General features: G+C 60.7%; 55 protein-coding genes and 1 tRNA gene. 27 read left to right on the top strand and 29 right to left on the bottom strand.

What is annotated here, in order from left to right; genetic code table 11:
• Nucleotides 1-200: 200 nt before the first annotated feature.
• Together BMX04_RS16995 and BMX04_RS16990 are read right to left on the bottom strand one after the other, a co-directional pair.
• Nucleotides 201-653, bottom strand: coding sequence for a YqaA family protein (locus BMX04_RS16995; protein ID WP_074788071.1), 453 nt, complete (start codon nt 651-653; stop codon nt 201-203).
• 45 nt (nt 654-698) lie between these two features.
• A complete protein-coding gene (locus BMX04_RS16990) occupies nt 699-1,271 on the bottom strand; it encodes a LabA-like NYN domain-containing protein (RefSeq protein WP_050661671.1) in 573 nt (190 codons plus the stop codon).
• 143 nt (nt 1,272-1,414) lie between these two features.
• On the opposite strand from BMX04_RS16990, the gene folK reads away from it, so the two are divergent.
• The 13 genes from folK to recO all read left to right on the top strand — a co-directional run bounded on the left by folK (nt 1,415) and on the right by recO (nt 12,349).
• A complete protein-coding gene (gene folK, locus BMX04_RS16985; RefSeq protein WP_074788070.1) occupies nt 1,415-1,981 on the top strand; it encodes a 2-amino-4-hydroxy-6-hydroxymethyldihydropteridine diphosphokinase in 567 nt (188 codons plus the stop codon).
• 78 nt (nt 1,982-2,059) lie between these two features.
• Nucleotides 2,060-2,413 carry a DNA-directed RNA polymerase subunit omega gene (gene rpoZ / locus BMX04_RS16980; protein WP_050661673.1) on the top strand — a complete coding sequence of 118 codons (354 nt, stop codon included), beginning with the start codon at nt 2,060-2,062 and terminating at the stop codon, nt 2,411-2,413.
• 32 nt (nt 2,414-2,445) lie between these two features.
• Entirely contained in the window at nt 2,446-4,572 is a 2,127-nt protein-coding gene (locus BMX04_RS16975) for a RelA/SpoT family protein (RefSeq protein ID WP_074788069.1), read from the top strand.
• A gap of 25 nt (nt 4,573-4,597) precedes the next feature.
• Nucleotides 4,598-5,278 carry a DUF2062 domain-containing protein gene (locus tag BMX04_RS16970; RefSeq protein WP_074788068.1) on the top strand — a complete coding sequence of 227 codons (681 nt, stop codon included), beginning with the start codon at nt 4,598-4,600 and terminating at the stop codon, nt 5,276-5,278.
• A gap of 39 nt (nt 5,279-5,317) precedes the next feature.
• Complete coding sequence (locus BMX04_RS16965; protein ID WP_074788067.1) at nt 5,318-6,070, top strand: pyridoxine 5'-phosphate synthase; 753 nt, start codon at nt 5,318-5,320, stop codon at nt 6,068-6,070.
• Nucleotides 6,063-6,677, top strand: coding sequence for a LysE family translocator (locus BMX04_RS16960; RefSeq protein ID WP_074788066.1), 615 nt, complete (start codon nt 6,063-6,065; stop codon nt 6,675-6,677). Before BMX04_RS16965 ends, BMX04_RS16960 begins: the two co-directional genes overlap by 8 nt.
• Before the next feature lie 7 nt (nt 6,678-6,684).
• Nucleotides 6,685-8,154: an alpha/beta fold hydrolase gene (locus tag BMX04_RS16955; RefSeq protein WP_074788065.1), complete on the top strand. Its 1,470-nt coding sequence runs from the start codon at nt 6,685-6,687 to the stop codon at nt 8,152-8,154.
• Nucleotides 8,151-8,561 (top strand): holo-ACP synthase, encoded by a 411-nt coding sequence (gene acpS, locus BMX04_RS16950; RefSeq protein ID WP_074788064.1) that lies wholly within the window; start codon nt 8,151-8,153, stop codon nt 8,559-8,561. Before BMX04_RS16955 ends, acpS begins: the two co-directional genes overlap by 4 nt.
• Before the next feature lie 291 nt (nt 8,562-8,852).
• Nucleotides 8,853-9,683: a signal peptidase I gene (lepB, locus tag BMX04_RS16945; RefSeq protein WP_074788063.1), complete on the top strand. Its 831-nt coding sequence runs from the start codon at nt 8,853-8,855 to the stop codon at nt 9,681-9,683.
• Nucleotides 9,680-10,366 carry a ribonuclease III gene (rnc, locus tag BMX04_RS16940; protein ID WP_074788062.1) on the top strand — a complete coding sequence of 229 codons (687 nt, stop codon included), beginning with the start codon at nt 9,680-9,682 and terminating at the stop codon, nt 10,364-10,366. Before lepB ends, rnc begins: the two co-directional genes overlap by 4 nt.
• Nucleotides 10,363-11,268: a GTPase Era gene (gene era / locus BMX04_RS16935; protein WP_074788061.1), complete on the top strand. Its 906-nt coding sequence runs from the start codon at nt 10,363-10,365 to the stop codon at nt 11,266-11,268. The genes rnc and era overlap by 4 nt, the downstream gene beginning before the upstream one ends.
• Nucleotides 11,269-11,272: 4 nt before the next feature.
• On the top strand, nt 11,273-11,605 hold the full coding sequence (locus tag BMX04_RS16930) for a DUF1491 family protein (RefSeq protein WP_074788060.1): 333 nt from the start codon (nt 11,273-11,275) through the stop codon (nt 11,603-11,605).
• Between the two features lie 9 nt (nt 11,606-11,614).
• A complete protein-coding gene (gene recO / locus BMX04_RS16925) occupies nt 11,615-12,349 on the top strand; it encodes a DNA repair protein RecO (RefSeq protein WP_074788059.1) in 735 nt (244 codons plus the stop codon).
• A gap of 281 nt (nt 12,350-12,630) precedes the next feature.
• Here recO and BMX04_RS16920 read toward each other — a convergent pair whose 3' ends face one another.
• Nucleotides 12,631-13,020 carry an META domain-containing protein gene (locus tag BMX04_RS16920; protein ID WP_074788058.1) on the bottom strand — a complete coding sequence of 130 codons (390 nt, stop codon included), beginning with the start codon at nt 13,018-13,020 and terminating at the stop codon, nt 12,631-12,633.
• 4 nt (nt 13,021-13,024) lie between these two features.
• On the bottom strand, nt 13,025-13,579 hold the full coding sequence (locus BMX04_RS16915) for a TetR/AcrR family transcriptional regulator (protein ID WP_050661740.1): 555 nt from the start codon (nt 13,577-13,579) through the stop codon (nt 13,025-13,027).
• 148 nt (nt 13,580-13,727) lie between these two features.
• Here BMX04_RS16915 and phnC point away from each other — a divergent pair, with 148 nt between their 5' ends.
• The 5 genes from phnC (at nt 13,728) to BMX04_RS16890 (ending at nt 18,523) form a co-directional block, all read left to right on the top strand.
• The gene (gene phnC / locus BMX04_RS16910) at nt 13,728-14,552 is read left to right on the top strand and encodes a phosphonate ABC transporter ATP-binding protein (RefSeq protein WP_074788057.1); all 825 of its coding nucleotides are present in this window, start codon (nt 13,728-13,730) and stop codon (nt 14,550-14,552) included.
• A gap of 56 nt (nt 14,553-14,608) precedes the next feature.
• A complete protein-coding gene (gene phnD, locus BMX04_RS16905; RefSeq protein ID WP_074788056.1) occupies nt 14,609-15,514 on the top strand; it encodes a phosphonate ABC transporter substrate-binding protein in 906 nt (301 codons plus the stop codon).
• A 72-nt stretch (nt 15,515-15,586) separates the two neighbouring features.
• A complete protein-coding gene (gene phnE / locus BMX04_RS16900) occupies nt 15,587-16,459 on the top strand; it encodes a phosphonate ABC transporter, permease protein PhnE (RefSeq protein ID WP_074788055.1) in 873 nt (290 codons plus the stop codon).
• Nucleotides 16,460-16,463: 4 nt separating this feature from the next.
• Complete coding sequence (gene phnE / locus BMX04_RS16895) at nt 16,464-17,801, top strand: phosphonate ABC transporter, permease protein PhnE (RefSeq protein WP_074788054.1); 1,338 nt, start codon at nt 16,464-16,466, stop codon at nt 17,799-17,801.
• 104 nt (nt 17,802-17,905) lie between these two features.
• Entirely contained in the window at nt 17,906-18,523 is a 618-nt protein-coding gene (locus BMX04_RS16890; RefSeq protein ID WP_074788053.1) for an LbetaH domain-containing protein, read from the top strand.
• 130 nt (nt 18,524-18,653) lie between these two features.
• On the opposite strand, the gene BMX04_RS16885 is transcribed toward BMX04_RS16890, so the two are convergent.
• Nucleotides 18,654-19,427: a sulfite exporter TauE/SafE family protein gene (locus tag BMX04_RS16885; protein ID WP_074788052.1), complete on the bottom strand. Its 774-nt coding sequence runs from the start codon at nt 19,425-19,427 to the stop codon at nt 18,654-18,656.
• Between the two features lie 146 nt (nt 19,428-19,573).
• Between BMX04_RS16885 and BMX04_RS16880 the strand changes: the two genes are divergently transcribed.
• Nucleotides 19,574-21,262, top strand: a complete 1,689-nt coding sequence (locus BMX04_RS16880; protein WP_074788051.1) for an acyl-CoA dehydrogenase family protein — start codon at nt 19,574-19,576, stop codon at nt 21,260-21,262.
• Between the two features lie 241 nt (nt 21,263-21,503).
• Here the strand turns inward: BMX04_RS16880 and BMX04_RS16875 are convergent, their stop codons facing one another.
• The 3 genes from BMX04_RS16875 to BMX04_RS16865 all read right to left on the bottom strand — a co-directional run bounded on the left by BMX04_RS16875 (nt 21,504) and on the right by BMX04_RS16865 (nt 24,377).
• Nucleotides 21,504-22,457, bottom strand: a complete 954-nt coding sequence (locus BMX04_RS16875) for an SLAC1 anion channel family protein (protein WP_074788050.1) — start codon at nt 22,455-22,457, stop codon at nt 21,504-21,506.
• Between the two features lie 5 nt (nt 22,458-22,462).
• Nucleotides 22,463-23,161: a fumarylacetoacetate hydrolase family protein gene (locus tag BMX04_RS16870; RefSeq protein ID WP_074788049.1), complete on the bottom strand. Its 699-nt coding sequence runs from the start codon at nt 23,159-23,161 to the stop codon at nt 22,463-22,465.
• Nucleotides 23,162-23,234: 73 nt separating this feature from the next.
• Entirely contained in the window at nt 23,235-24,377 is a 1,143-nt protein-coding gene (locus BMX04_RS16865; protein ID WP_074788048.1) for an alpha-D-ribose 1-methylphosphonate 5-triphosphate diphosphatase, read from the bottom strand.
• Nucleotides 24,378-24,427: 50 nt separating this feature from the next.
• On the opposite strand from BMX04_RS16865, the gene BMX04_RS16860 reads away from it, so the two are divergent.
• On the top strand, nt 24,428-25,114 hold the full coding sequence (locus BMX04_RS16860; RefSeq protein ID WP_074788047.1) for a DUF1045 domain-containing protein: 687 nt from the start codon (nt 24,428-24,430) through the stop codon (nt 25,112-25,114).
• Here the strand turns inward: BMX04_RS16860 and phnN are convergent.
• The 4 genes from phnN to BMX04_RS16840 are packed head-to-tail and all read right to left on the bottom strand — an operon-like array spanning nt 25,096 to nt 27,986.
• Nucleotides 25,096-25,644 carry a phosphonate metabolism protein/1,5-bisphosphokinase (PRPP-forming) PhnN gene (phnN, locus tag BMX04_RS16855; protein WP_074788046.1) on the bottom strand — a complete coding sequence of 183 codons (549 nt, stop codon included), beginning with the start codon at nt 25,642-25,644 and terminating at the stop codon, nt 25,096-25,098. The genes BMX04_RS16860 and phnN overlap by 19 nt on opposite strands.
• Nucleotides 25,641-26,324: a phosphonate C-P lyase system protein PhnL gene (phnL, locus tag BMX04_RS16850; protein ID WP_074788045.1), complete on the bottom strand. Its 684-nt coding sequence runs from the start codon at nt 26,322-26,324 to the stop codon at nt 25,641-25,643. Before phnL ends, phnN begins: the two co-directional genes overlap by 4 nt.
• Nucleotides 26,325-26,349: 25 nt before the next feature.
• Nucleotides 26,350-27,120, bottom strand: a complete 771-nt coding sequence (phnK, locus tag BMX04_RS16845; RefSeq protein ID WP_074788044.1) for a phosphonate C-P lyase system protein PhnK — start codon at nt 27,118-27,120, stop codon at nt 26,350-26,352.
• Nucleotides 27,117-27,986 carry an alpha-D-ribose 1-methylphosphonate 5-phosphate C-P-lyase PhnJ gene (locus tag BMX04_RS16840; protein WP_074788043.1) on the bottom strand — a complete coding sequence of 290 codons (870 nt, stop codon included), beginning with the start codon at nt 27,984-27,986 and terminating at the stop codon, nt 27,117-27,119. The genes phnK and BMX04_RS16840 overlap by 4 nt, the downstream gene beginning before the upstream one ends.
• 82 nt (nt 27,987-28,068) lie before the next feature.
• Here BMX04_RS16840 and BMX04_RS16835 point away from each other — a divergent pair, with 82 nt between their 5' ends.
• A complete protein-coding gene (locus BMX04_RS16835) occupies nt 28,069-28,257 on the top strand; it encodes a hypothetical protein (protein WP_074788042.1) in 189 nt (62 codons plus the stop codon).
• A gap of 2 nt (nt 28,258-28,259) precedes the next feature.
• Here BMX04_RS16835 and BMX04_RS16830 read toward each other — a convergent pair whose 3' ends face one another.
• The 4 genes from BMX04_RS16830 to phnG are packed head-to-tail and all read right to left on the bottom strand — an operon-like array spanning nt 28,260 to nt 30,995.
• The gene (locus BMX04_RS16830; RefSeq protein ID WP_074788041.1) at nt 28,260-28,862 is read right to left on the bottom strand and encodes an HAD family hydrolase; all 603 of its coding nucleotides are present in this window, start codon (nt 28,860-28,862) and stop codon (nt 28,260-28,262) included.
• Between the two features lie 31 nt (nt 28,863-28,893).
• On the bottom strand, nt 28,894-29,982 hold the full coding sequence (locus tag BMX04_RS16825; protein ID WP_074788040.1) for a carbon-phosphorus lyase complex subunit: 1,089 nt from the start codon (nt 29,980-29,982) through the stop codon (nt 28,894-28,896).
• Nucleotides 29,983-30,552 (bottom strand): phosphonate C-P lyase system protein PhnH, encoded by a 570-nt coding sequence (gene phnH / locus BMX04_RS16820; protein ID WP_074788039.1) that lies wholly within the window; start codon nt 30,550-30,552, stop codon nt 29,983-29,985. It abuts the gene before it with no gap.
• A complete protein-coding gene (phnG, locus tag BMX04_RS16815) occupies nt 30,552-30,995 on the bottom strand; it encodes a phosphonate C-P lyase system protein PhnG (protein ID WP_074788038.1) in 444 nt (147 codons plus the stop codon). The genes phnH and phnG overlap by 1 nt, the downstream gene beginning before the upstream one ends.
• 102 nt (nt 30,996-31,097) lie before the next feature.
• On the opposite strand from phnG, the gene phnF reads away from it, so the two are divergent.
• Both phnF and BMX04_RS16805 read left to right on the top strand, forming a co-directional pair.
• Nucleotides 31,098-31,817, top strand: a complete 720-nt coding sequence (gene phnF, locus BMX04_RS16810; RefSeq protein WP_074788037.1) for a phosphonate metabolism transcriptional regulator PhnF — start codon at nt 31,098-31,100, stop codon at nt 31,815-31,817.
• 122 nt (nt 31,818-31,939) lie between these two features.
• Nucleotides 31,940-32,701 carry a hypothetical protein gene (locus BMX04_RS16805; protein ID WP_139194603.1) on the top strand — a complete coding sequence of 254 codons (762 nt, stop codon included), beginning with the start codon at nt 31,940-31,942 and terminating at the stop codon, nt 32,699-32,701.
• A gap of 187 nt (nt 32,702-32,888) precedes the next feature.
• Here the strand turns inward: BMX04_RS16805 and BMX04_RS19170 are convergent, their stop codons facing one another.
• The gene (locus tag BMX04_RS19170; protein ID WP_139194602.1) at nt 32,889-33,506 is read right to left on the bottom strand and encodes a hypothetical protein; all 618 of its coding nucleotides are present in this window, start codon (nt 33,504-33,506) and stop codon (nt 32,889-32,891) included.
• 370 nt (nt 33,507-33,876) lie between these two features.
• Between BMX04_RS19170 and BMX04_RS16795 the strand changes: the two genes are divergently transcribed.
• Together BMX04_RS16795 and BMX04_RS16790 are read left to right on the top strand one after the other, a co-directional pair.
• A complete protein-coding gene (locus BMX04_RS16795) occupies nt 33,877-34,239 on the top strand; it encodes a hypothetical protein (protein WP_139194601.1) in 363 nt (120 codons plus the stop codon).
• Nucleotides 34,240-34,591: 352 nt separating this feature from the next.
• The gene (locus tag BMX04_RS16790; RefSeq protein ID WP_175477400.1) at nt 34,592-35,044 is read left to right on the top strand and encodes a hypothetical protein; all 453 of its coding nucleotides are present in this window, start codon (nt 34,592-34,594) and stop codon (nt 35,042-35,044) included.
• 72 nt (nt 35,045-35,116) lie between these two features.
• On the opposite strand, the gene BMX04_RS19165 is transcribed toward BMX04_RS16790, so the two are convergent.
• The 12 genes from BMX04_RS19165 to BMX04_RS16730 form a co-directional block, all read right to left on the bottom strand.
• A complete protein-coding gene (locus BMX04_RS19165) occupies nt 35,117-36,157 on the bottom strand; it encodes a hypothetical protein (protein ID WP_139194600.1) in 1,041 nt (346 codons plus the stop codon).
• Nucleotides 36,158-36,216: 59 nt separating this feature from the next.
• Nucleotides 36,217-36,729, bottom strand: a complete 513-nt coding sequence (locus tag BMX04_RS16780; RefSeq protein WP_074788031.1) for a hypothetical protein — start codon at nt 36,727-36,729, stop codon at nt 36,217-36,219.
• A gap of 2 nt (nt 36,730-36,731) precedes the next feature.
• Nucleotides 36,732-37,076, bottom strand: coding sequence for a hypothetical protein (locus BMX04_RS19160; RefSeq protein ID WP_139194599.1), 345 nt, complete (start codon nt 37,074-37,076; stop codon nt 36,732-36,734).
• Between the two features lie 729 nt (nt 37,077-37,805).
• Nucleotides 37,806-38,498: a recombinase family protein gene (locus BMX04_RS16775; RefSeq protein ID WP_074788030.1), complete on the bottom strand. Its 693-nt coding sequence runs from the start codon at nt 38,496-38,498 to the stop codon at nt 37,806-37,808.
• Between the two features lie 830 nt (nt 38,499-39,328).
• Nucleotides 39,329-43,012, bottom strand: a complete 3,684-nt coding sequence (locus tag BMX04_RS16770) for a DUF927 domain-containing protein (protein ID WP_074788029.1) — start codon at nt 43,010-43,012, stop codon at nt 39,329-39,331.
• Nucleotides 43,013-43,218: 206 nt separating this feature from the next.
• Entirely contained in the window at nt 43,219-43,515 is a 297-nt protein-coding gene (locus BMX04_RS16765; RefSeq protein WP_175477398.1) for a hypothetical protein, read from the bottom strand.
• A gap of 5 nt (nt 43,516-43,520) precedes the next feature.
• Nucleotides 43,521-43,934, bottom strand: coding sequence for a hypothetical protein (locus tag BMX04_RS16760; RefSeq protein WP_074788027.1), 414 nt, complete (start codon nt 43,932-43,934; stop codon nt 43,521-43,523).
• A 152-nt stretch (nt 43,935-44,086) separates the two neighbouring features.
• A complete protein-coding gene (locus tag BMX04_RS16755; protein WP_074788026.1) occupies nt 44,087-44,467 on the bottom strand; it encodes a hypothetical protein in 381 nt (126 codons plus the stop codon).
• Nucleotides 44,468-44,972: 505 nt separating this feature from the next.
• Nucleotides 44,973-45,227: a hypothetical protein gene (locus BMX04_RS16745; protein WP_074788024.1), complete on the bottom strand. Its 255-nt coding sequence runs from the start codon at nt 45,225-45,227 to the stop codon at nt 44,973-44,975.
• Nucleotides 45,227-45,718 carry a hypothetical protein gene (locus tag BMX04_RS16740; protein ID WP_139194598.1) on the bottom strand — a complete coding sequence of 164 codons (492 nt, stop codon included), beginning with the start codon at nt 45,716-45,718 and terminating at the stop codon, nt 45,227-45,229. The genes BMX04_RS16745 and BMX04_RS16740 overlap by 1 nt, the downstream gene beginning before the upstream one ends.
• Nucleotides 45,719-45,848: 130 nt before the next feature.
• The gene (locus tag BMX04_RS16735; RefSeq protein ID WP_074788022.1) at nt 45,849-47,483 is read right to left on the bottom strand and encodes a DUF6538 domain-containing protein; all 1,635 of its coding nucleotides are present in this window, start codon (nt 47,481-47,483) and stop codon (nt 45,849-45,851) included.
• A gap of 126 nt (nt 47,484-47,609) precedes the next feature.
• Nucleotides 47,610-47,696: transfer RNA gene (locus tag BMX04_RS16730), tRNA-Leu, on the bottom strand.
• A gap of 698 nt (nt 47,697-48,394) precedes the next feature.
• Here BMX04_RS16730 and BMX04_RS16725 point away from each other — a divergent pair.
• Together BMX04_RS16725 and BMX04_RS16720 are read left to right on the top strand one after the other, a co-directional pair.
• A complete protein-coding gene (locus BMX04_RS16725; protein WP_074788021.1) occupies nt 48,395-48,943 on the top strand; it encodes a hypothetical protein in 549 nt (182 codons plus the stop codon).
• A 1,150-nt stretch (nt 48,944-50,093) separates the two neighbouring features.
• On the top strand, nt 50,094-51,116 hold the full coding sequence (locus BMX04_RS16720) for a hypothetical protein (RefSeq protein WP_074788020.1): 1,023 nt from the start codon (nt 50,094-50,096) through the stop codon (nt 51,114-51,116).
• Nucleotides 51,117-51,203: the final 87 nt, after the last annotated feature.

Here is a 51,203-nt window from a genome sequence, read left to right as displayed (position 1 = left end):
GCACCAATGCGCGGAATCAAGGTGCCGCAGGCACCGCCGCGCAGCGCCCGACCGCCCCCTCGGGCGGGCGCTTTTGCAACGTATCAAGCCATTGAAAACGCGGGAGTGCTTGGCTGGCATAAAGTGTGGTCCACCGAGGTTGCAGCGCCCACCCGGCGGTCAGGCGCTGCGCGGCTCACCTCAAAGACAGCAACAGGCCCTTACCCACCCGCCTGCACCGTCAGCCAGGCAAGCACGATATACCGCCCGGTCTTGGCGATGGTGACCAGTGCGAGAAATAGCCATGCCGGGGTGCGCATGACGCCCGCGATCACCGTGAAGGCGTCGCCCAGCGGGGCCCAGCTCATCAGCAGGGTCCAGACCCCCCAGCGGGCATACCAGCGCTGTGCCCGGGCCAGCTGTGCCGCATTGACCGGAAACCAGCGGCGATGTCGAAACCGTTCGATCCCGCGCCCCATGACATAATTGACCACGGCCCCGAGCGTGTTGCCCACGCTTGCCACCACGATCAGCCAAAGCAGCGAGGCGGTGCCCGCAAGTTGCAGGCCGACAAAGACCACTTCGGACTGAAACGGCAGAATCGTCGCCGCGCCGAACGCCGCCAGGAAAAGCCCGCCCAGTTGCAGCAAAACGCCCGGGTCCGCCATGCTCATGCGTGCGGAACCCGGGCGTCAGTGCAAAGCCGTGTCAGGAAAACGTCATTCCTGTTCGGCATAGGCCTCCTGCCGGTCGTTCTGATGTTCGCGCGGCGGGCGCCCGATCACGTCCTTGAGATCGGCCAGTTCGATGAAATTGTCGGCCTGACGGCGCAGGTCGTCCGAAATCATCGGCGGCTGGCTGCGAATCGTCGAGACGACCGAGACGCGCACGCCCTGGCGCTGAAGGCTTTCGACCAGCGGCCGGAAATCGCCATCGCCAGAGAACAGCACGATATGATCGACGCGCGGCGCGAGTTCCATGGCATCGACGCAAAGTTCGATATCCATGTTGCCCTTGACCTTACGACGGCCTTGGCTGTCGGTGTATTCCTTGGCCGGTTTCGTGACCATGGAATAGCCGTTGTAATGCAGCCAGTCGACCAGCGGCCGGATTGGTGAATACTCGTCATTTTCCAGCAACGCGGTGTAGTAAAAGGCGCGCAGCAACTTGCCGCGGCGCATGAACTCTGAACGGAGGAGTTTGTAGTCGATGTCGAAACCCAGGGCCTTGCCGGCTGCGTAAAGGTTCGAACCATCAATGAACAACGCTAAACGGTCGTCCTTGTAAAACATGATTAATGTCCTTCCAAATCGTTTTGCCTTGCCTGTGAGTGTGAGTGGTGTGAGTGGTGGGGCAGGACAAAGTAGGACGCAGAATTAGGGACTTCCCGAAGGCTGCGCAAGAGAATGATACATCACAAAAGAATAGGTGGGTCATGACGTCGGATCAACTGTGCTTGATCGCGATCGGTGGAAATATGCCGTCATGGGCGGGCTCACCGGACCGGACGGTCGATGCCGCACTGCAGCATCTTGAGCGGGCCGGGGCGCAGGTCGCCGCCGTGAGCCGCCTTTACCGCACCCCCGCCTTCCCGGCGGGCAGCGGGCCGGATTTCGTCAATGCCGCCGCTGCCCTGCGCATGCCGGGTGCGCCCGAGGCGGTGCTTGGGGTGTTGCACGCGGTCGAGGCGGCGTTCGGGCGAGAGCGTGTCGCGCGCTGGGGGCAGCGCACGCTCGATCTCGATCTGATCGGCGTTGATGACATGGTTCTGCCCGATCTTGCGGAGTTCGAGTCGTGGCGCGCGCTTGATGCGCTGGCACAGCAGGAGCGTGCGCCGGACTGCCTTATCCTGCCACATCCGCGCGCGCATGAGCGGGCCTTCGTGCTGGTGCCGCTGGCGGATGTGGCCCCGGACTGGGTGCATCCGGTGTTTGGACAAACGGTGCGTGTGATGCTGGAGGCGCTACCACAGGATGCGCGCGACGAGGTTGTGCCGCTCTGATTCTACGCTTGTAAATCCTGTTTCAAACCCCTAAGTACGTGGCTTCTGATTCAAGCCCAAACCCTGCCCGGAGGTCTTATGGCCCGCGTTACGACAGAAGATTGCGTTGACAAGGTTCCGAACCGTTTCGATCTGGTGATGCTCGCAGCACATCGCGCCCGCGAGATTTCGTCGGGATCGCCGCTGACCGTGGATCGCGACAACGACAAGAACCCGGTCGTCGCCCTGCGCGAGATTGCCGAAGAGACGCAATCGGCCGATGACCTGCGCGAACGCCTGATCGAGTCGAACCAGACCCAGATCGAGGTGGACGAGCCGGAAGAAGACTCCATGGCCCTGCTGATGGGTGGCGAAGCGGACAAGCCCGAAGCCGACGACATGTCGGAAGAAAAGCTGCTCCGCGCCCTTATGGAAGCCCAGGGTCAGGGCTGAGCCGCCCCTGATCACCGCAAGGCGCGACACTGATGATCGCCGTTGATGACCTGATCACGCTGGTCCGCCACTACAACCCTCGCACCGATGAGGCCATCATTCGCGCGGCCTATGATTTTGGTCGCGCGATGCATGAGGGGCAGTTTCGCCATTCGGGCGAGCCTTATTTCACGCACCCCGTTGCCGTCGCCGCCATTCTCACCGAACAGCGGCTCGATGATGCGACGATCATCACCGCGCTCTTGCATGACACGATCGAGGACACCAAGGCGTCCTACCGCATCGTCGAAGAGAAATTCGGCCGCGAAGTGGCCGATCTGGTGGATGGCGTCACCAAGCTGACCAATCTGCAACTCTCGAGTTCCGAGACCAAACAGGCCGAGAATTTTCGCAAGCTGTTCATGGCGATGTCCAAGGATCTGCGGGTGATTCTCGTGAAACTCGCCGACCGTCTGCACAACATGCGCACGATCAAGGCGATGCGCCCCGACAAGCAGGCGCAGAAGGCGCGCGAGACGATGGATATCTACGCGCCGCTTGCGGGCCGCATGGGCATGCAGTGGATGCGCGAGGAGCTGGAGGATCTGGCGTTCCGCGTGCTGAACCCCGAGGCGCGGGCCAGCATTATCCGGCGTTTCATCACCCTGCAACGCGAGACCGGCGATGTGGTCGAGCGGATCACCGGCGACATGCGGCACGAGTTGGACAAGGCGGGCATCGAGGCGGATGTGTTTGGCCGCGCCAAGAAACCCTATTCGATCTGGCGCAAGATGCAGGAAAAGGAGATGGGTTTTTCGCGCCTGTCGGACATCTACGGCTTTCGCGTGATCACCCGGTCCGAGAACAATTGCTATGGGGCGTTGGGGGCCATTCACCAACGCTGGCGTGCCGTGCCGGGACGGTTCAAGGATTACATCAGCCAGCCGAAATCGAACGGCTATCGCAGCATCCACACTTCCGTGTCGGGCCGCGACGGCAAGCGGGTCGAGGTGCAGATTCGCACGCAGGCGATGCATGACGTGGCCGAAACCGGTGTCGCGGCGCACTGGTCCTACCGTGACGGGGTGCGCGCCGAAAACCCCTTTGCCGTCGATCCCGCCAAGTGGATCTCATCCGTCAGCGAACAGTTCGACGCCGAGGAGGATCACGAGGATTTCCTCGAAGCGGTCAAGCTCGAGATGTATGCCGACCAGGTGTTCTGCTTTACCCCCAAGGGCGATGTGATCAAGCTGCCGCGCGGGGCGACGCCGATTGATTTTGCCTATGCGATCCACACGAGGATCGGCCATGCCTGCGTGGGCGCCAAGGTGGACGGGATGCGCGTGCCGCTCTGGACCCGTGTGAAGAACGGCCAATCGGTCGAGGTGATCACCGCCGACGGGCAGACCCCGCAGGCCACATGGCTGGATATCGCGACCACCGGCAAGGCGCGCGCCGCCATCCGCCGCGCCCTGCGCGAACTGGACCGCGGGCGCTATATCAAGCTGGGCCGCGAACTGGCGCGCTCGGCGTTCGAGCATGTCGGCAAGAAGGCCACTGACAAGGCATTGGAGGCCGCCGCCCGCACGCTGCGCCTGAAGAATGCCGACGAGGTGCGCGCGCGGCTGGGCAGTGCGGAACTGACTGCGCAACAGGTACTGAACGCGGTCTATCCCGATCTTGCGCCCGATCCGTCGGACGAGGTGACGCGCGACCGCGCGGTGCTTGGCCTCAAGGCCGATCAGAGTTTTGAGCGCGCGCGCTGCTGTCAGCCCCTGCCGGGCGAGCGCATCGTCGGCATCACCTATCGCGGGCGCGGCGTGGTGATCCATGCCATCGATTGCGAAACCCTCTCGCAATATGACGATCAGCCCGGGCGCTGGATGGATTTGCACTGGCACACCGGCACGCATCCCGCTGCCTATGATGTGACATTAGACCTCACCATCGGCAACGATGCGGGCGTGTTGGGGCGGATTTGCACCTTGATCGGGGAACAGAAGGCCAATATCTCGGACTTGACTTTCGTTGACCGGAAACCTGATTTCTATCGCCTGCTTGTTGATGTCGAATTGCGCGACGCTGAACATCTGCACGGGGTGCTCTCGGCGCTTGATGCCGAAAGCGATGTGGCCGCCGTCGAACGCTATCGTGATCCGTCCCGCACCGGGGCGGTCTGACCCATGAACCCTAGGAGCCGCGCTGGTGGTTTTCAAACGCCGAGACAGACGACCCTTGTGGAAGGTGATCGCTGACTTTTTCTGGCCCAAGGGTGGCTGGGCGCGGGCGTTCACCTATGTCAAGCACCGGCTGCACCGCCTGCCCGACCCGCCCGACCGGATCGCGCGCGGCATATTTGCGGGCGTGTTCACCACCTTCACACCGTTTTACGGGCTGCATTTCATCGTGGCGGGCACGCTGGCCTTGATCTTCCGCGGCAATATCCCCGCCGCCCTTTTGGGCACCTTCTTCGGCAACCCGCTGACCTATGTGCCGATCGGGGTGATCTCGCTTCAGACCGGGCATGCCATCCTGGGACGGCACACGCTGGCCGAAGACGAGATCAGCCGCTCGCTCGGGGGCAAGTTTCTCGATGCGGGCGAGGACCTCAAGAACAACGTGCTGGCGATCTTCTCGGATCACGAGGCCGATTGGTACGGCCTGCACCTGTTCTATGACGAGGTGTTCCTGCCCTACATGGTGGGCGGCATCGTGCCCGGTATCGTGACGGCGCTTGCCGCCTATTACATCAGCCTGCCGGTGATCACCGCCTATCAGAACCGTCGCAAGGGCGTGCTTCGGGCGAAATGGACGGCGATCAAGGAAAAGAAGGCGCAGAAGGAAAATGCGTCAATTGAGGCTGACGGGCGCGGCAAAGGGGACTAGGTTGCACACCGAGCCGATCATGATCTGAGGAAGAGCCCGATGCCGTCCGATGGAAAACTGCGCCTTGGCGTGAATATCGACCATGTCGCCACCGTCCGTAATGCGCGCGGCGGGGCCTATCCTGATCCGCTGCGCGCCGCCAAGCTGGCAGAGGAGGCGGGCGCCGACGGCATCACCGCGCATCTGCGCGAAGACCGCCGCCATATCTCGGATGCCGATATCGACGGGTTGATGGAGGTGCTGACGGTGCCGCTCAACTTCGAGATGGCGGCGACGTCGGAGATGCAGGCGATCGCCCTGCGCCACAAGCCCCACGCCGTTTGTCTGGTCCCCGAAAAGCGCGAGGAACGCACCACCGAGGGCGGGCTCGAGGTGGCGCGAGAGGAGAACCGGCTGGCGCATTACATAGCACCGCTACGCGAGGCGGGCTGTCGCGTGTCGATCTTCATCGCCGCCGACAAGCGTCAGATCGAGGCGGCGCACAGGATCGGGGCGGAGGTGATCGAGTTGCATACCGGCGCCTATTGCGACGCCCATGCCGAGGGCGATGTCGACACCCGCGACCGCGAGTTGGAGGGGCTGCGCGAAATGTCGGCCTATGCGCATGCGCTGGGGCTGGAGGTGCATGCGGGCCACGGGCTGACCTATGACACCGTGCAACCCGTCGCCGCCTTTCCCGAGGTGATGGAACTCAATATCGGGCATTTCCTCATTGGCGAGTCGATCTTTCTCGGGCTTGGCCCGGCGATCACCGAGATGCGCCGCCTGATGGACGAGGCGCGCGATGGCTGAGCCGCTGGGGCTGCTGTCGGCTGTGCTGGCCTTCGCGGTTGTCGCCGCCTCGCCCGGTCCGGCCAATCTTGCGGCTGCTGGTGTGGCGATAGCGGCAGGCCGTGTAAGGGCGATGCGATTTGCCCTGGGGCTGGCGCTTGGCCTGTTCTTCTGGGGAGTGCTGGCGGCACTCGGCATGGGCGCGATCCTGCAATCAACCGGCTGGGCGCTGACCGGCCTCAAGGTCGCGGGCGGGTTCTACCTGCTGTGGCTGGCGCTGCAGTCGCTGCGCGCCGCGCGCGGCACGGACACGACCATCGCCGCGCGCCGCGCACCGCGCCGCCTGTTCTGGTCCGGTCTGATGCTGAACCTCTCTAATCCCAAGGCGGTGTTTGCCTGGATGGCGACGCTTTCGCTGGGGATGGGCGGCGCGGGGCAGGGCTATCTGCTGCTGACGGTGCTCTGTGGACTGATCGGGCTGATCAATTACATCGGCTGGGTCACGTTCTTCTCGACCGGGGTGATGATGCGTGCCTATCTGCGCGGGCGGCGCTGGATCGAGGCGACGGTGGGCCTGCTGCTCGGCGCGGCGGGGGTGTCGCTGCTGCGGTCCTCGGCCACGCAATGAGGGCGGCATGATCCTGCGCGCCATTCCGGCCCTGTTGCTCGCCGCGCTTGCGCTCTGGCAGCTTGAGGCGCCGCGCGCGGGGCTGGAGATCAGCACGCGCGCCGTGGGCGAGACGCCGATCACCCGTATCGCGCAGCCCGGCGCTGACGGCCCGGTGGTCGTGGTCGCGCATGGCTTTGCCGGGTCGCGGCAGATGATGCAGGCCTACGGCCACGATCTGGCGCGGGCGGGCTACCGGGTCTGGGTCTTCGACTTTGAGGGGCACGGGCGGCACCCGGTGCCGATGTCGGGCGATGTGGAGAGCATCGACGGCACCACGCGCCTGTTGATCGAGCAGACCAGCGCGGTGGTGGATGCAGCGCTGGCGGTGGAGGGCTGGCAGGGCGAGGTCGCGCTGCTGGGGCATTCGATGGCCACCGATATCATCATCCGTACTGCAATTGACGATTCCCGGATCGGCTCCGTGGTGGCGATCTCGGCCTTTTCCAAGGCGGTGACGGCGACTGCGCCCGACACTCTGCTGCTCATCACCGGCGCTTGGGAGCCGGGGCTGCGCGGCTTTGCCCGTGACGCCGTGGCGATGGTGGACCCGGAGGCAGGCGAAGGCGAGACCGCACGTGCAGGCGATGTGATCCGCCGCGCGGTCGTGGCCCCGTTGGCCGAGCATGTGGCGGTGCTGCATAGCCGCGCCGGGCGCACCGAGGCGGTGGCGTGGCTCGATGCCGCCTATGGGCGCGCGAGCGATATCGCGGTGCGCGCGACTGGCCCGTGGTTTCTGGCGCTGATGGTCGCCATCGTGGCACTGGCGGCACCGCTCTCGCGCCTTCTGCCCGAGCGCGCGCCGCCGGTGCCGGGGGCGCTTTCACCGGGGCGGTTTGCGCTGGTCGTAGGCCTGCCCGCGCTGCTTGCGCCGCTTCTGGCGGTGCAGGTTGAGGCGCGGCTCTTGCCGGTGCTGGTGGCGGATTACCTCGCGCTGCATCTGGCGATTTACGGCCTTTGCCAACTGGCGCTGTTGTGGTGGCTGGGGCGGCGGCCCGAGGGCCTGCGCCCTGTCGCGGTGCTGGCGCTGCTGGTCTGGGGGCTGGGCGTCTTCGGCTTCGCGCTCGACCGCTATGGCGCGAATTTCTGGCCGACGCCCGAGCGCCTGACCATCATCGCGGCGCTCACCTGCGGCGCGCTGCCCTTCATGCTGGGCGATGCGCTGCTGGCGCGCGGGGCCGCGCTCTGGCAACGTATCACGGCACGGCTGGGCTTTCTGCTGTCGCTCGCTCTCGCCGTGCTGCTCGATACCGAGCGGCTGTTCTTTCTCGCCATGATCGCGCCGGTGATCCTGCTCTTCTTCCTGATCTTCGGGTTGATGGGCCGATGGGTCGCGGCGCGGGCAGGGGCGGCATCGGCGGGCGTGGCACTCGGCCTGATCCTCGCCTGGGCGCTTGGCGTGAGCTTTCCACTTTTTGCACCCGGAGGACTGGGATGATCCTTGGCATCGGCACCGATCTTGCGAATATCGAGCGGATTGCGGGCACGCTGGAGCGCTTCGGCGACCGGTTCCGCAACCGCGTCTTTACCGATATCGAACAGGCCAAGGCCGAGCGTCGCGCCGATGTGGTCGGCACCTATGCCAAAAGATGGGCGGCGAAGGAGGCGTGCTCCAAGGCGCTGGGCACCGGGCTGCGCATGGGGATTGCGTGGAAGGACATGGCCGTGTCGAACTTGCGCACTGGTCAGCCGGTGATGCATGTCACCGGATGGGCGGCAGAGCGGCTGGCCGAGATGACGCCGGAAGGCCATGAGGCGATCATTCATGTGACATTGACCGACGATCACCCCTGGGCGCAGGCCTTTGTGGTGATCGAGGCGCGGCCGAAAGGTGGGGTGGAGTAGGGGGCGTGAATGGCTTTAAGCGGTCGTTGAATGTCCGCCAGAAGTGCCGCGGGACGGCCCGGCGATCGCGCGGCACCTTCGGTGCGTTTCGCGCGGGATGCGGCAACGGCAGCTCCAGGCCCAAACCGCCCCGAGGTTCAACCAATCGGAGGATACGCCTGACTCCCAAGCCGCGTATTGCTCAACCCTGCCTGTCACACACCGGCGATCACCGCCCCTCGCGCCTTGACACTTTGAGCCCCGCCCCGCATGTAGCGCGAGACCCAAATCTGCCCTATCCGGAGAGGCCCGATGGCATCTGACGCCAAAAAAGGAAATTCCATCGTCGAGACGATCAAGACGGTGTTCTGGGCTCTCGTGATCGCGGGGCTGTTTCGCACGCTCTTCTTTCAGCCGTTCTGGATTCCGTCCGGCTCGATGAAGGACACGCTGCTGATCGGCGATTTCCTCTTCGTCAACAAGATGGCCTATGGCTATTCCTACGCCTCCTGCCCGTCAGTGCGGCTCGGGTTCATCAATGTCGATGCCGAGAATATCTGCGGCATTCTGGGGGGCGACAACACCCGTATTCTGGGCGGAGAGCCCGAGCGCGGCGACATCATCGTTTTCCGCCACCCTGTCGATGGGACCGATTTCATCAAGCGGCTGATCGGCCTGCCCGGCGACCGCATCCAGATGCGGGACGGCGTGCTGCATATCAACGGCGAGCCGGTGGAGCTTGAACCCGCCGGTGATTTCACCGAGGAATTCGCGCGACAGGGGCCGATGGGCATCCGCCCGCGCTGTGAAAACGGGGCTGTCGGGGCTGGGGCGGACTGCACCAAATCCCGCCAGATCGAGACCCTGCCGAATGGTCATTCCCATGCGATCCTGAATATCGGGGATCAGCGGTCGGACAACACGGGGGTCTTCACGGTTCCCGAGGGGCATTATTTCTTCATGGGCGACAACCGCGACAATTCCACCGACTCGCGCTTTCCGCAGGCTGTCGGCGGTGTCGGATTCGTGCCCTACGAGAACCTGATCGGGCGGGCCAACCGGGTGATCTTCTCGTCGGCGGGCTCGTCGATGCTGGCCTTCTGGACATGGCGCGGGGATCGGTTCTTCGAGAGGCTGGAGTGAAACTGTCACGCGACATGGCGGAGTTTCAGGCGCGGCTCGGGCATGAATTTGCCGACCCCTCGCTGCTGGTCCGGGCGCTGACCCATTCCTCGATGTCCTCGCCCAATCGCGACGACAATCAGCGGTTGGAATTCCTGGGCGACCGGGTGCTTGGCCTCGTGATGGCCGAGGCGCTTCTGGCGCATGACAGTGCCGCCACCGAAGGCCAGCTTGCCCCCCGCTTCAACGCGCTGGTGCGCAAGGAAGCCTGCGCCGATGTCGCGCGTGAGGTCGACCTTGGCACGGTCCTGAAACTCGGGCGCTCCGAAATGCTCTCGGGCGGGCGGCGCAAGATGGCGCTCTTGGGCGATGCGATGGAGGCGGTGATCGCCGCCGTCTATGTCGATGCGGGGTTCGAGGCGGCGCGCGCCATGGTGCTGCGGCTATGGGGCGGGCGCATCGGCGCGGTCAAGGAAGACGCGCGCGACGCCAAGACCGCGCTGCAGGAATGGGCGCAGGCGCGCGGCCTGCCGCCGCCCGACTATGCCGAGACCGCGCGTTCCGGGCCGGATCACGCGCCGGTCTTTACCATCGAGGCGCGGCTGCAGAGCGGTGAGCATGTCAGCGCCACCGCCGGATCGAAACGGCAGGCGGAACAGGCGGCAGCGCGCGCGCTGCTCGACAGATTGGAGAGCCAGACATGACCACCCGCGCCGGCTTCATCGCCCTGATCGGAGAGCCCAATGCGGGCAAATCCACGCTGCTCAATCGCATGGTGGGCGCCAAGGTGAGCATCGTCACCCACAAGGTGCAGACCACCCGCGCGCGCATTCGCGGCGTGGCGATGGAGGGCAAAAGCCAGCTTGTCTTCGTCGACACGCCCGGCCTTTTCCAGCCGCGCCGCAGGCTGGATCGGGCGATGGTCGCCGCCGCCTGGGGCGGGGCGGCGGATGCCGATATCGTGGTGCTCTTGATCGAGGCACATCGCGGCGTCACCGAAGGGGTGGAGCGTATCCTCGACGGCTTGCAGGATATCGCCAAGGGGCGCAGGATCGCCCTTGCGATCAACAAGATTGACCGGGTGGAGGCCCCCGTTCTGCTGGCGCTGACCAAGAAGATGAACGACCGCTTCACCTTCGAGAGGACCTTTCTGATTTCCGCCGAAAAGGGCCACGGTGTGGACGATCTGCGCCAGTGGCTCGCAGACGAGGTGCCGGAGAGCCCGTGGCTCTACCCTGAGGATCAGATCGCCGATCTGCCGATGCGGATGATCGCCGCCGAGATGACCCGCGAAAAGCTGACGCTGCGGCTGCATCAGGAACTGCCCTATCAGCTGACCGTCGAGACCGAGGCCTGGGAAGAGCGCAAGGATGGCTCGGCCCGCGTTGATCAGATCATCTACGTGCTGCGCGACGGTCACAAGGGCATCGTTCTGGGCAACAAGGGCGAGACGATCAAGGCCGTGTCCAAGGCCGCGCGCGAGGAGATGGAAGAGTTCCTCGGGCGGCGGATACACCTGTTCCTGCAGGTGAAGGTGCGGACTGGCTGGATGGACGAATCCGAGCGCTATTCCGAGATGGGGCTGGATTTCAAGGACGGGAACTAGGGTCGTGGTCCGGCTGACCGCGCGGTTCTGGATCGACGCCTATCTGGCGCGGCTGCGGCTTCAGGACATTCCCGGTTTCGTGGTGGCGCATGGCGATGACACTGGCGGCGCGGTGCTGGTGAAACTCAACACGCTCGATGGCAAGGCGCAGGTGTTTCAACGCTCCTTCGATCTCGCAACAGGCGCGCGCGTCTGGGTGACGCTGGCCGAGAGTGACGAGGCGGAGGTGGATGCCGCCATCGCCCGGCAACGCGGGTTTGATCCGGATATCTGGGTGGTCGAGGTCGAGGACCGGGCCGGGCGGCACCTGCTCGACGCGGACGGGTTGAGCGGGTAGGATCGGGCGATGGAATGGCGTGATCAGGGGATATTGCTGAGCAGCCGCCGCCACGGGGAAACCTCTGCCATCATTGAAGTTTTCACGTCTGAACATGGGCGGCACGCGGGCGTTGTGCGCGGTGGCGCATCGCGCCGGATGGCACCGGTGCTGCAACCTGGCGCGCAGCTCGATGTGGAATGGCGCGCGCGGCTGGAGGATCATCTGGGCACCTTCCGGGTCGAGCCCTTGAAATCGAGGGCCTGGTCGATGGGCGACCGGATGGCGCTGGCTGGGCTGAATGCGGTGTGCGCGCTGTTGCTGTTCGCGCTGCCCGAGCGGGAAGCACATGCCGGCATATATCGCAAGAGTTTGATCCTGCTGGACCTTCTGGAGCAGCCGGAGATCTGGCCGCTCGCCTATCTCAACTGGGAACTGGCGCTGTTGGAGGAGATGGGTTTTGGCCTTGATTTGCGGCGCTGCGCGGTGATGGGGGAAAAAGCCAATGACCTCAGCTATATATCTCCCCGCACCGGGCGCGCGGTGTCGCGCGCGGGGGCGGGCGTCTGGGCCGACCGTCTGTTGCCGCTGCCGCCCTGCCTGCTGGGCGAAGGCCCGGCCCCCGATGCGGAAATAGTGCAGGGATTTCAGGTGACGGGTCATTTCCTGATGCACCATCTTGCACCGCAGATGGGCAACAAGCCCCTGCCGGATGCCCGCGCCCGCTTTGTCGCGCGGTTCGCCGCGCAGGCGGGGGCGGGGTGAGCGTGGGGTTTCGGATCAGAGCGGAACGGAGGGCGGTTATGTTTGGCCTGGAGCGGGCATAGCACCCCGCCAAAAGGTGCCGCGTGATCGCAGGGCCGGGGACTGGCGATGCAACGCTCGTAGCGGGCGCTTTATCCCAGCCAAGTCATTGTAACCTCAACACGTTGCGCAACCCCTCAAATCGCCAGGCCGCGGGACGGCCCGGCGATCGCGCGGCACCTTCGGTGCGTTTCGCGCGGGACGCGGCAAAGGCAGCTCCAGGCCATCAATCACACCCTGCGTTACTCCCCCGCCCGAAACACCATCTCGCGGCCCGCGTCGTTGGTCAGCAGAAGCGTGTCACCCGCCACTTCGGCAAGCGTCATCTCTTCGAGTGCGCGCAGATAGCGGGTTTCAGCCTCCAGATCGGGGCAGGCGCGTTTGGTGGTGATCAGGGCTTCGGCGCGGAACCACGGATAGGGCAGGCTCTGCGCGCCGGAATAGCGGTTGCAGGGGGCCTCGCCCGCAAGCGTGCCTTCCTCGGGGAAACCAAGCGTCGCGCGGGCGGCAAAGGGCGTGCCGTCGATACTTTGCAGCACCCATGTCGCCCCGGCCCCGCCATGGCCCGAGACCGTCTCGTCCTTGCAATAGCCAAGGATGGACATGGCGATGAGCAGGAGGGTGGCGCGCATCGCCTTACCTGAGCGCGAGGATCAGATCGACAAGCGAACCTATGGCGGTGGCCGCCGTGTCGCGGGCGGTGTCCTGCAAGGCCTGCATGCCGGTGGCCGAGGCATAGAGAATGCGCGCCATTTCCGGGTTGCCGATGCCGCAGGCCGCCAGAAGATCGTTCAGCCGGGCCAGGCGGATTTCGTCCACGCCGGCCACCACACCGGCCGCCAAGTCATTGCCCTGCGCCCAGGCGCGAATCGCGGGCTCGGAGCGCAGCGCGGGGCTGTTGCTGGTGGTGCTGTCGGCAATGGTCTGGGCGGTGGCGCGCAGCCGGGCGGTGTCGGTGGCGCCGTCGGCCGTGAGCAGGGCCGTCTCGGCATCGGTTTGCCAGAGCGACAGAAGGGCCGCGTGAAAGCCCGGCACGTCGTCGAAATGCCAGTAGAACGAGCCCTTGGTGGCGCCCACGCGCCGCGCCAGAGGTTCCGCGCCAAGCGTGCCGGGCCCGCCCTCGCACAAGGCGGTGAGGCCGGTCATGAGCCAGTCGTCACGGGTCAGGCGGGGGCGGCGTCGTGCGATCATGCCTATGGGTTTACGCGCGCTGTCGCACTGCCGCAAGGGTTGCGAATGTCACGCCTCGTCAAGCGACCGTCAAAAAACTTTTACCAAACCGTCGCAAACTCTTTGAGTTCGCCGCGTAGGTGGGGCGCAAACCAAGGGGGCATCTTTCGTGCTGAGCATCGACGCGCTGACCAAGACATTCGGCCGCAACACCGCCGTGGACAAGGTAAGTTTCACCGTCGAGAAACCGGCGATGATCGGGATCATCGGGCGGTCCGGGGCGGGCAAATCGACGCTTCTGCGGATGATCAACCGTCTGACCGACGCGTCCTCTGGCCAGATCATGTTCGAGGGGCGCGAGGTCACCGGCCTCAAGGGGGCCGACAAACGCGCCTGGCAATCCGATTGCGCGATGATCTTTCAGCAATTCAACCTCGTGCCGCGAATGGACGTGGTGTCGAACGTGTTGCACGGCACGCTCAACCGCCGCTCGACGCTGGCGACGATGTTCAACCTTTACCCGGATGCGGACATTCACCGCGCCATCGAGATACTCGACCGGCTGGGCATTGCCGATCATGCGCCGAAACGTGCCGAGGCGCTCTCGGGCGGGCAGCAGCAGCGCGTGGCGATTGCCCGCGCCCTGATGCAGGACCCCAAGATCGTGCTGGCGGATGAACCCATTGCCAGCCTCGACCCGATGAACGCGCAGCTGGTGATGGATGACCTGCGCCGCATCCACGAAGAGGACGGGCGCACGGTGATCGCCAACCTGCACACGCTCGATACCGCGCGGCGCTATTGCGACCGGGTGATCGGGATGCTGCATGGCCGGGTGGTGTTTGACGGGACGCCCGAACAACTGACCACCGGCGTGGCGCGCGACATTTACGGGGCCGATGCGAGCTTTTCCGAGGAAAGCACTTCGACCTCCATCGAAACGCTGGATCGTGGGACGGTGCGCGCGCTGCGCGAAGCCGAGGCCGCGGTCTGACGACCCCCTGGCCCGCCGGGGGGTGGCGGGCCGACAACCCAACCGGAGAGAAACCCATGACCAAAATCTTTGCTGCCATCCTGGCCACCACCGCTCTCGTCAGCCCCGCGCTGGCGCAGGACAAGATCGAAGAATTCCGCATCGGCGTGCTGGGCGGCGAGAACGCGCAGGACCGCATGGCCTCGAATGAGTGCTACCGTGCCGCTGCCGAAGAACTGCTCGGCGTGCCGGTCAAGCTGTTCACCCCCGCCGATTACGACGGCGTGATCCAGGGCCTGCTGGGCGGCACGCTCGACATGGCGTGGCTCGGGGCCTCGGCCTATGCCAAGACCTACCTGACCGATCCCGACGCCGTCGAGCCGGTCATGGTCAAGACCAACATGGACAAGTCCTACGGTTATTACTCGGTGGGCTTCGCCCGCAAGGACAGCGGCATCACCTCGCTCGATGACATGCAGGGCAAGAGCTTTGGTTTCGGTGACCCGAACTCCACCTCGGGCTACCTGATCCCCTCGATCGAGATTCCGACGCACAGCGAAGAGATCACCATGGACTCGGGCGAGTACTTCGGTGAGGTCAAGTTCACCGGCGGTCACGAGCAGACCATCGTCGCGGTCGCCAATGGCGACATCGACGCCGGCGTGACCTGGGCCGACGGCATGGGCGCATGGGAAGACGGCTACAACTCCGGCGCGCTGCGGAAGGCCGCCGATGCGGGCCTCGTGGACATGAACCAGATCGTCCAGATCTGGCAGTCCAAGCCGATCCCCGAAGGCCCGATTGTGCTGCGCAAGGAACTGCCCGAGCGCGTCAAGCTGGACATCACCACGCTGACCGCCTCGCTGCCCTATATGGACGCCGATTGCGCCTATAACTTCATGGCCGGTGAGGCGCTTGGCTTCCAGCCGATCAACCACGACGCGTACCTGTCGATCATCGAGGCGCGCAAATCCAAGATGTAAGCCGTCAGGGCTGACATTCGGGCCGGGCCTGCCATGTGCGCAGGCCCGGTCTTATTTGGCGGGGGATGAGGCATGAGCGATCTGACGGCAGGACAGGCAGGCGTGGCGCGGGTGCAGGACGTGCAGGCCGCCTATATGGCGATGACACGGCGCAAGCGGCTCTACGGCAGCGTGATGCTGATCGTGTTCATCGCGCTGATGGTCTCGGGCTTTCAGGTGGCCGACGGGCGCAATGCGGGCGGCTTCTGGGACGGGATCGGCAATATATTCCAGTTTCCCGGCGAGGTGCTGGCCGAGGCGAGCGAAAAGATCGCCAACCTGCCGGGGCTGATGTGGAAATTCCTGCCCTCGCTGATCGAGACGATCAACATCGCGGCGGCCTCGACGCTTCTGGGGGCGATGGGCGCGGTGCTGATCTCGCTTCTGGCGACGCGGGGGCTGGCGAAATGGCCGCGCCTGATCGGGGTGTTTCGCCGGGTGATGGACATTCTGCGCGCGGTGCCCGAGATCGTGATCGCGCTGGTGCTGATCTTCATCCTCGGGGGCGGGCCGGTGCCCGCGATGATCGCCATCGCGATCCATACCGTGGGGGCGCTGGGCAAGCTCTTTTCCGAGGTGAACGAGAACGCGAGCCTCAAGCCGGTCGAGGGGCTCTCGTCGGTGGGGGCCACATGGGGCCAGCGGATGTGGCTGGGGGTGATCCCGCAGGTGGCGCCCAACTATCTCAGCTACGCGCTGCTGCGCTTCGAGATCAATATCCGCGCCTCGGCCATTCTGGGGTTCGTCGGTTCGGGCGGCATCGGCTATGACCTCAAGAACGCGTTCAGCTGGGGGCAGGGCCGCTATGACGAGGTGGCGGCGATCTTCCTGCTGCTGTTCGGCACCATCGTCTTCTTCGATCAGGTATCGAGCCGCTACCGTAACAAGCTGATCGGGGGAGAGTGAGACCATGACAATGGCAAGCGAGGCTGGGTTCGACGCGTCCGGGTTCTTTCGGCGCAAGCGGCTGATGGCCTTTGCCGTCCCGGCGGTGATCCTGGCCTATTTCGTCTATATCTTCTTCGCCTTCGACATTCCGGGGCTGGCGGATCGTGCGCGGATGGACAATGCGCGCATCCTCGTCGCCGACAGCTACAGCTACAAGACGCATGTCACGCGCGACAACCGCACCGGAGATCTGACCATCGCCGTGGAAGGCGAGAACAAGGGCACATGGCCTGAGGGGCGCAGCCCCGACTGGGTGAGCGTCGAGAGCGAGGACACCACGCGCGTGGCGCTGAAACACGGGCACGAGGTGCTGATCGACGGCAACACGCTGCGCTATGACGTGCCGGGCTACGGGCTGATCACGGCCGAGGTGTCGCGTCGCGAGGGCGTGACGCTCGACCTGCCCACTGACACGGTGCCCGACTGGATCAGCGCCAGCAACGCGCGCGTCGACATCACCACCGAGGGCGGGCGCGTGACGCTCACCAAGGCGCGCACCGAGGTGATGCGCTATGCCTTCGGCTGGGAGCTGTTCTGGTTCACCCTCGATAGCCCGTTCTACGGCAAGAGCTTTGGCGAGCTGGCGGGGCTGGTCGTTTCGGGCGACAGCGTCGTCGAGGGCAAGAGCAACATCGCCGCCATCCTCCACGATATCTGGAACAACCGGATGTGGCAGCACAAGGACGTGATGTGGGCGATCTTCGAGACCATCCTGATGGCCTTTCTCGGCACCATGGGCGCGGCCATCGTGGCGCTGCCGCTGGCCTTTGCGGCGGCGCGCAATTTCTCGCCGCTGATGGCCGTGCGGGCGGTGGTGCGGCGGGTGTTCGATTTCGTGCGCGGCGTCGATGCGCTCATATGGACGATCATCCTCGCGCGCGCCTTCGGCCCCGGGCCGATGACCGGCGCGCTGGCGATCCTGCTGACCGATACCGGCACCTTCGGCAAGCTCTTCTCGGAGGCGCTCGAAAACGTCGACAAGCGCGAGATTGAAGGCGTGCAATCGACCGGCGCCAAGCCGCTGCAACGCTACCGCTTCGGCGTCATCCCGCAGATCACCCCGATCCTGCTGAGCCAGCTGCTCTATTATCTCGAATCCAACACCCGCAGCGCCACCATCATCGGCGCTATCACCGGCGGCGGCATCGGGTTGTTGCTGACTCAGGCGATGATCACGCAGAAGGACTGGGAAGAGGTGAGCTATTACATCATTCTCATCCTGATCATGGTGATGGTGATGGACACGGTGTCGGGCTGGCTGCGGCGCAAGCTCATTTTGTCGGATGACGGCGGGCATTGAGGCTGCGGATTTGAGTATTTGAGCCATTAAGAAACCGAGGGTCTTGCGTTTCTTTATGGCAAAAATACTCGCGCCGCAGGCATTCATCTCTTGGGGAGCAAAACATGCCGAGATTGCAATCCGACGGGGCGGTGATCCATCCCGATTGCGAGATCACCGATTGCGAGTTTGGGGCCTATACCGAGGTCGGGCGCGGTAGCCGTCTCGCGCATGTGGCGATGGGGGATTACTCTTATTGCGACCGCGCCTGCGATCTGGCCAATGCCGAGATCGGCCGATTTGCCAATATCGCCAGCTACGTGCGGGTGGGGGCCACGGATCATCCGCTAGACCGGGCTAGCTTGCATCATTTCCAGTATCGCTCGGCGAGCTATTGGGAGGATGCCGAGGACGATGTGCTCTGGTTCGACAAGCGCCGCGCGCGGGTCGCGCGGATCGGCCATGACACCTGGATCGGGCATAACGCGCAGGTGAAACCGGAGGTGACGGTGGGCCACGGCGCGGTGATCGCGGCGGGGGCGGTGGTGACGCGCGATGTGGCCCCTTACATGATCGTGGCGGGCATGCCCGCCAAGCCGCTGCGCGCGCGGCTGGCCCCTGATCTTGCTGAGCGGATGATGGCGCTGGCGTGGTGGGATTGGGATCATGCGCGGTTGCGCGACAGCCTTGCCGATTTCCGCACGCTCACAGCCGAGGCGTTTCTGGAGAAATACGGCGGCTGAACAGCAAAAGGCGGCCACGAGGGCCGCCTTGAAGGTGCTGAAATATCGCGGGGTGAAAGAGCAGCTAGAATATGCACGCTACCTAGCGTGACGATATGACAGCGCGGTGACAGCGGGCGAGTTTCCCGCCTCAGAGCATCAGCACCCCGCGCCGGATCAGGTTGATCCCCGCGATCAGCAGCACCCAGAGCGTGACCTTGCGAAAGGTCTCCTGATCGAACTTGTCCTGCAGCCAGAACCCCAGCCCGATCCCCAGCAGCGCCGGCGGCACCAGCCCGAGCGACAGTGGCAGCGTCTCGGCGCGCAGCACGCCCGAGCCCAGATGCGACACCAGAAGCAGCACCGCGCCGAGCCCGTAGATCACCCCCTGCACGCGCATCTGTTCGCGCTTTTCCGTGCCGCGCGCCATCAGCATCGCCACCGTGGGCGGCCCCCAGATGCCCGACAGCCCGCCAAAAAGCCCCGCCAGCGCGCCCATCCCCGCCTCGCCGCGCGCGCCCCCCTCTGGCGACAGGCGCAGGCCCCGGCCCAGCAGCGTCGAGAGCGCATAGGCGGTGATCAGCGGCCCGATGAACAGAAACATCGCGGCAGGCGGCAGGCGCGGCACGGCTTGCGCGGCCAGCACCATCACCGCCCCGCCTGCCAGCAGGAACACCCGGAACCGCGCCACCGAGGCGAGCGCCGCGCCCACCCCCTGCCGCAGCGCCTGCCACAGGTTGGTGGCGAGCGTCGGCAGGATCAACCCGGCCAGCGCCAGATCGGGGGGCATCATCGTGCTCAGCCCCGCGATCAGCACTGTGGGCATGGCAAAGCCCACCACTCCCTTGACCAGCCCTGCACAAATCGCCACGCCAAAGGCGAGGCTCCAGCCCCAGAGCGGGCCGATATCGAAAAACATCTCCATGTCTGGTGTGGTAGCATGTCGGTAGCGCCGCAGTGCAATAAATCAATACGCAACTTTAGATCAAAAACCTGCGACAATTGGCATAATAGTTGCGCTGCACCTGCATAATAGATAAAAGGCAGCAGATCAGGAAAAGGATGCGATTCATGGCACATGACGGACAGGACATTGCAATGGCCCAGCCGACGATTCTGGATGACCTTCTGGCGCTGACCGGTGCGGCGGTTGCCCCGGTCGAGACCGTGCTGGAGCGTGCGAAAACCTCTGTCGCCGATCTCGTCACCGTCGATGGCCGGGTCTCGGGTGCCGAGATCGAGGCGCATCAGACCGCCGCGCACGGGCTGGCGTGGCTGGCCACCTATGTCGAATCGCTGCGTCAGATGCAGAACTGGGCCACCCGGCTGCACGAGCAGGGCCAGTTCGGCGAGGTCGAGCAGCTGATCCACCAGATCGCGTTCGGCGAATACCTGCATCAGATCGCGGGTGGCATCCAGATGAATCAGGGTGAGATGGTGCGCCTGCAGGATCTGGGCCTTGGCTGGGATGCGCTCAGCGGCTTTCAATGTTCTGAGGTGCAGACCCTGATGGCGCGCGGCAACAGCCAGGCCGCGCGCACCCGGCTGGTGGAGTTGATGCAGGAACGCGCCGCCGAGATCACCGTCGGGCGCTCCGGGCTCGATGATGAGCTGGAGATGATTCGCGAGCAGTTCCGCCGCTTTGCGGTGGAAAAGGTCGAGCCGTTTGCCCATGAGTGGCATCTCAAGGATGAGCTCATTCCGATGGAGATCATCGAGGAATTGGCGGAAATGGGTGTCTTCGGCCTCACCATCCCCGAGGAATTCGGCGGCTTCGGCCTCAGCAAAGCGTCGATGTGTGTGGTCTCCGAGGAACTCAGCCGTGGCTACATCGGGGTGGGCAGCCTCGGCACGCGCTCGGAAATCGCCGCCGAGTTGATCCTTGCCGGCGGCACGCAGGAGCAGAAGGAAAAATGGCTGCCGCGTCTGGCGAGTGCCGAGACGCTGCCGACGGCGGTTTTCACCGAACCCAACACCGGCTCTGATCTTGGTGCATTGCGCACCCGGGCGGTGCGCGATGACAATGGCGACTGGAACGTCACCGGCAACAAGACCTGGATCACTCATGCCGCGCGCACCCATGTGATGACGCTTCTGGCGCGCACGGTGCCCGACACCACCGATCACCGGGGCCTGTCGATGTTCCTCGCCGAGAAAGAGCCGGGCACGGATGAGCATCCCTTCCCGACCCCCGGCATGACCGGCGGCGAGATCGAGGTGCTGGGCTATCGCGGCATGAAGGAATACGAGCTTGGCTTCGACAATTTCCACGTCAAGGGCGAGAACCTGCTGGGCGGCGAAGAGGGCAAGGGCTTCAAGCAGCTGATGGAGACGTTTGAATCGGCTCGCATCCAGACCGCCGCGCGCGCCATCGGCGTCGCGCAATCGGCGCTCGATGTGGCGATGAAATATGCGATTGATCGCAAGCAGTTCGGCAAGCCGCTGATCGCCTTCCCGCGCGTCTCGAGCAAGCTGGCGATGATGGCGGTGGAAATCATGGTGGCGCGTCAGCTGACCTATTTCTCGGCCTGGGAAAAGGACAACGGGCGGCGCTGTGATCTGGAGGCCGGGATGGCCAAGCTGCTTGGTGCGCGCGTCGCCTGGGCGGCGGCGGATAACGGGCTGCAGATCCATGGCGGCAACGGGTTCGCGCTGGAATACACGATCAGCCGCATCCTGTGCGATGCGCGTATCCTCAATATCTTCGAGGGCGCGGCAGAGATTCAGGCGCAGGTGATTGCACGGCGGTTGCTGGGGTAGGTTTGGCCTGGCCTGGAGCGGACCTTCGGTTGAAGCACCTGTGCGAAACGCGGCCGTAAGGCCGCCGCGCATCGCCGTGCCGCCCCCCGGCGCGGCGATTTGGCTGCAACCTGCTCTGCGCTCTGATGTTTTTTGGGCTTGGCTGCCATAAAGCACTGCCAAACTAGCCTAGGATCGCCACACCGCGGCACGACGATGCGCGGCTCATGGCAACGGCAGCTCCAGGCCAGAACCATCCCCATCAATCCGGCTGAAAGATCGCACCCGCCTGTAACGCGCGCGCCGTGCGCCAGATCAGCCCCGCGATGATCACGCAGAGCACCGCCAGTAGCGCCAGACCGATCAGCCGATGCCCCGCCGAGCCAGTCATCTGCGCATGCGCAAGGCTCGCCAGCACCGCCCCGGCCACCGGAAAGCTGAGCGCCCAGAAGGCGAGCGAGAACGGCAATCGCAGCAGTTTCGGCAATTGCACCGCCACGATCAGCGTGAAGAGATAGGCGCAGTTCAGCAGAACCCGCGCGAATTCATCCACCCCGCCGACCAGCGCCACCCAGGCGAGATAGCCCACCGAGGGCGGCGCGATCAGGATCACCAGCGAGGGCTGCAACCGCTCTGGCAACGGATCGTGAAAGATCAGCCGGTTCATCACCAGCACCAGCATCACGATCCAGAAGATCAGCCCGACGCTGGTAAAGAACCAGCTGATTTCGATATAGCCCAGGGGCACGCCCGCAATCGCCACGATCACGTTGCCGACGGCGGGGATGAACCACGCCGGCGACAGGTGGCCGTGCTGGAACGCGCGCGCGCTGATCCAGCCATTCACCACCGCCAGCGTCAGGGCCAGTTGCATCGGCACCGCCACCAGCCACATCGCCCGCGCCAGCCCCGGATAGGGCGCCAGCATGACAATCGACATCAGCACCAGTGCGATCGAAATTGCCGGGAAAAACGCGAGTTTCACGGGATGCTGCCATTCGGCCTGCACGGCAGCCGGATGGCGCAGCAGCTTGGCCAGATAGCCCAGGGCGATCGCGGCAAAGATCCCCATGGTGAACCAATGCGTCACGGCCGAGGCGACATGGCCCAGCCCCAACGCCGCCTCGCCCGCGCGCAGCGCGAGGGTAAACCCGCACAGCCCCATCACCACGGTAAAGAGCGTCACCGGCATGTGTTGCAGACGGCTTTCGGCCATGCCGCTCACTCCGCCGGGCCGATGCTCAGATGCAGCGGGGCAAGGCCGTCGACCTCGCCCAGCAGCACGTTGCCCGGCGCAACCGGCCCGACGCCTGCGGGCGTGCCGGTATAGATCAGATCCCCCGGCTGCAGATGGTAGAACCGCGACAGATGCGCGATGACCTCGGGCACGGACCACACCATGTCCGACAGCCGCGCGTCCTGCGTCACCGTGCCGTCCACCGCCAGCCGGATCGCCTGATCGCCGATCTCGCCAAACGCCGCCTTGGGCGTGATCGGGGCGATGATCGCTGAATGCTCGAAATCCTTGCCCAGATCCCAGGGACGGCGCTTTTCCTTGGCCGCGGCCTGCAGGTCGCGGCGGGTCAGGTCGATGCCGCAGGCATAGCCATAGATCGCCGCCATCGCCTCGATCTCGCTGACCCGGAAGGCAGGCGCGCCGATGGCGACGACGAATTCCATCTCGTGATGGCAGTCGCGCGTTTCCAGCGGATAGGGGATCGTCGCCCCGCTCAGGCAGATATCATGCGCCGACTTGGTGAAGTAGAACGGCGCCTCGCGGTCCACCTCGTTGCCCATCTCGGCAGCATGGGCGGCATAATTGCGCCCGACGCAGAAAATCCGCCGCACCGGAAAGGCCCCGGTCTCGCCCTCGACCGGGACAAGGGGGGCGGCGGGAACGGCGAATAGCGGGTCTGTCATGACGAACTCCGGGGCAAGCGTTTGAAATCGCTCCTGTTATGCGCCCACGCCGCGGTCTTGTCAAAGCACCGGCTCAGCCCGCGCGCAGGCCCCGCGACCAGACCCCGCGCAGGGCGGGCGCGTCGCCGCGCAGCCGAAAACGGATGAGATCAGCGCGCGTGCCCAGTTCCAGCCGCCCGCGATCCATAAGCCCCACGGCGCGCGCGGGGTTCATCGTGACGGTGGCCATACCGCGCGCCATATTGCCCCAGCGATGGCCCAGTTGCACCGCTGCCAGCAAAAGCGCCGAGGGCACGTAATCCGACGACAGGATATCGAGATGTCCAAGATCGGCCAGATCGCTGGCGGCGACATTGCCGGAATGTGACCCACCCCGGATCAGGTTGGGCGCGCCCATGATGACGGAGATGCCGCGCGCATGACAGGCGCGGGCGGCCTCCACCGTGGTCGGAAACTCCGCCAGCCGGATACCATGACCCTTCGACACCGCAACCTGCGCCTCGGTGGTGTCGTCATGGCTCGCCAGCACCGCGCCATAGCGGGCGGCATGGGCCACGGCGGCGGCCTCGTGCCGGTCGCCATGGGTGTCGCGCAGCGCCCTGAGCTGCGCGATATGGGCCTCGAACTCGGCATCGTTCAGCGCGTGCTTGCCCTTCATATAGGCCTCGAGCTTGGTCAGATCGCGAAACTGCCGCTGCCCCGGTGTGTGGTCCATCAGGCTGACGATACCGACGCGGTCCGCAGGCCCGAACTCCTCCATCTCCTCTTCCAGCGTCTCGGAACAGACCTCGGCGCGCAGATGCAGAAAATGGCTGATCTTGAGCGCGTCCTCGGCGCGCAGGCTCAGGAGTTCGTCGGCCAGCCCGCGCGCATATTTCTTGTACCGCCCGACCCCGGTCGGCACCGAGCCGACGCGCATCGCATCGAACACAGTGGTGATGCCCACGCTTGCCAGTTCCGCATCATGCGCGAGGATGGCGGCGTTATGTGGCCAGTCGACCTTGGGGCGGGGCTGGATATGACGCTCCAGGTTGTCGGTATGCAGCTCGATCAGGCCGGGGGCGAGGTAATCACCGGCGCAATCCACCGCCCCCTTGGGCACGCTTGTGCCGGTGTCGATGGCTGCGATCTGCCCGTCCCTGAGATGCAGCGCGCCGGGGCGCACCTCACCCGGCATGACCAACAACGCATTGGCGAGAATGAGGTTTTCTGTCATGTCACTGTCACGCTTTCCTGGCAGGGGGCGTCAAACCGAAGAGTGTGCCCATGCAATTCACCCGCTACGCTGTCTATTACACGCCGCCCGAAGGGGCGTTTTCCGAGTTCGGCGCAGCCTGGCTCGGATGGGATGCGACCCGGGGCACCGCAATCGCGCATCCCGAGGTGGCGGGCCTGCCCGCGCCGGTGGCCGAGATCACCGAAACCCCGCGCAAATACGGGCTGCATGCCACGATGAAACCGCCGTTTCGGCTGGCCGAGGGGCAGGACGAGGCCGCATTGCGAGCGGCTTTCGCGCAGTTCTGCGCGCAGGCGCAACCGGTTCTGCTCGATGGCCTCGCCGTCACCGCGCTTGGCCGGTTTCTCGCGCTGATGCCCGAGGGCGACACAACCGCGCTTGACGCGCTCGCCGCCGAGACCGTGCGCGCGTTCGAGCCGTTTCGCGCCCCGCTCTCGGAGGCGGAATTGGCCCACCGCCGCGCGGGCGGGCTGAGCCCCGATCAAGAGGCGCGGCTCATGGACTGGGGCTATCCGCATGTGATGGAGGGCTTCCGCTTTCACATCACCCTCACCGGCAAGCGGCCGAAATCCGAATTGCCCGTGATGCGCGATATCCTCACGGCGAAATCCATACCGCTCCTGCCGCGCCCCTATCCCATTGATGCACTGTCGCTGATGGGCGAGGATGCCCAAGGCCGGTTTCACCTGATCGCGCGTCACGTCTTCACCCCGTAGACCAGCTTGATCGCCCGCTTGGCGAGCCGCCCGACGGGCGCATCGGTGTCGAGCGTCACCACCGGCCACGCGCCCTCGGCCAGGGCCATCTCCGCGCCCTCCAGCCGTTCCGCGATATCGCCTGCCGCCTCGCGCCCGCGCGTGGCAAGACGCGCGGCCAGCACCTCGGGTGTCGCCGTCAGATGCAGCACGATCAGCCGAGGATAGCGCGCTTGCGCCTGCGCCAGCACACCGCGCGACAGGTTGACCAGCAGATCGCGCCCCGCGCCGAGATCCATGCAGATGCCCACCGGCACACCGTAGCGCAGCCCGTGCGCGCGCCAGTCGAGGGCAAAGCCGCCCTCCTTGCGGCGCGCCTCGAATTCGGCTTCGGTCACCGGCTCATGCCCCTCGCCGCCATCATCGACGGGCCGGGTGATGACCCGGCGCACCCGGCGCAGCCCGGGGCGCTCCGCCACCATCGCGCGCATCAACGTGTCCTTGCCCACGCCCGAGGGGCCCACCACGGCAATGAGACGCCCCTTGGTCATGCCGCCTGCTCCGGGGCAAAGGCACCCACATCGACCTCGCGGTCGCAGACCTGGCCGCGCGCCGCCTCGTCGTGAAAGATGCCGATGATCGCCGCCCCGCGCGCCTTGGCCTCCTCGATGAGGCCCATCACCACCTCGCGATTGGCGGCATCGAGGCTGGCGGTCGGCTCATCCAGCAGCAGCGCGGGAAAGGCGTGGGCAAAGCCGCGCGCGATGTTCACCCGCTGCTGCTCGCCGCCCGAAAACGTTGTGGGGCTGAGCGACCACAGCGCCTCGGGGATGTTGAGCCGCGCCAGCAGCGCCTCGGCCCGCGCGATGGCGTCCGTCCGCGTCACGCCAAGGGTCAGGAGCGGCTCTGCCACCACCTCGCGCGTCGGCACGCGCGGCACGACCCTCAGGAACTGGCTGACATAGCCGAGCGTGTCGCGCCGGAGTTGGATGATCTCGCGCGGCGCGGCTTGGGCGATGTCGGACTCGCCCACCATGATCTGCCCGGCACTGGCGCGGTAATTGCCGTAGATCATCCGCATAAGGGTGGATTTGCCCGCACCCGACGTGCCCGTCAGCGCCACGCACTCACCGCGCGCCACCCGCAGATGCGCGCCCGCCATCACCGGGATCACCGCACCGCCCTGATTGTGCAGGGTAAAGCTTTTGCCCAGACCTTCGATCTCGATCATCGCATCAGTCCCTTTCCTGCCTTGCTCACACCTGCAACACGCTCGACACCAGCAATTGCGTATAGCCATGCTGTGGATCATCAAGCACCTGATCGGTCAGCCCGTCCTCGACCACGCGGCCATCCTTCATCACCATCAGCCGGTCGGCCAGCAGGCGCACCACCGCCAGATCATGCGTCACGATGATTGCCGAGAGGCCCATTTCGCGCACTAATCCGCGCAACAGATCCAGAAGTCGCGCCTGCACGCTCACGTCAAGCCCGCCGGTCGGCTCGTCCATAAACACGAGGCGCGGGCCGGTCACCAGATTGCGGGCGATTTGCAAGCGTTGCTGCATGCCCCCCGAAAACGCCTGCGGCTTGTCGTCCACCCGGTCGGCCGCGATCTCGACCCGGCCCAGCCAATCCACCGCCTGATCGCGGATATCGCCATAATGCCGCGCGCCCACAGCCATCAGCCGTTCGCCCACATTGCCGCCCGCCGAAACCCCCATGCGCAGCCCGTCGCGCGCGTGCTGGTGAACAAAGGCCCAATCGGTGCGCATCAGCATGCGGCGCTCGGGTTCGGACATGGTCAGCGTGTCGCGCGGGCCATCCGCTCGGGTGTCGAAAATCACCTCGCCCCGGTCGGGCGGCAGATGCCCGGCAAGGCACGACAGAAGCGTCGATTTGCCCGAGCCGCTCTCGCCGACGATGCCCATCACCTCGCCGGGGTAGAGGTCAAAGCTCACATCCTCGCAGCCGCGCCGCGCCCCGTAGAATTTTGCGATACCCTGAACCTGCAATAGCGGTGTCATGCGGCACCCTCCTCATAGGGGGCGCCCTGCGCGCCGACATGGCCCGCCGCGCGGCGCGACCGGCAATAATCGGTGTCGGAACAGACGAACATCCGCCCGCCCGCATCATCCACGATCACCTCGTCGAGATAGCTGTCGGAGGCCCCGCACAGATCGCAATCGTGATCGGCCTTGCTCGGCTCGAACGGGTGATCCTCAAAATCGAGACTGACGACCGCCGTATAGGGCGGCAGCGCGTAAATCCGCTGTTCGCGCCCTGCACCAAAGAGCTGGATCGCCGCCATGCCCAGTTTCGGATTGTCGAATTTCGGGATTGGCGAGGGGTCCATCACATAGCGCCCCTCGACCTTGACCGGATAGGCATAGGCGGTGGCAATCGCCCCGTGCTGGCTGATGTCCTCGTAGAGTTTCACATGCATGAGGCCGTATTCCTCAAGGCTGTGCATCTTGCGGGTCTCCACCTCCGACGGCTCCAGAAAGCGCAGCGGTTCGGGGATCGGCACCTGGTAGACAAGGATCTGATCCTCGCTCAGCGCCTCCTCGGGGATGCGGTGACGGGTCTGGATCAGACTCGCCCGCGCGGTTTCCTCGGTGGTGGCGACTTGGGCGGTCTTCTCGAAAAACTTGCGGATCGAGACCGCGTTGGTGGTGTCATCCGCCCCTTGGTCGATCACCTTGAACGTGTCATCCGGGGTCAGGCAGGCGGCAGAGACCTGCACGCCGCCGGTGCCCCAGCCATAGGGCATCGGCATTTCACGGCTGGCAAACGGCACCTGATAGCCGGGGATCGCCAGCCCCTTGAGAATGGCGCGGCGGATCATCCGCTTGGTCTGCTCGTCGAGATAGGCAAAGTTGTAGTCAGACATGCCATGTCCTTTCTTGCGCGCGCTGCCGCCAAGGAAATGCCCGATTCGTGATGCACCCTGTCGGCGCAAAAGGAGAGCCGGCATGTTCGACAACTGGATCATCATTGCCCTTGGCGGGCTCTTCGCCCTTCTTCTGGGGCGCTCCGAGATCATCGTGCTCTGGCCCGAGAGCGAAGCTGCCAAGTTCTGCGAAAACCAGCTTGGCATCATGGATACAATCGGCGACAGCGACGGGGACGGCTGCGATGGCGGGGATGGCGGCGGTGACTGACATCACAAAAAACCCCGCTCGCGCAGATCGACGCGCAGCCGCTCCGCCCCGGTAAAATGATGCGCCTGCCAGCCTGCATTCCGCGCGCCCGCCACATTGGCGGCGCTGTCGTCGGTAAAATAACACTGGTCCGGGGCGACGCCCGCGCGCTCACACAGAAGATCAAAGATTTCCCGGTCAGGTTTGACCATACGCTCGTGGGCAGAGACGACGATCCCCTCGAAAACATCGGTCAGGTCGGGATGCAGGCGCAGCGCCTCGGGCCAGGTATCGGCGGAAAAATTGGTGAGCGCCCAGAGGCGATGATCGCGCGCTCTGAGTGCGGCGATGATCGCCCATGTGCCTTCGATCCGTTCACGGATGGTCAGGCCTAAGCGGTCGAAATAGCCGTCCATGAGATCGGTATGGTCCGGCCAGTGGGCTGCGATGGCCGCCACCGCCTCGGCACGGGTCCGGCCCCGGTCCTGCTCAAAGTTCCAGTCGTAGAAGCCGACCTTATCCAGCATCGCGTCGATCTCGGCATCGCTGTCAAAGGTATGGCGAAAGGCCGCTTTCGGGTCCCACCGCAAGAGTACATTGCCGATATCGAACACGATCAGGGTCATCTCATACCCCGTTTCATCTTGCCAGAAATACTCATTCCGCCGCCTCCCGCCGGGCGCTGCCCTCGGCCTCGCGACGCAGTTTGCGCACCAGTTCCAACTCGCTTTGGAAATCGACGTAATGCGGCAGCTTGATATGCTCCAGAAACCCCGTCGCCTGGATGTTGTCGGCATGCATCAGCACAAATTCCTCGTCCTGCGCGGGCGCGCCCTGATCTTCTTCGCCCAGTTCCTTCCAGCGTAGCGCGCGATCGACCAGCGCCATGGCGATGGCCTTGCGCTCGGTCTGGCCAAAGACCAAACCGTAGCCCCGGGTGAATTGCGGCGGCTCGGTTTTCGAGCCTTTGAACTGGTTGACGGTCTCGCATTCGGTCAGCGTGATTTCGCCCAACTCGATGGCAAAGCCCAGTTCGGGGATGTCCATCTCCACACCCACCCCGCCGATCCGCAACTCGCCGACAAAGGCGTGGTTGCGGGCATAGCCGCGCTGCGTCGAATAGGCGAGCGACAGGATGAACCCCTCGTCCCCCCGCGTCAGCGCCTGCAGGCGCAGGGCGCGGTCGGCGGGCAATTCCATCGGCTCGCGGGTCAGGTCAGGCGGGGTCGCGTCATTCGGCACTTCGTCCTCGATCAGCCCCTCGCGGTTCAGGTAGCCCATGATATGCGGCGTCGGGCCGGGCTGCGGCGGGGCCTCGGGGGCGTCGGCCACCTCGCCCTCGGCGGCCAGTTTGAAATCCAGCAGGCGATGCGTGTAATCGAACGTCGGCCCCAGCACCTGCCCCCCCGGCGCGTCCTTGAACGTGGCCGAGATGCGCCGGTCGCAGCGCATTTCAGAGGTCCCCACCGGGTGCGAGGCGCCAAAGCGGGGCAGCGTCGTGCGATAGGCGCGAATGAGGAAAATCGCCTCGATCAGATCACCGCGCGCCTGTTTGATCGCCAGCGCGGCAAGGTCGGGGTCGTAGAGCGAACCCTCGGCCATGACGCGGTTGACGGCGAGGCTCAACTGCTCGCGGATCTGCGCGACGTCCAGTTCTGCCACGGCGGCATCGCCGCGCCGCTCCTCGGCGAGCCAGGCATGGGCGTTGTCGATGGCGCGTTCGCCGCCTTTGACCGCAACATACATCTATTGGCCCTCCACGCGGGTGCTGCGTGGCAGGGCCGCGAGACGGTCGCCACAAGCGAAGAGAAAATCGAGCCCCAGTGGAAACTGCCGCGCATTGGCCTGAAACGCAGCCACCTCGGGCAGCGAGAGCGCCGCCATGTCTTTGATCCCCGGCCCGGTCAGCCGCGCACCGGACGCATCCAACCGGTCCATCTCAATGATCAGCGTGGCCGAACGGTCGGGATATTCGGACGTGCCCACCGGATAGGCGTCAAGCGGTGCGAGCGCCTCCCAGCTGCCTATCGCGAACATCGCCTCGGACCGCGCCACCAAGGGCGCGCCGGTGTGAAAGGTGATCCAGTCGCGCACCCCCGCGCAATCGGCATCACCCGCCAGATGCAGCGGCGTTTCCGGATCGCAGAGCGTGAGCAGGACCGTGCCCGCCGCGACCGACAGCGGGGCGGGTGGCGTGGCCCCAGTTGCCGCCTCAATCGTGCCGGGCCGGGCCATCACGCGCATCACCGCGCGAAAGGCATGGGCCGCATCGACCGGGGGGGCCGCAAATCCGCCGCTCAGGGTGTCCGCCTGCATCAATCCTCTCCCCGCATCATGGTGAAGAAATCCACCTTTGTGGCGGCGGCGCGGGCGGCACGGGTAGTGCGGCGGGCGTCCTCGGCCTCTTGCAAGGGCGACAGCACCGCCGCGCGCAAAGTCTCGGCCTCACCCCCCTGCATCAGCGCATCGATCAGCGCGGCCTGCGTCGCATGGGTCTTGCCGCGCCCCTGCACATAGCCGTGCCCCACTGTGCCATCCGCCAGCCGCACCGCGCAGCGCGTCACCGTCATCTCGCCCAGATTGAACGGCGCGCCGGTGTTCCCGGCGCGACCACGCACCATCACGCCACCCACCTCGGGCGGGCGCAGATGGGCGTAATCGGGGGCAAGCCCGGCCTCGGACCACAGCCTATTCAGCTCCCCGGCGGGCGCACGCGCCAGCAGGCCCATCCATGCCTTGCGCTCTGAAGTTTTGGTCATGCAGACACCTTGCGGATTTGTCGAGATAACTATACAACTAGACAAATATCTACCTGAACCCGCCCTGTCGAACAAGCCTTCAACCCGTGAAATTTCTGTGACATGCCCCGAGAGAAACCCGATGCCCTGTGGCGCGCGATCCATGATAACCTGAACGCCGATATCGCGGCGGCGCGCTATGCGCCCGGTGATAAGCTGCCGACCGAGGCCGCGCTCGCGGCGCGGTTCGGCGTCAATCGCCACACGGTGCGCCGCGCGCTTGGCGAATTGGCCGAGGCCGGGGTGATCTTCACCCGGCGCGGCGCGGGGGCGTTCGTGGCGCATCGCCCGACCGATTACCCGATTGGCACGCGGGTGCGCTTTCACCAGAACCTGCGCGCTGCCGGTCGCCTGCCGGCCAAGGAAATTCTGGCCCTCGAGACCCGCGCGGCGGATGCCGCCGAGGCCGAGGCGCTGCGGCTCGCGCCCGGCGCGCAGGTGCATGTCTATGACGGGCTGTCGCTGGCCGACGGCACGCCCGTCGCCACCTTCCGCAGCACCTTTCCGGCGGCGCGGTTTCCAGGTCTCCCGCAGGCGCTGCGACGTCTCAAATCGGTGACCGACGCGCTGCGCGAACAGGGGATCGCGGATTACACCCGCGCCTCGACCCGGCTGACCGCGAAACTCGCCAGCCCCACCCAGGCGCTGCATCTGCATCTGAACCCCGGCGCGCCGATCCTGCGCACGACGGCGGTGAACGTCGACCCCAACGGGCAACCCATCGAATACGGGCGCACGTGGTTTGCGGGCGACCGGATCACGCTCACGCTGAGCGACCTGTGATCACGCCTGTGTTGCGCGAAAGATCAGTCGGAGAGCTAAAGCGATGCCGCATGCCCGTCCAAGTTGACAAAATCCTGAACCGACCAGATCATCCGTCAAAAATGATCGGGCAAGGGCAGGACATGGCTACGGTTTTGTGCGTCGGGGATTCCCATATGCGGCTTGCCGGGATCAAGCCGCGCGATGCGCTCTTTCGCTATGAACGGATCAGCCCGACCCGGATTGCCGGTTTCGACAGCGCGCATATCCTCAGCCTTCGCGGCGCGACAGCGGCGGGGCTGCGTCAGAAATCGGATCGCACAAGTAGCTACGCCCGGGTGGCGCGGGCGATCGCGCGGCTTGATCCAGATACCGTCTGTTTCGGGTTCGGGCAGGTGGATGCGGAACTCAGTTGTTATTACATGGCCCTGCGCGACGGCGTCTCGCTGGCCGAGGCCACGCGCGCCAAGCGGGCGGCGATGCCGCGCTATCTGCGCAATTGCCTGCGTCTGGCCGAGGGGCGCGGGCTGGTGATCAAGGGGCTGAACACGGTGACGTTGCGCGGCACCGGGGCGCTGCACATGATGCTGCGCGCGAACCTCTGTCCGGCGCTTGACCTGTCAGCGCACGACCTGTCGCGCTGGCTGCACGAGAACGATGTCACGCTGGTGCGGCATGGGGCGATCAATATCGAGATCGCGACCGCGCTGCGCCGCTCGGCGCACCGCTTTGATTTGCCGTATTTCGACCTGCGCGCGGCGATGTCGAGCGCCGATCATCCGGGCCTGTCACAGCCCCGGTTCTGCGGTCGCGCGCGGGACGTGCATGTGCAGCCGGTGATGCGGATCGAGAGGATGATCGGGAAAGTCCTGTCGCGGCGCGCAGCACCGACGCGTGCCGCCTGAGGCGGGGCCGGTCGATCTGACATTCGGATGAATGGTGCGGTCGAGAAGACTCGAAACTCCGACTATTCGACTGCACAACAATTATCTCCTCAAAATCAAATGCTTAAAGTGACTTAAAATTCCAGAAGTCCGATTTTGTGCAAAGTTTGTGCATGAATTGTGCAAAGTCCAACCCCCTACACGGCCCCTATTCCAAAGCACTAAATGCCCACTCTTGAGCAAGCACTTCATTGTTGATGCGCATCGCCAAAGTAGTGTCCCCCAACAGATGACCAGTGAAGCCGGTTGTGACTGGTTGCCTCGTGTCATACCGCTTGAGGTTTTTCATCAGAATGCGCAACAAATGGATTGGGTTTTCTCCACCCTCGCGACCCCAAATGAATTGACAACCGACTTCACGCGCGATTGGTTCATCAACCAAGAAGATCGGCGTGCCATTATCCACGAGAACGAGAGCGTCAAATTCCCCGCCCGCCAGACGCCCAACCTTCATAATTGCAGCAGTGCCGGTTACTACGGGAGCATCTCCCGGAAAACTGAGAATATCTATCCAAAGTTCACGATCTCGAAGCTCGGTGGTGATCTCAAGCCCTCTTGAGAATTGGGAAGCGTTCAAAGCATCGTCTACCTCTAAGGGATCAATTGATCGAGATTCAAGGTAGTCTTGGGTGGAGTTGAATTGCGACCATGCGCTACAATCTGTTGCATACAATGCATTCGGCGCTAGAAGAACTGTGCTAAGCAAAGCCAGTGATCCGACTGTATTCAAAATGTTCATGTGCTGGCCCAGTTTTGCAAATTCCACGCTCAAAGAGTGTGAAATTTGTTAATGCGAACTTTGGGCGATTTTATGGCATAATGGTTGGTAGAAGAATTTGCGAGATCGGTGTGTAGTTATTCACCGTGCAAGTGGTCACCTATACTACCTGAGCAATTGTGTTTTCACGCGGTTTCACCATCGTCTGCAATATCTTCAATTACGAATACGACAATTCCGACAAGGGTGGGAATTCGGTAGTCGAATTGTAGCAATGTGGTTCTTCCAAAGGGGATGACCGCTATGACCGGGGCATCTCCGTAGTTTTGCGCCACGATTTAATCTCAATTCGGTCCATGCGATGTCAAGTTTCATTGGAATAAGCTGACATTCATGTTTCAGAGAAGGAGACGAGATGATGATGGGAAAATTCGCAATCGCAAGCGCCACGGTTTTGGCTCTATCCGCGATTACATTACCTTTGCACGCCAGCGACAAAGTGGATTCCACGAAAATCTGCGAGACGCTGGCTAGCATGGGTCATGGTATCATGACGGAACGCCAAAAAGGTAGACCAATGACGCAAATCACAAAAAAATATACTGAGCTTTGGGTGGGGAAAGGACTGTCCCCTGATGTGGAGAAGGTGCTCCAAAAATACTCTAAGCAACTGATAATGCAGGCGTATGAGCAACCGCGATTTTCAACCGCATCATATCAGAAAGAGCAGGTTACGGAGTTCGAAAACAGTATTTTCCTCAGTTGCCTAAAATCGCAATAAGTCAGGTGTCTGGCTGAATCTTATGTCAAACTATCCAGATCAAAGTTGCCGAAACTGCAAGCACGCCTCATGGCGTTGGTCGCGGAAGAAATATCCCGATGGGAAATACCGGATAATCGTACAAACAAAAGCGCGATGTTCGGCTGACCCCAAAATCTCAAAGGCTGGGAGTCGATGGACTCGCTTTGACGCACGGGAGCCATTTTTGGAATGCGAAGCTTGGAGATTTCACGGGAATCCCCAACGAGCTTCCCGCTGACGTGAGTGGTGGCTCGAATGGCATTCCCAAGGGCTGAATGGGCATGAGAACTGGCAAGGCGAGCAGACCCCGTTCATTTGATTATTGAGCATGATGAAAACAATATCCACCATACTTGCAGTCGTCTGTGGCCTCGCCTTGAATGCTCCGGCTCATGCTGATTTCATAGACACACGATGGTCGATTGTCGGCTTCAACGGCGAAGCGTGGTTTATTAACCTGCAAACTGTCATTGGCAAGTCGCAGCTTTTCAACAAGGGCTATGCCGAAGGCGTGTTCTACAACTGCGATTATGCCGGTCAATCATCCACATATACGCGTTACGAGAATGACGCCTTTTTCTCAAATCCCGAATTCGGGCTATTTGCCCCGCTGCGTGAGGATATGTCGCTCAGTAGCGAAGCCCTATTTGTGCACCGGATCACCTGCGAGGGTGATGGAAATCCCACCCAGCGGCGCGTGATCTATCCGTTCGTCACCAATGAGGCACGAAAATCATCGTGGTATCTTTTTGAAGGCGGGGTTTTCTCGCTCTACGCGCAATAGTCACCTGAAAATCTCGTGCTGATACTCAAGCAAAGGCAGTTGGGAGTTGTCGAGCCGACACGCGACGGCGAGTCATTGTGCTTTCATGCTTTCCCAAGCGTTCAACATATCTCTGATCACGTTCTTATCTGAACGCGGTAAAACATAGTTGTCATCATAAAACTGCTGGCCTTCGAAACGTATTACGGTTCGGTTCGAGTTTGCAACTTTTTGCGCGATCTCGATCAGACTTGGTGTAGCGGGATATCCGGTCCATTCCCAAATCTCTGAATCATTATCTCGTGACCAAGCGCTATACGGGAGTTTCACGAATTCACCGTCGATGTTCAACTTTGCCGATGTAACAAACAACCAACTGTCTGCCGTGTAATTGACAAAAAACTCCAACTCTCGGCGACCGCTACCGTCTTCAAGAACATACAGAGTCAGATATGGCCTTGTATCCTGATAGCGTGGAGACTTGGGATGACGATACCAAGACGATCCGTCGAATTCTGCTGTATGCTTTCTTAATGACCCAACGATTGAAGCCCTGCGTGCTTGTCTCTGCGCGTCCTGCCGTGCAAGTGCATCCGTATATTGTTGAACCTTACCTGCATATGTTTCGCTTTCTGGACGAAGATAGGACAGCGCTTGATACGCAGAAAGATTCGTATCCGCCTGCGAAGCGGGAACAGGTCGAACATAGTCGAGAATAGCTCGCTCAATCTCTTCAATTTCACCACCGGCTCCATCCAGAATTGATTTTTCAGTATTTATGATCCCAATGGCTTCGGGAACTGTGGTGTCGTTCGTTTGGATTTCAGCCAGCAGAGATTGATAGTAAGCATTTCCTTTTGTTGCAGACGCCACCTGAGACGGCGTGGCCTTGTCGGTTGCTGCACTCCACCTGTCAGCCTTTTGGCCCATTTCGATACAGTTGTTGGCTATTTCTTGGAGGCTTGGATCGGAAATTTCACCCCAAGTGCCAATTTGATCGGCTATTTCTTGGAACTTATGCTTATCACCAGAGGCCAATGCAGCGAAACATTCCCCTACTAAGTCATATCGCGTCTCTGCCCAAGTTACTTGGGCAACAAGCAGCAAGCCAGCCGCAGGAAAAAGAAATTTCATCAATCGATCTCCGCTAAAATTGTCTCTGCCAGTCAAAGCTAACTAATGTCGGTTCTGTGCTATCGCATGTCATCAAGATACCAACGCTCGCCCAGTTCATTCACGTCTTCCATTTGCCGCCCGACAACGCCGAGCAACCCGCCGGACCATGTCGAGAAGGCACGCCCACCATCTGGCGTTCGCAGCTTTTCGGGAAACGTCCGAACAATATAGACGGGGTTCTGATATGAAAACTGTTGTCCGATGTCCTGGAAGTCGTCTCCATCAAGAACAAATTTCGCCTCGCCGCGATACGCCAAGCGCACTTCGCGGAATTCGCGGTCTTTCATTTTCTCCGAAAAGCGAAGGAACACGCCAAGAACTTCTGCCTGACTTGCGTTCCAGCCAACGTTCCAAATATCAAACACAATACTGTCCGGGACCACCCCAAACTGATAATAAGCGTGGGCTGATATATCATCTTGATATTCGCTTGCCTCTGAAACGGCGTTGTCCACGCGAACAGCATTTATTATCCCGATTCCAATTACAGTCGCTAAGGCTGAGATGGTGATTTTGATGCTTCGCCTCATAATCAGGTGCACCTAAACATCACAGCGTCAATCAACATGTCCCCAACCAAGCTTGTCGCCGTTGTTTTCAAAAGAACCAAGTTCGCACCGCGCGAAGCTGCCTGACGTTTGATCTCATTGATCGCTCGGTCCTGCGCGTATTTGTTTGATCCAACCTGTGGGATTAAGCCGATTTCTTGCGGTTTTGCGCAGTTGGGCGATGAAGCGAAAGAAACCTGCACCGCGCTTGGGCTAATGGGTGGATAGTTGGCTCCAGTCTGCATCACGGTTGATTGACATGCGGAAAGTCCGGCGATGATAGCTAGGGAAAAAACTGCCTGTCTCATAACTGCGCTCCAAACTTTCATTCAACGATACCGTGTATATGAAAAATTCTGTCGCCATTTGGGCGACCTTGTGGAACTGTTGGGGCGAGCTAACAATCGGCCCGGATTTTTGCCTCTACAGATCGGGTATTAAGCGACACGCCGTGAACGGAGCGTTACGGGATGGGTCCCACCTGAGAAATTTGCACTAAAATCCAAAATTGCTAATGCAGTGGGCGGAACACGCTAACAATCCAAACAATGTTAAGTTCAGGGGGAATTGTTTTGGCGTTAGTCAAATCTTAACAAAATTTGATTGGGGGTTTTGCTTACTAACCGGTTCACAACTCACCTACTTGTTCGAGGACACTGGGGCGCGAAGAGAATATTTACTACCTCCCATGACTGGGTCCCAGATTTAATTGATGAAGGGTCATTAGATGATCTCATGAGTGGGAGTGAAGCAGAATCTAGAAGGCCTGTGAGACGCTCTCTGGGCGTCTGGCAGTGCCTACGGCATGGGCATCATATGTATGGAATCATATTTAGGAAGTTTACCCGCTCACGCGGGCCAGTACCAAACCAACAGCCCACCAAATTCAACAGAACCGATGGGCCGAACATGTCTCAGGTTTGGTGGGTTTGAAGGTTGGTTGAGGCGTTCCGTTGCGCACGCCGGAGCATCCTGCGTGGGTTGCCTGCGACGCACTCAGAAATGAGAAAGCAACTGGTAAACCACAAGCAACAGCGCCAAGTTTACAATAGCGGGCATCATACTTCCTCCATTTGGTTAAGCCGCTCAAGAGCATTCCTGACACTCATCGCTGCCCATTTCTTTCCACGCGGCGTGGCAATGTCTGCGCCATTCAGTGAATCTGCAATAAATTGCAAGGTGTTACCAGCGGCGCGCATCGGTACAATGAGGCTGGCCACGCGGTTTGCATTTGTATCAGCTATGACCTTGCAGACCTCGTTACGCGCGGCTGTATTTGTGCGCAGTCCGCCTAGCTTACGCCCATGTGAACGGGCTATTGCGAGTGCCTGTTTGGTCCGCAATGATATGAACTCGCGCTCTTTCTCAGCCAATGCTGCATAGATGTGAAGCTGGAAGTTATCGGCGTTTGGAAGCGTTGCAACCTTGAAAACAAGACCTTTGTCATCCATCAGAGCGGCGATGTGGCTAACCCGCCGCGACAGTCTGTCCAGCTTTGACACAAGCAAAATGGCTTTATCAGCACGACAGCGCGTCAGCGCTGATTGAAGTCCGGGGCGACGGCGCGGATCATCATGCTTGCCCGACTCCATGTCCGTAAACGCCTCCAATACTTCAAAGGGCTCGTCGCTGTAGTTCGACAGGTACAGTTCCACGTCCCGTTTCTGTGCTTCCAATCCAAGCCCCGACTTGCCCTGCCGTTTAGTGGAAACACGATAATAGATCACATATTTCTGCGGTGCAGCACTCATCTTCCATCCTTATAAATCGGTGCATCGTTGGTTGTGGTTTTTATAACATGCTCCCATCATGATTCGCGAGTCATATCAACAAGTTATATGGAAATAGCGTGTTTCTGGAATCGTGACTATTGGGGAATTTGGCGTGTTGAACACAAGCCGGATTTTTAGCCTGCGGAGATGGGGTGGCGCGCTCTACAAAAATCGGCGGGGCGTCAGTCCAAAAATTATACGCGGCATAAAATTCGCAACGCGCGCCAGACGGTCGTGGATTTGGCAAATGAAAATCAGTTTTTTCGCTATAGAAAAAATGGGGAAACGTCAGTTCGGCTAAATCTGTGATACGTCACGGCGGGCAGGAATTGCAAATGTTTCACAATTAGCGCTAACTGTGAAATAAAACTGCGCCGACGTCATGAGCGGGCACTGTGGGGCAGTTTTTTCGCGATCTGATTAAATGGAAAAGGATGTGAGTCCCGAAGGAAATTGAATAACTTCAATGACTTAAACGATGAGTCCCATAGCGCGGGACTCGCGCGGGACTCGGTTCCCCGGTTTATATTGATTAAAAACAAAGGGTTATACGGCGAGCCCCGTGAATCCCAAGAGTCCCATGGGAAAAGGAGACACACCCCCAGCGAAGCGTGCACACACACGGGTGCAGTGCCTTGTTGATGTGTGTGCGCATCATCGTTTTGAAATGTTGCTTTATTTTCTATGGGACTCTTGGGATTCACGGGACTCACCTCGCAATCCATTGAAAACATTACATATTTCCGCCAATAGTGAGTCCCGCGCGAGTCCCGCGCTTGGGGATTCATCACATAAGTCATTGAAATCATTTAATTTGCTTGGGGACTCATCTGGGGACTCACTTCGTCGCCGGGTTCATCATGGCCATGCACCCATGCCCCCGGGATGCGAAGGTTCTTAACTCGCCCTTCGCCGGGTGTTGTTTCCCAGAGCTTCTGTTTGCCGTATTTTGATTTCTCGGCGGGCAGCACCACCGCTTTTTCTTCGATGAGTTTATCCACAATTGCGCCAAGTTCCATATTGACGCCAAGCTTCCCGATGCGATCTGTGGGCAGGATGTAAGTTCTCGCTCGGAGTCCGACCGAACTATAGTCAAGCTCGTTACCAGTTGTGGTCCAATACCCAACAATTTCACCCCGCGCGCTTTCGGGTTCGCCTACGGCGACAATGCGGCGCTCATTCCATGCCTTGATGATTGCAAGACGTAGTACATCAAGCGCCTGTCGATCCGTATCAAGGTACTGTGACCGCTGTGCAATGGTCTCATCAAGCAGACCCTTGAGCATCACCCGGATGTTGAACTTGTCTGTATCCGCCTCCGGCTCTTCGTATTTGTCTTTGATCCACTTTGCATCATAACCATTCGCAGGCAACAGCCCAGCCTCTTGCGCGATCTCAGCAGCCACACAGAATAGCGCACCGGTGGTCACGACACGTTGGGCAGCACCCACATGACCATCACCCCATTCAGCCTCAAGTGCGCTGACGCGCACTTTTACATCATCAACACCTAGCTCAAGTAACTTCGCTGCAAACTTAGGACCCGCCCAGCCAAACGCCCCACCATGTGCCAGCACCTCATACGCATCCAGTTCGTCGGCATCATCCTCACGATTCAGTGTAACCGCGTTGTCATAGTTAACGGTAAAGATGCGGGACATTGCCCCACCTCTGATATCGCCATCTTCTGCTTCCAACCGCGCCAAGAGCGAACGTTCGGTGGACAGGCCCAAGGTGCAGTGCCACACCGTCGTGTCCCGCATCCCGCCACCGGCCTTCCCACGCCCCCGCCCGATGCCCCCGGCATGGGTCAGCGCCACACGTTGTTGTTCTTCTGCCGACAGGCTGGACGTGCCTTCCTCGTCCGGGGCATACATTGCGCCCGTGCTTTTCGCGCCCATGACCTCTGAGGCAGTCGTCGTGATGTCACCGGTGATCAACAACCCATCTGCATCCGGCACAGCAAACCATGCCACCCCAGCCTTGAGACTTGTTGTCTTGCCGTGCTTGGGCTTACCCTCATTGCTGATGATGTTGCACAAATCAGTATCCATGAATTGCGCGAGACAGCCCACAGCACCGCCCAGAAAACCGGGCAGGAAGCGGGATGCGTTGCGACCTTTTAAGGCGGCTGACGCCGCTGGAATCCATTGATCAAGATTCCCATTCTTGGCGTCACTGACACGCATGACGTGATCCAAGACATACAAGCGCTTGTCGTCTGCCTGCTTAACCGTCTCACCGGTAGGGCTGACAAAGGCTGTGCGATCATCTGTCCAACCCGACTGCGCACAGTAAACGGCTTCACGTTCGGAGCTAACCGCGCGCAACAGAGTCAGGATTGATTCAGCCGGGGCATTTGGCGCGAAGTCCAGTCCCTGATTGCGCAGGTTCCCGAGAATTGTGCCTGAGTCTTTGTAGGTGTCCCCAAGGCGAAAGGTACTTTCTACGATGCCCAGCCCCTCAGAGCGGTGCTGATACCTGATTGTCACCTCATTGGTGCGGGTACTACCGGATTCACCATCGGCGCTGTAAACCACCTCAAACTCGCGACAAACGCGGCGAAATGGAGTGCTTGTTTTTTCGTAGTCAATGAAGCCAAACCAACCGTTTTGATGTGTGTAGCCGCTTGGGAGCCACTTGGATGCAGCCGCCGCCTTTTTGACCGTGGCCGGTGTCGCATCCACAAGAGGGATGTAATCCGGGGTCTTACGATTGGCGCGGGCTTCAACGTCCTTTGCAGCCTCAGCTTGGGCAGCTTCTTTGTCCAGTTCCTTCCAGATGTCCGCAATCTGTTTGGGCAAGAGCACGGTTGCGCCCTTTTTTCGACTGGTACTACCCAATGCATCGGTCAGACGCGCGCGCGCCGCTGTGTCCACATCAAGATGTTTCTGCATAAATGCTTTGATGTCTTCGCGCGATGATGAGCGATCAATTTTCGCGTCCGCGATCTGCGTCTGAATCTCATCCTCATTCGGGTTAGCGGGTTTTTTCACGTAAAAATCGGCGGGATCAAATGCGACAGTTTCCCCGTCAATCTCATCCGGGTAAAATGATGGATCGCACAAGAGGGCTGAGAACGAGTCCACCCCATCAGGTAATACAGCTTCACCATTCAGAATTGCCTGTTCGATCAGAACAAGAAACTGCCACGTTCCGAGGTGCTGGCAATGCCCGTGAAAACAGTGAATCGCGGAACCCTCTTCACCTTCATTGAACCAAGCGACATCCTCATTTGGGTCCGAGTGCTGCGCAACATTGGGGCACATCATCTCAGTCCAGCCGTAACCACCGCGCACATCCCAACCGATGGCGTCCAACAGATCAGCAAACATCATAAATCGCCCGCCATCATGCCACCATTCGGGAACGTCAAAGCCATCACTCAAGCCCGTTGGACCGGAAGAATCTTTCTTTGAAAGTGTCGGGCCTGACGGCCCTTTCACCACCTTGCGAAACTTGGAAGCATCACCCATCGGCATGTCTTCATAGCGAAGGGCTTTGCCGTAGATGACGTAATGCTCAAATTCGGCATCCTCAGACGCCCGGCGCGGCGTGTACATCATTTGATGTAAGTTCATGCCAGATGCGTCAATGTCGGTCAGCCCCAGCAACTCACACATACCGGCGTATCTGTTGTGGTACTCATTGATTGCTTTTCGACGGACGTCATCACCCATCGGGAATTCGATTGGCTCTTCAAGGTAGATGATACCCCGAAAACGATCACCATTTTTCGTCTTCTTCTCGGCGTGAGAATGGGTTGTGTAAACATCCCCCATCAATCCGAGTTCGTGAATCCGCTCAGCAACGCGACGCGCTTTATCCGTCCCGTCAATGTCGAAAAAGAACGTGGTGATCCGTTCAATTTTCGACTGGATACGATACGCGTATTGCGACGTCATACCCTTCGCGTCGGTTACTTTCCGACCTTTTTTACCTTGGGCAAAAACAAAAGCCTTACCGTCTTTTTCGGCGACAACCGGATGTCTGGAAAGGTGATGTTCTCTTAGCTCTTCAACGGTGCCAGAACCAAGCAGCCAGTTACGCCCCGGCGTCAGCCGGGTCTGGGCCTGCATGATTGTGACTGTTAATGCCGACGCAGCCTTTGCCTCAGGTGTGCCCGGGTCACCTAAGATTATCACATCGTGAAGCATTGTCCGTTCAGCACGGGAAACGTCATCCACCGCAAGGCGCAACAACCCCGCATTTATCTTCAGCGCAAGATGTTGGTGATCGCTTAACTTGACCACATTTGAATGACGCCTCTCAACAGCCTCATGCCAAAGAGGCAGGCAAGATTGATCATCAATCGCCCATTCGTCCAGAAGGGCTTGGGCAGGGGGACATGGGTCTGTCAGATCGCCAAATTCTGCGTCTTGCCGCGCCAACATCTTATCAAACAGCGGGGGCAGTTCGTCACCCGCATGAAAACGATCATTCAGATCATCCCACTCAAAGTCGGAGTGTGCTTTTTTGTTCAGTTGCGTCACGTATTTTTACCTATAGTGCTTGTGCGCACATACCAAATATGGTACGTTGCGCATGTTAGATTACCATTGGCCTGTCACGCTTTACCCCGTGCAGGCCAATTTTTTGTTGCCCCGTCCTTACAGGTGGATGGTGGGCGTGTCAAGAAAAAAACGACTCAACCCATTGATTTAAATAATAATTTCACACTACATGACATTTGATTTGGTCAGTGACCGGGGCAAGCACCCATGAAATCATAGTACCTGTAACCACCGCGCCTTTTGGCTGGGGCATGCGCGTCTTGCGCCTTTGGGAACGCATCATCCATGATGAAGTCCACCCAATCGGAAATCCCCGGATCGTGCTTCCCAAAATGTGACTTGAGGAGGCCGGTCAGGTCGTCTTCGATGCTCGCCCTATCACGGTCAAACAGGATGGACTCACCGGTGGTACCGCTGTGCAAAATGCACGGGGACGGCACAATGATGCTGACATTCGTTCGCATCAGGAATTCAATCGTCATGGTTCTCATCTCTGGCTCCATTCGTCCAAGAAATCGGGTGGGAAAATCACAGGGACAGGACGGCTCATGCCGTCGCCATCGTCCTGCCATTTGTTAGGGTGGTGGATGTAGCCACCGCAAAGCTTGATGGCCAAAAGGGAAACGTGTTCACCTACCGCTTCACTTAAACTGTCCAGATCGTACACAGCGGGCGAAGCCTCGGCGACGGAATCGCGGTAAGCAAGAACCGCCTCGGCGACGCAAAAGACCTCTGCGAGGGTCATAGCCACCCCGTTTGAATGAAAGGCCACTGCTTCGCCCAAAGCAGCCTGCGCGGCCTGTGTCGAGTTGACGGGGTTGTCATCTGACAGGCCAAGGCTGGTGCGTACGCGTAGATACAATCGCGCTTGCTGCGCCGCTGTAGTGGGAATGTTTAACATGGTTATCTGTCCATTGAATTTGTCCTCGCCGGGTTAGGATTGTTTAAAAAACGGTCGTTTCGGGACGACCAGTAAGGACCGGCGGCGGGAAAGTTAACCCGCCGCCGGGGCGGACCATCGCGGTCCACGGGCACTTGACAGCCCGTGTTCGTTTAATCGTCTTTCGATGCCTGTTCTCTGGCTCGCTTTTTCATTGGCGCGTGCACAGTAATGTCAGCCATCGGGGCTTCGCCTGCAATCACACCACCACACGCACAGAAACCGTTCTGGACGGCGTCAACGCCAAGCTTGGCTACAAGGATTAGGCGAGGATCAGCGGTGGGCGCAGACGTGTCTTGCAGCGTCTCTTCGTCTGGAATCTCATATGTCGATAGGCGGGCAAGCCCGGCGCTGGTGGTGTCGCATTCGCGCTGCAACGTCTTCAAAAGAGACTCAGTCTGGCGGGGTGTGGCGCTGGCCAGCCGCTCGGTTATTTCGCGGATACGCGCGGACCCTTGCGTGCAGACGTAAATCAACGATTCAACAGTATTCATTTTCAGACCTCATTGTCCCGATGACAGCAACAATAGTGAAGGCGTTCAAGCGCACCATCCAGATCAACGGAATCAGCCATCCGTTCGGGCGCGGGCGTGCGCTTTACAACGCGGGCTGACCTACCAGCGTGGACGGTTATGGAGCCTCTTATCGCTTGCCCGGTTCCATGGTTTCCACTGTTGGAGGCGGCGATGGCAGCCCCCATCAAGCTGGCGGTTACATCTTCCATCAAAACCTGTAGGCGCTCTGTTGTGATAAGCTCTGCGGGCTGTTCAGCGGCTTTCTTTGCGGCTTCACGGCGCAGGAAAGCAATTCTATCTCTCACGTCCAAACGCGCCGCCATACGCGACGCTGACACCCTACGGCCCGGTGTGGCTTCGGGCGGGTGGCCCTTAGTGGATCGGAGGTAGGCGTCCAAAAACGTCCCACCGTCGTTTGCAAGAATCTGACAGAACCTTTCCGGGCGCGGCTTAAGGGCTACGCTGCCCGGTTCAATGGGATCGGTCATACCATTTCACGCTGCGAGACACGCGCGCGTGATCTTAGCTCACCCTCTACGCTCGGCGTTAGGAAGGGAGACACCCGCAAGAATGCCAGTGCGGATTCGATCTCGAATCCTTTCTCAGGCCACTTTGAGCGTGGGCTTCGAATCTTGGCGGTGGGGGACGGAATCCCGCCAAGAAAAGAGAGGCATTTGAACAGTGTATTTTTTTGGATGTCCATCGCTTCGGCGATGTCAGTTGTGGAGATGTAGAGCATTATAGCAATCCATGTTTGCGGGCGTGGTCGATCTTCATTTTATACGGCAAGCGGGCGTTTTGCCTGATCAACTCAGCCCGTTCACTGGCGTTATACTCCCGCTGCGGAGCAGCCTCCGCCGGTGGCAACGTGCGGGCATAAGCCATTTTTTGGTGCTGACTCATGCCGTCCAGCTTCGCTTGGAGCGCGTCGTGTTGCGGGTGGTCTTCGCGGCTGAGCGCGTCTCGCACCTCGCGTAGTTCCTGCTGGTGCTGCACCTGTGGCAAGCATTGTGTCAGTTCCACGATAGCGTCTCCGCTCTCAGCGCCGGTAAGAGCGTAGATGCGCGCTGAGTTGGATAGCGCAACATCCTCTTTCGAGACGGTCACGTTTCGCGCGGCCATTGTGTCGATGATCTGTTGACTGCGCTCCAACCATCGCGTGTGCATGTCGCCACCACGCTTTGCATCATCGCTTATGACCATACGAAAGCTGTCTAAATCTTGATTCATTCTCGTTTCCAAATCTGTGGGATTTTTGGGGACACTGAATGTCCACTCTGTGCTTTGTGTATACCACAAAAATGGAAAATCACCGAATGACAACGGGTCATTTGTTTAGAAACAATGACTTAGACGCAGTTCAATCCAGCGGCTTCAACCTGTTCAGACTGTCCGCCAAGACCGAAATAGCAAAACCGTGACCATACTTGTCTTCTATTCCATCGACTCTGTAGTCATCGGCGTCACTGTCCCGCCCGGCCAATGCGCGGCGTTGCTCTGGGTTGATCCCGGCATTGCGGGCAAGATCGGTCCATGCATGGCGAAAGCTGTGATAGCCGACCTTGTAACCTTTAATATTCAGCTTCCCCAATTCACGCGCGAAACGCGAACCATACATAGTGCCATAGCGCCCTTGACCATCATAAGCGATTTCATGAAGCGCCCCGCCCCATCGCTCCGCTTCCATGAAGAGCATATCACCCCCCGCCTGACGGCGGCGTGTCACAAAGCCCTCAAACTCCCGCTCTACAAGCCCTAGGTGGATCGGAATGGTCCTAAACGTGTTCTCGTTCTTGACCTTCTGCAATTCCGCCTCATCGGTCACAGACAGGCATAGCAACCCCTCTTCGGTCGTCACGTCACCGACGCGCAACTGTGCCACCTCTTCAAGTCGCAACCCATGGAAGGCACCGAACAGAGGCCCCCAGAAATCCACGGTATTTGCGTCGCGAGTCTTACTGGCGTGCACCACAACCGCCTTCACTTCATCGCGGGTGAATACGTGTTTTTTCTTCTTACGCTGAGCACTATACTTCTGCTTTGCCACGGTCGGATTGTAACCGCGCCAAGGATCAACACCTACGCGGTGCCCCTCCCCCGCCGCCCATGACATGAGCGCCTTTAACAGCATCAAATTCTGGTCGCGAGTGCGTACAGACACACGGTCAAGGCCTTCCCGGTCTGCTATCCTGACCGCATCCCGAAAGGCCAGCGGACGGATGTCTTTGCGCGACGATACGGGCAATTTCAGGAAGTCCGCCGCGAAGTCTGACAGGTGCTTTCGTGTCAGATCGGCAAGAGGCACATCGCCGTGGTATTCGACAAACCGGCGCACGGCATATTCATACTGACCCCGAGTCTTATTCTTGATCTTGTCAGTGTTGACGTAGCCTTTGGCATCGCAAAACTTGTCGAGAAGCGCGCGAAGGCCCGTGGCGCTTGCGTCGGGTTCAATCACATCGGCGGCGCTCAAAGCACCGCGATAGGCTTCACCCTTTTTCTGTTGAAGCGCCAGAAACGACTCGTCCGCCGCCTCATCAATCTCACGTTCGTCCGGGTCGTATTCTTCGCCCAAATCATCCTTCAACCGATAGTCGGCACCAACAGCCCCAGTCATGAATGCAGCGGAGGCGTCATGCGCTTCCATATCGCGAATGGCCTGCATTGCGCCGCCTGCCTTCTGTAATAGTTGTCGCTGGTCCGGTGGAAGCGCCGCGATGTTCTGGTCAATGTCGCGCTCAAGTTGGCCCTGTTCCTTGGCGGAGAGGTCACCAAAGACCTTCACGCGCTCGGACACTGAATCCAGCTTTGCTTCTAAGTCATCAAGTTCTGCGAGCATAGCCCGCGCAAGCACACGCGCCTTGTCTGGGTCCTTGGTCCCCATGGTGCCGCGCTTGAATTCGGGCAAATCATAGGCTTCCACGAGTCGTTTTGGCACACGTTTGTAGTAATGCCATGTCTCGCCAATGCGCTTTGCGCCGTCGATCTTCTCCACTGGTCAAACCCCTTTTGTGCAAAGTTTGTGCAAAGTTTGTGCACAAAACTCTGGCGCGGCTATCGCCAGAAAGCCTTGGTTATCAGGGTTTTCTTATATATCAGAGGGATACTTTGCACAAGATGTTGGTGCGGTCGAGAAGACTCGAACTTCCACGGGTGTTACCCCACAGCGACCTCAACGCTGCGCGTCTACCAATTCCGCCACGACCGCACGTGATCAGGTAGGAAAAACGGTAGGTTACACCCAGCAGACCAAATACCTAACGAACCTCAGGCTTACTCTCGTTGGTGGTTCGAGTACGGTTCCTATTGTAAGGGTGAATCACCTGTCAACCCTAACAGTCGGTCTGGCACCGCCCACGAGCGGACTTTCAGGGGTCACATAGGCTGTCTCGGGTGATCATTCGGTAAAACGCAAACAGGTATTGTCTGTTGATTGCTCGCTTTTCCTTCTGTTTTCCTGTGGTTTTGAATCACGCCGTGACAACGAGGGATCAAGGGGGTGCATAGCCGATCAACCGCGACCCTTACCCCATTGCAATCCCTACGAAATCTCAAGCCAACGTCGTTGACCAAGTGCTTCCATGCTTTCTATGCAGGTTCCACTGCCGCCCGGTACGGGCATAAACCAATCATGGAGCATCAAATGACCATCTCACAGCAAACCCAGAGTGACCTCGCGACCATCCTCGAGACCCTCGATCAGCGTATCCACGAGTTGACAGAAGACCCCGTGGCATCACCGGCAGAGCGCGAACGGCATCTACTGAGCAGCTTGCGGAACGAAGTGGCGATCTTAACGAAGTAAGCCTCAGGAACGGCGCAGGAGCGGAGGTCGCGAAGGCGATTTGTGGAGGCCTCTCTGAGTAATACCCGACACCCTAGATTTAACTCCGAAAGGATCACCTCATGGACCTCTCAGATACACCCCTCGATCAGATGGGTGCCTCTGCTCATGCTCACTACAAGGTGGCTGAGAAGGCACAAGGCAAGGCCGAGGAACACTACAAGTCGGCTGGTATCTACCTCTCGGAAGCCAAGCGTCGCGTCCTCAGAACGAGGGGGATGACGTTCGAGAAGTTTCTGGCTGAACACTGCCCCATCGGAAAATCCCGCGCCTACGAGGTGATCGCCATCGCTGACGGGACGAAGACAGAAGAAGAGGTACGGGCGCGGAGCAACGAAAGTTCCAAGGCGGCACACGCAAAGACCCGTGACGATGCCAAAGCGTACCGCCGCTGTTCAGCGGACGATCAGCCAGAAAAACCCAATGAAAACAACGAAAGGGCCTCCACAAAACAGTCACGCCCCCAGCCTGAACCTCAAGCAGACCCCGTGAAAGAGGCCGAGGACATCAACGCCAAGGCCCACGCCCAGCGCATCCGCGTACTCAAAAGCCGGTTGGACAACGCAACCGAAGATCAACTCCAGCAAATCGAAGGAATACTCAATGTTTAACCGCAAGCCCAAGTCCCGCAGCCTCATTGAGGTGAAGGCAACAGCACAATCCTCCGTACGTACGGACGATCAACCCGAAAAACCCAATGATTTCAACGGTAGGTCAATTACCCGACACCCTAGAGAAGAACAGACAAGATCATTCCCTATGTGCAGGAGACCGGGAGTTCCTTGAGCGACCCGAGTAGAGTGGTGATGGGTTCAGAAAATCCTGTATTCCCAGCCGCTTGAAATACCCCTACGCCTAGAGAAGAACAAACAAAAGATTTCCCTAGAGATGCACCCCGAGATGCGCCTCTAAGCATACCCAGAGTTTCCAGCCGTTTGAATTAGGGACCTTCCTAGAGAAGATCAAACAAAAGATTTCCCCTATACCTCCCCCACCTCTGTCACCAACGCTAGTGCTGCGCTGGCAGGGGCTATTCATCCTCTACCGTTACGTCTCCCCTGTCATACGCTGGCAGGGGTTACTCACCGATATCGTTTCACCTCCTCAACTTGGAGTGACACCCGACGCTCCGCTCAAGGAACACCCCAGCCATGCACCTCAACAGCATCAGCATACCCAAGCATCCTATCCACTGCCGACACTGCGGCACAAAGGTGACTCCTCAGAGGCGCACCCGCAAGTTCTGCAGTAGCCGGTGCCGTGTTGCTTCACACCGTCAGCAGAAGAGGGAACAGCCACAACAACAACGATGAGACCAGCCCATGGCGATGACCATGGGTGCAACTCATGATGACCCCGAGATGAAGACCGGTAAGGGGTGACCAGTATCAATTTGCATTGTGGTCTCCCACCAAAGTACCACCCGAGCCGCCATCATCAGGACCGCTGTGTACACGGTGAACCTGATGGATATCTGAGTACCACTCGAGATGAGACCCGTAAGGGGTGATCAATTCCTATCCTCCATTGTGGTGTTCACTCAAGCCACCCTCGAGTACCCCTCAGGCTGCACTGCGTACGCGGTTGAACCTGAGGAATGGGACGTGAGACGCGCCCCAGCCATCCTCTAAGTGGCTGAAATTAGGCAACTAATCAGCCTCTACCGTAAAGAGGAATCCCTAGAAAAATCCCAAGTGATCTGGCTGGCATCCGAGCGATGACCAGACGGTCCCCCATGCTCAACACAAGGAAACCCCAACCATGCCCTACGACTTTACGCACAGAACACCCGAGGTCATCCTCAAGGATCGCCATTGTGGCTATGGCAAATCGAATGACCTGATCGCCAGCCTCTCACCTGACCGGTCCTACCTGATCGTGGTGCCCCTCAACTCCGAGGTGGATCGCTTCATGAAGGACGCCCCCATTGACTTGGTCGAGCCTATCTCCACCCGAGATGACAACCCAGAGAAGCGGGCCATCGCAGTCCACGACCGCAAGAGAGATCACCTGCGTGAACTCCTACTCGGTGGGCATTCTATCATCACCACGCATGCCCTTTTCACTGACATCGCATACCTCGCACAGGATGGTCTGCTGCTTGGCTATGACGTGATGGTTGATGAGGTCTTGAGCGTGGCTCACAGCGTCACCCAAGAGGTCATGACAACTGGTGCCAAGGCACAAGGGGTCTCGATCCAATCGTGGAAAGGTTTGTACATCGACGAGGGGTTCGCCACCGTCGATCCTGATACCGGCATGGTCTATCCATCTGATAAGTGGGAACGGAAGCAGGACCTACCCGAACTGAGCAAGACCCTGTTCAGCATGGCCAAAGCCGAGAGCCTGTTTTCTGTCGGGGAGAACGTGCTGGTCTGGGAACTGCCACCGATCCTCCTGAAGGCTGTGGGGTCTCTGACGATCTATACGTTCCTCGCCGAGGGGTCACTGATGGCAGGGTTCATGCGTCGGAATGCCATCGCCTTCACTCATGATCGTGACGCAGCGTCGGAGCGCAAGTTCCGCGATGAGGCCAAGCGCCTGATCGAGGTGCGGGACATGCCCTCTGTCAATCGTCTCCGCTTCTCCTACTCGGGTCAGCAGTCCATGACTAAGGATCACCACAAGAAGGTCTCGAATGCCCTCAAGAAAATCAAGGAACGCCTCCTGCGTGGCGTCCCCATGGAGAACGTCATGATCACCTCAGCGAAGGACATGTGGTCTACCCCAAATGGCAGGCCGGGTCCCTTCGCAACCGGGTCTCGTATGTTCGAGAATGTCTGACGTCAGCGCCTATGGGACAGATTTGAGGTTTTCGTAACGGAGGATTTCTGGTTCATCGCAGCCACCAAGGAGCGAAGATGAACAAGA

The sequence above is a fragment of the Roseovarius tolerans genome (assembly GCF_900109855.1).
GTDB classification, from domain to species: Bacteria; Pseudomonadota; Alphaproteobacteria; order Rhodobacterales; family Rhodobacteraceae; genus Roseovarius; species Roseovarius tolerans.
Note: the sequence above shows the minus strand (reverse complement) of the source record. Positions and strands in the feature narration are given on the sequence as shown.

What these genes read in the sequence shown, in the direction of transcription:
- BMX04_RS16995 (WP_074788071.1), bottom strand. Translation starts at nt 653, where the DNA reads ATGAGCATGGCGGACCCGGGCGTTTTGCTGCAACTGGGCGGGCTTTTC.
- BMX04_RS16990 (WP_050661671.1), bottom strand. Translation starts at nt 1,271, where the DNA reads ATGTTTTACAAGGACGACCGTTTAGCGTTGTTCATTGATGGTTCGAAC.
- folK (WP_074788070.1), top strand. Translation starts at nt 1,415, where the DNA reads ATGACGTCGGATCAACTGTGCTTGATCGCGATCGGTGGAAATATGCCG.
- rpoZ (WP_050661673.1), top strand. Translation starts at nt 2,060, where the DNA reads ATGGCCCGCGTTACGACAGAAGATTGCGTTGACAAGGTTCCGAACCGT.
- BMX04_RS16975 (WP_074788069.1), top strand. Translation starts at nt 2,446, where the DNA reads ATGATCGCCGTTGATGACCTGATCACGCTGGTCCGCCACTACAACCCT.
- BMX04_RS16965 (WP_074788067.1), top strand. Translation starts at nt 5,318, where the DNA reads ATGCCGTCCGATGGAAAACTGCGCCTTGGCGTGAATATCGACCATGTC.
- BMX04_RS16960 (WP_074788066.1), top strand. Translation starts at nt 6,063, where the DNA reads ATGGCTGAGCCGCTGGGGCTGCTGTCGGCTGTGCTGGCCTTCGCGGTT.
- BMX04_RS16955 (WP_074788065.1), top strand. Translation starts at nt 6,685, where the DNA reads ATGATCCTGCGCGCCATTCCGGCCCTGTTGCTCGCCGCGCTTGCGCTC.
- acpS (WP_074788064.1), top strand. Translation starts at nt 8,151, where the DNA reads ATGATCCTTGGCATCGGCACCGATCTTGCGAATATCGAGCGGATTGCG.
- lepB (WP_074788063.1), top strand. Translation starts at nt 8,853, where the DNA reads ATGGCATCTGACGCCAAAAAAGGAAATTCCATCGTCGAGACGATCAAG.
- era (WP_074788061.1), top strand. Translation starts at nt 10,363, where the DNA reads ATGACCACCCGCGCCGGCTTCATCGCCCTGATCGGAGAGCCCAATGCG.
- recO (WP_074788059.1), top strand. Translation starts at nt 11,615, where the DNA reads ATGGAATGGCGTGATCAGGGGATATTGCTGAGCAGCCGCCGCCACGGG.
- BMX04_RS16920 (WP_074788058.1), bottom strand. Translation starts at nt 13,020, where the DNA reads ATGCGCGCCACCCTCCTGCTCATCGCCATGTCCATCCTTGGCTATTGC.
- BMX04_RS16915 (WP_050661740.1), bottom strand. Translation starts at nt 13,579, where the DNA reads ATGATCGCACGACGCCGCCCCCGCCTGACCCGTGACGACTGGCTCATG.
- phnD (WP_074788056.1), top strand. Translation starts at nt 14,609, where the DNA reads ATGACCAAAATCTTTGCTGCCATCCTGGCCACCACCGCTCTCGTCAGC.
- phnE (WP_074788055.1), top strand. Translation starts at nt 15,587, where the DNA reads ATGAGCGATCTGACGGCAGGACAGGCAGGCGTGGCGCGGGTGCAGGAC.
- phnE (WP_074788054.1), top strand. Translation starts at nt 16,464, where the DNA reads ATGACAATGGCAAGCGAGGCTGGGTTCGACGCGTCCGGGTTCTTTCGG.
- BMX04_RS16890 (WP_074788053.1), top strand. Translation starts at nt 17,906, where the DNA reads ATGCCGAGATTGCAATCCGACGGGGCGGTGATCCATCCCGATTGCGAG.
- BMX04_RS16885 (WP_074788052.1), bottom strand. Translation starts at nt 19,427, where the DNA reads ATGGAGATGTTTTTCGATATCGGCCCGCTCTGGGGCTGGAGCCTCGCC.
- BMX04_RS16880 (WP_074788051.1), top strand. Translation starts at nt 19,574, where the DNA reads ATGGCACATGACGGACAGGACATTGCAATGGCCCAGCCGACGATTCTG.
- BMX04_RS16875 (WP_074788050.1), bottom strand. Translation starts at nt 22,457, where the DNA reads ATGGCCGAAAGCCGTCTGCAACACATGCCGGTGACGCTCTTTACCGTG.
- BMX04_RS16870 (WP_074788049.1), bottom strand. Translation starts at nt 23,161, where the DNA reads ATGACAGACCCGCTATTCGCCGTTCCCGCCGCCCCCCTTGTCCCGGTC.
- BMX04_RS16865 (WP_074788048.1), bottom strand. Translation starts at nt 24,377, where the DNA reads ATGACAGAAAACCTCATTCTCGCCAATGCGTTGTTGGTCATGCCGGGT.
- BMX04_RS16860 (WP_074788047.1), top strand. Translation starts at nt 24,428, where the DNA reads ATGCAATTCACCCGCTACGCTGTCTATTACACGCCGCCCGAAGGGGCG.
- phnN (WP_074788046.1), bottom strand. Translation starts at nt 25,644, where the DNA reads ATGACCAAGGGGCGTCTCATTGCCGTGGTGGGCCCCTCGGGCGTGGGC.
- phnL (WP_074788045.1), bottom strand. Translation starts at nt 26,324, where the DNA reads ATGATCGAGATCGAAGGTCTGGGCAAAAGCTTTACCCTGCACAATCAG.
- phnK (WP_074788044.1), bottom strand. Translation starts at nt 27,120, where the DNA reads ATGACACCGCTATTGCAGGTTCAGGGTATCGCAAAATTCTACGGGGCG.
- BMX04_RS16840 (WP_074788043.1), bottom strand. Translation starts at nt 27,986, where the DNA reads ATGTCTGACTACAACTTTGCCTATCTCGACGAGCAGACCAAGCGGATG.
- BMX04_RS16835 (WP_074788042.1), top strand. Translation starts at nt 28,069, where the DNA reads ATGTTCGACAACTGGATCATCATTGCCCTTGGCGGGCTCTTCGCCCTT.
- BMX04_RS16830 (WP_074788041.1), bottom strand. Translation starts at nt 28,862, where the DNA reads ATGACCCTGATCGTGTTCGATATCGGCAATGTACTCTTGCGGTGGGAC.
- BMX04_RS16825 (WP_074788040.1), bottom strand. Translation starts at nt 29,982, where the DNA reads ATGTATGTTGCGGTCAAAGGCGGCGAACGCGCCATCGACAACGCCCAT.
- phnH (WP_074788039.1), bottom strand. Translation starts at nt 30,552, where the DNA reads ATGCAGGCGGACACCCTGAGCGGCGGATTTGCGGCCCCCCCGGTCGAT.
- phnG (WP_074788038.1), bottom strand. Translation starts at nt 30,995, where the DNA reads ATGACCAAAACTTCAGAGCGCAAGGCATGGATGGGCCTGCTGGCGCGT.
- phnF (WP_074788037.1), top strand. Translation starts at nt 31,098, where the DNA reads ATGCCCCGAGAGAAACCCGATGCCCTGTGGCGCGCGATCCATGATAAC.
- BMX04_RS16805 (WP_139194603.1), top strand. Translation starts at nt 31,940, where the DNA reads ATGGCTACGGTTTTGTGCGTCGGGGATTCCCATATGCGGCTTGCCGGG.
- BMX04_RS16795 (WP_139194601.1), top strand. Translation starts at nt 33,877, where the DNA reads ATGATGGGAAAATTCGCAATCGCAAGCGCCACGGTTTTGGCTCTATCC.
- BMX04_RS16790 (WP_175477400.1), top strand. Translation starts at nt 34,592, where the DNA reads ATGAAAACAATATCCACCATACTTGCAGTCGTCTGTGGCCTCGCCTTG.
- BMX04_RS19165 (WP_139194600.1), bottom strand. Translation starts at nt 36,157, where the DNA reads ATGAAATTTCTTTTTCCTGCGGCTGGCTTGCTGCTTGTTGCCCAAGTA.
- BMX04_RS16780 (WP_074788031.1), bottom strand. Translation starts at nt 36,729, where the DNA reads ATGAGGCGAAGCATCAAAATCACCATCTCAGCCTTAGCGACTGTAATT.
- BMX04_RS19160 (WP_139194599.1), bottom strand. Translation starts at nt 37,076, where the DNA reads ATGAAAGTTTGGAGCGCAGTTATGAGACAGGCAGTTTTTTCCCTAGCT.
- BMX04_RS16775 (WP_074788030.1), bottom strand. Translation starts at nt 38,498, where the DNA reads ATGAGTGCTGCACCGCAGAAATATGTGATCTATTATCGTGTTTCCACT.
- BMX04_RS16765 (WP_175477398.1), bottom strand. Translation starts at nt 43,515, where the DNA reads ATGACGATTGAATTCCTGATGCGAACGAATGTCAGCATCATTGTGCCG.
- BMX04_RS16760 (WP_074788027.1), bottom strand. Translation starts at nt 43,934, where the DNA reads ATGTTAAACATTCCCACTACAGCGGCGCAGCAAGCGCGATTGTATCTA.
- BMX04_RS16755 (WP_074788026.1), bottom strand. Translation starts at nt 44,467, where the DNA reads ATGAATACTGTTGAATCGTTGATTTACGTCTGCACGCAAGGGTCCGCG.
- BMX04_RS16745 (WP_074788024.1), bottom strand. Translation starts at nt 45,227, where the DNA reads ATGCTCTACATCTCCACAACTGACATCGCCGAAGCGATGGACATCCAA.
- BMX04_RS16740 (WP_139194598.1), bottom strand. Translation starts at nt 45,718, where the DNA reads ATGAATCAAGATTTAGACAGCTTTCGTATGGTCATAAGCGATGATGCA.
- BMX04_RS16725 (WP_074788021.1), top strand. Translation starts at nt 48,395, where the DNA reads ATGGACCTCTCAGATACACCCCTCGATCAGATGGGTGCCTCTGCTCAT.
- BMX04_RS16720 (WP_074788020.1), top strand. Translation starts at nt 50,094, where the DNA reads ATGCCCTACGACTTTACGCACAGAACACCCGAGGTCATCCTCAAGGAT.